The organism is Mesorhizobium sp. BR1-1-16 (genome assembly GCF_020165495.1).
Lineage (GTDB): Bacteria > Pseudomonadota > Alphaproteobacteria > Rhizobiales > Kaistiaceae > Kaistia.
Window position 1 is genome coordinate 844,007 of the sequence record NZ_JAIUIE010000001.1, and the last position, 56,915, is coordinate 900,921.

At 65.0% G+C, this 56,915-nt stretch carries 53 protein-coding genes and 1 tRNA gene (2 of these 54 running past the window's edge); 33 read left to right on the forward strand and 21 right to left on the reverse strand.

Features of this window, described 5'->3' with window-relative positions:
* The 8 genes from LB518_RS04060 to LB518_RS04095 form a co-directional block, all read left to right on the forward strand.
* On the forward strand, positions 1-704 hold the 3' portion of the coding sequence (locus tag LB518_RS04060; RefSeq protein WP_224573333.1) for an ABC transporter ATP-binding protein. Its footprint begins 436 nt before the window's first position; 704 of the gene's 1,140 nt are visible here — the last part of the coding sequence; the start codon falls outside the window, past its left edge; it ends in the stop codon at positions 702-704.
* Between the two features lie 99 nt (positions 705-803).
* Positions 804-1,037 (forward strand): twin-arginine translocase TatA/TatE family subunit, encoded by a 234-nt coding sequence (locus tag LB518_RS04065; RefSeq protein ID WP_224573335.1) that lies wholly within the window; start codon positions 804-806, stop codon positions 1,035-1,037.
* Positions 1,038-1,116: 79 nt separating this feature from the next.
* Positions 1,117-1,854 carry a Sec-independent protein translocase protein TatB gene (tatB, locus tag LB518_RS04070; protein WP_224573337.1) on the forward strand — a complete coding sequence of 246 codons (738 nt, stop codon included), beginning with the start codon at positions 1,117-1,119 and terminating at the stop codon, positions 1,852-1,854.
* A complete protein-coding gene (tatC, locus tag LB518_RS04075) occupies positions 1,854-2,672 on the forward strand; it encodes a twin-arginine translocase subunit TatC (protein ID WP_224573339.1) in 819 nt (272 codons plus the stop codon). Before tatB ends, tatC begins: the two co-directional genes overlap by 1 nt.
* A 333-nt stretch (positions 2,673-3,005) precedes the next feature.
* Complete coding sequence (serS, locus tag LB518_RS04080) at positions 3,006-4,538, forward strand: serine--tRNA ligase (protein ID WP_224573341.1); 1,533 nt, start codon at positions 3,006-3,008, stop codon at positions 4,536-4,538.
* 30 nt (positions 4,539-4,568) lie between these two features.
* Entirely contained in the window at positions 4,569-5,333 is a 765-nt protein-coding gene (gene surE / locus LB518_RS04085; protein ID WP_224573342.1) for a 5'/3'-nucleotidase SurE, read from the forward strand.
* A gap of 235 nt (positions 5,334-5,568) precedes the next feature.
* A complete protein-coding gene (locus LB518_RS04090; protein WP_224573343.1) occupies positions 5,569-6,258 on the forward strand; it encodes a protein-L-isoaspartate(D-aspartate) O-methyltransferase in 690 nt (229 codons plus the stop codon).
* Between the two features lie 204 nt (positions 6,259-6,462).
* Positions 6,463-7,857 carry a peptidoglycan DD-metalloendopeptidase family protein gene (locus LB518_RS04095; RefSeq protein WP_224573345.1) on the forward strand — a complete coding sequence of 465 codons (1,395 nt, stop codon included), beginning with the start codon at positions 6,463-6,465 and terminating at the stop codon, positions 7,855-7,857.
* 54 nt (positions 7,858-7,911) lie between these two features.
* Here the strand turns inward: LB518_RS04095 and LB518_RS04100 are convergent, their stop codons facing one another.
* From LB518_RS04100 to yajC, 5 genes are read right to left on the reverse strand one after another with little or no spacing between them, the layout of a single operon-like run.
* Positions 7,912-8,754, reverse strand: a complete 843-nt coding sequence (locus LB518_RS04100; RefSeq protein ID WP_224573347.1) for a phytoene/squalene synthase family protein — start codon at positions 8,752-8,754, stop codon at positions 7,912-7,914.
* Between the two features lie 12 nt (positions 8,755-8,766).
* Positions 8,767-9,171 (reverse strand): Mth938-like domain-containing protein, encoded by a 405-nt coding sequence (locus LB518_RS04105; protein WP_224573349.1) that lies wholly within the window; start codon positions 9,169-9,171, stop codon positions 8,767-8,769.
* A gap of 6 nt (positions 9,172-9,177) precedes the next feature.
* Entirely contained in the window at positions 9,178-10,122 is a 945-nt protein-coding gene (gene secF, locus LB518_RS04110; protein ID WP_224573351.1) for a protein translocase subunit SecF, read from the reverse strand.
* 20 nt (positions 10,123-10,142) lie between these two features.
* Positions 10,143-11,750 carry a protein translocase subunit SecD gene (secD, locus tag LB518_RS04115; RefSeq protein WP_224573353.1) on the reverse strand — a complete coding sequence of 536 codons (1,608 nt, stop codon included), beginning with the start codon at positions 11,748-11,750 and terminating at the stop codon, positions 10,143-10,145.
* Between the two features lie 57 nt (positions 11,751-11,807).
* The gene (yajC, locus tag LB518_RS04120; RefSeq protein ID WP_073055088.1) at positions 11,808-12,149 is read right to left on the reverse strand and encodes a preprotein translocase subunit YajC; all 342 of its coding nucleotides are present in this window, start codon (positions 12,147-12,149) and stop codon (positions 11,808-11,810) included.
* 135 nt (positions 12,150-12,284) lie between these two features.
* Here yajC and LB518_RS04125 point away from each other — a divergent pair, with 135 nt between their 5' ends.
* Together LB518_RS04125 and LB518_RS04130 are read left to right on the forward strand one after the other, a co-directional pair.
* Complete coding sequence (locus tag LB518_RS04125; RefSeq protein WP_502845775.1) at positions 12,285-13,244, forward strand: ATP-binding protein; 960 nt, start codon at positions 12,285-12,287, stop codon at positions 13,242-13,244.
* A 69-nt stretch (positions 13,245-13,313) separates the two neighbouring features.
* Positions 13,314-13,664: a YciI family protein gene (locus tag LB518_RS04130; RefSeq protein WP_224573357.1), complete on the forward strand. Its 351-nt coding sequence runs from the start codon at positions 13,314-13,316 to the stop codon at positions 13,662-13,664.
* A 7-nt stretch (positions 13,665-13,671) separates the two neighbouring features.
* Here LB518_RS04130 and trmFO read toward each other — a convergent pair whose 3' ends face one another.
* The 3 genes from trmFO to LB518_RS04145 form a co-directional block, all read right to left on the reverse strand.
* A complete protein-coding gene (gene trmFO / locus LB518_RS04135) occupies positions 13,672-15,108 on the reverse strand; it encodes a methylenetetrahydrofolate--tRNA-(uracil(54)-C(5))-methyltransferase (FADH(2)-oxidizing) TrmFO (protein ID WP_224573360.1) in 1,437 nt (478 codons plus the stop codon).
* A 194-nt stretch (positions 15,109-15,302) separates the two neighbouring features.
* Positions 15,303-15,452, reverse strand: a complete 150-nt coding sequence (locus LB518_RS04140; protein ID WP_224573361.1) for a DUF1127 domain-containing protein — start codon at positions 15,450-15,452, stop codon at positions 15,303-15,305.
* Positions 15,453-15,708: 256 nt separating this feature from the next.
* Entirely contained in the window at positions 15,709-16,500 is a 792-nt protein-coding gene (locus LB518_RS04145; protein WP_224573363.1) for a DUF2189 domain-containing protein, read from the reverse strand.
* 175 nt (positions 16,501-16,675) lie between these two features.
* Here LB518_RS04145 and LB518_RS04150 point away from each other — a divergent pair, with 175 nt between their 5' ends.
* The 6 genes from LB518_RS04150 (at position 16,676) to LB518_RS04175 (ending at position 22,279) form a co-directional block, all read left to right on the forward strand.
* A complete protein-coding gene (locus LB518_RS04150; protein WP_224573365.1) occupies positions 16,676-17,470 on the forward strand; it encodes an SHOCT domain-containing protein in 795 nt (264 codons plus the stop codon).
* Positions 17,471-17,765: 295 nt separating this feature from the next.
* A complete protein-coding gene (locus LB518_RS04155) occupies positions 17,766-18,662 on the forward strand; it encodes a substrate-binding domain-containing protein (RefSeq protein WP_286198585.1) in 897 nt (298 codons plus the stop codon).
* A 102-nt stretch (positions 18,663-18,764) separates the two neighbouring features.
* Positions 18,765-19,751, forward strand: a complete 987-nt coding sequence (locus tag LB518_RS04160) for an ABC transporter permease (RefSeq protein ID WP_224573369.1) — start codon at positions 18,765-18,767, stop codon at positions 19,749-19,751.
* Positions 19,752-19,753: 2 nt separating this feature from the next.
* Positions 19,754-20,527, forward strand: a complete 774-nt coding sequence (locus LB518_RS04165) for an ATP-binding cassette domain-containing protein (protein WP_224573372.1) — start codon at positions 19,754-19,756, stop codon at positions 20,525-20,527.
* A gap of 120 nt (positions 20,528-20,647) precedes the next feature.
* Complete coding sequence (locus LB518_RS04170) at positions 20,648-20,977, forward strand: YajG family lipoprotein (RefSeq protein WP_224573375.1); 330 nt, start codon at positions 20,648-20,650, stop codon at positions 20,975-20,977.
* Between the two features lie 240 nt (positions 20,978-21,217).
* Positions 21,218-22,279, forward strand: coding sequence for a GGDEF domain-containing protein (locus LB518_RS04175; RefSeq protein ID WP_224573377.1), 1,062 nt, complete (start codon positions 21,218-21,220; stop codon positions 22,277-22,279).
* A 10-nt stretch (positions 22,280-22,289) separates the two neighbouring features.
* On the opposite strand, the gene uvrA is transcribed toward LB518_RS04175, so the two are convergent.
* Positions 22,290-25,217, reverse strand: a complete 2,928-nt coding sequence (gene uvrA / locus LB518_RS04180; protein ID WP_224573380.1) for an excinuclease ABC subunit UvrA — start codon at positions 25,215-25,217, stop codon at positions 22,290-22,292.
* Between the two features lie 331 nt (positions 25,218-25,548).
* Here uvrA and LB518_RS04185 point away from each other — a divergent pair, with 331 nt between their 5' ends.
* The 5 genes from LB518_RS04185 to LB518_RS04205 are packed head-to-tail and all read left to right on the forward strand — an operon-like array spanning position 25,549 to position 29,818.
* Positions 25,549-26,067 (forward strand): single-stranded DNA-binding protein, encoded by a 519-nt coding sequence (locus LB518_RS04185; RefSeq protein ID WP_224573382.1) that lies wholly within the window; start codon positions 25,549-25,551, stop codon positions 26,065-26,067.
* 30 nt (positions 26,068-26,097) lie between these two features.
* A complete protein-coding gene (locus LB518_RS04190) occupies positions 26,098-26,649 on the forward strand; it encodes a mismatch-specific DNA-glycosylase (protein WP_224573384.1) in 552 nt (183 codons plus the stop codon).
* Positions 26,646-28,634, forward strand: a complete 1,989-nt coding sequence (locus tag LB518_RS04195; RefSeq protein ID WP_224573385.1) for a tetratricopeptide repeat protein — start codon at positions 26,646-26,648, stop codon at positions 28,632-28,634. Before LB518_RS04190 ends, LB518_RS04195 begins: the two co-directional genes overlap by 4 nt.
* Before the next feature lie 14 nt (positions 28,635-28,648).
* Positions 28,649-29,404, forward strand: coding sequence for an MOSC domain-containing protein (locus LB518_RS04200; RefSeq protein WP_224573386.1), 756 nt, complete (start codon positions 28,649-28,651; stop codon positions 29,402-29,404).
* A 3-nt stretch (positions 29,405-29,407) separates the two neighbouring features.
* Positions 29,408-29,818: a DUF2306 domain-containing protein gene (locus tag LB518_RS04205; RefSeq protein ID WP_224573387.1), complete on the forward strand. Its 411-nt coding sequence runs from the start codon at positions 29,408-29,410 to the stop codon at positions 29,816-29,818.
* Here the strand turns inward: LB518_RS04205 and LB518_RS04210 are convergent.
* From LB518_RS04210 to LB518_RS04220, 3 genes are read right to left on the reverse strand one after another with little or no spacing between them, the layout of a single operon-like run.
* Positions 29,815-30,471 carry a MarC family protein gene (locus LB518_RS04210; protein ID WP_224573388.1) on the reverse strand — a complete coding sequence of 219 codons (657 nt, stop codon included), beginning with the start codon at positions 30,469-30,471 and terminating at the stop codon, positions 29,815-29,817. The genes LB518_RS04205 and LB518_RS04210 overlap by 4 nt on opposite strands.
* Positions 30,472-30,526: 55 nt before the next feature.
* Positions 30,527-31,957 carry a hypothetical protein gene (locus tag LB518_RS04215; protein WP_224573389.1) on the reverse strand — a complete coding sequence of 477 codons (1,431 nt, stop codon included), beginning with the start codon at positions 31,955-31,957 and terminating at the stop codon, positions 30,527-30,529.
* Between the two features lie 58 nt (positions 31,958-32,015).
* On the reverse strand, positions 32,016-33,440 hold the full coding sequence (locus LB518_RS04220) for an MBOAT family O-acyltransferase (RefSeq protein WP_224573390.1): 1,425 nt from the start codon (positions 33,438-33,440) through the stop codon (positions 32,016-32,018).
* Between the two features lie 363 nt (positions 33,441-33,803).
* On the opposite strand from LB518_RS04220, the gene gyrA reads away from it, so the two are divergent.
* Entirely contained in the window at positions 33,804-36,473 is a 2,670-nt protein-coding gene (gene gyrA / locus LB518_RS04225; RefSeq protein ID WP_502845789.1) for a DNA gyrase subunit A, read from the forward strand.
* 122 nt (positions 36,474-36,595) lie between these two features.
* Here gyrA and LB518_RS04230 read toward each other — a convergent pair whose 3' ends face one another.
* Positions 36,596-36,823 carry a hypothetical protein gene (locus tag LB518_RS04230; protein ID WP_224573392.1) on the reverse strand — a complete coding sequence of 76 codons (228 nt, stop codon included), beginning with the start codon at positions 36,821-36,823 and terminating at the stop codon, positions 36,596-36,598.
* A 198-nt stretch (positions 36,824-37,021) separates the two neighbouring features.
* On the opposite strand from LB518_RS04230, the gene coaD reads away from it, so the two are divergent.
* From coaD to tgt, 5 genes are all read left to right on the forward strand, one after another.
* Positions 37,022-37,516, forward strand: coding sequence for a pantetheine-phosphate adenylyltransferase (coaD, locus tag LB518_RS04235; RefSeq protein ID WP_502845776.1), 495 nt, complete (start codon positions 37,022-37,024; stop codon positions 37,514-37,516).
* A gap of 43 nt (positions 37,517-37,559) precedes the next feature.
* On the forward strand, positions 37,560-38,111 hold the full coding sequence (locus tag LB518_RS04240) for a peptidylprolyl isomerase (RefSeq protein ID WP_502845777.1): 552 nt from the start codon (positions 37,560-37,562) through the stop codon (positions 38,109-38,111).
* Positions 38,112-38,168: 57 nt separating this feature from the next.
* Positions 38,169-38,639, forward strand: coding sequence for a peptidylprolyl isomerase (locus tag LB518_RS04245; protein ID WP_224574324.1), 471 nt, complete (start codon positions 38,169-38,171; stop codon positions 38,637-38,639).
* A gap of 123 nt (positions 38,640-38,762) precedes the next feature.
* Positions 38,763-39,845, forward strand: coding sequence for a tRNA preQ1(34) S-adenosylmethionine ribosyltransferase-isomerase QueA (gene queA, locus LB518_RS04250; protein WP_224573393.1), 1,083 nt, complete (start codon positions 38,763-38,765; stop codon positions 39,843-39,845).
* Positions 39,842-40,972 carry a tRNA guanosine(34) transglycosylase Tgt gene (tgt, locus tag LB518_RS04255; RefSeq protein ID WP_224573394.1) on the forward strand — a complete coding sequence of 377 codons (1,131 nt, stop codon included), beginning with the start codon at positions 39,842-39,844 and terminating at the stop codon, positions 40,970-40,972. Before queA ends, tgt begins: the two co-directional genes overlap by 4 nt.
* Here tgt and LB518_RS04260 read toward each other — a convergent pair whose 3' ends face one another.
* Entirely contained in the window at positions 40,973-41,395 is a 423-nt protein-coding gene (locus LB518_RS04260) for a DUF4864 domain-containing protein (protein ID WP_224573395.1), read from the reverse strand.
* Positions 41,396-41,560: 165 nt separating this feature from the next.
* On the opposite strand from LB518_RS04260, the gene LB518_RS04265 reads away from it, so the two are divergent.
* Entirely contained in the window at positions 41,561-41,797 is a 237-nt protein-coding gene (locus LB518_RS04265) for an Lrp/AsnC ligand binding domain-containing protein (protein WP_224573396.1), read from the forward strand.
* Here the strand turns inward: LB518_RS04265 and cobD are convergent.
* The 3 genes from cobD to LB518_RS04280 form a co-directional block, all read right to left on the reverse strand.
* Positions 41,775-42,791: a threonine-phosphate decarboxylase CobD gene (gene cobD / locus LB518_RS04270; RefSeq protein ID WP_224573397.1), complete on the reverse strand. Its 1,017-nt coding sequence runs from the start codon at positions 42,789-42,791 to the stop codon at positions 41,775-41,777. The two genes, LB518_RS04265 and cobD, sit on opposite strands and share 23 nt — an antisense overlap.
* Positions 42,792-42,956: 165 nt before the next feature.
* Positions 42,957-43,211 carry a hypothetical protein gene (locus LB518_RS04275; RefSeq protein ID WP_224573398.1) on the reverse strand — a complete coding sequence of 85 codons (255 nt, stop codon included), beginning with the start codon at positions 43,209-43,211 and terminating at the stop codon, positions 42,957-42,959.
* 450 nt (positions 43,212-43,661) lie between these two features.
* Positions 43,662-43,735 (reverse strand) — tRNA-Cys (locus tag LB518_RS04280).
* A gap of 174 nt (positions 43,736-43,909) precedes the next feature.
* Here LB518_RS04280 and LB518_RS04285 point away from each other — a divergent pair.
* The 4 genes from LB518_RS04285 (at position 43,910) to LB518_RS04300 (ending at position 49,958) form a co-directional block, all read left to right on the forward strand.
* Entirely contained in the window at positions 43,910-44,578 is a 669-nt protein-coding gene (locus LB518_RS04285; RefSeq protein WP_224573400.1) for a protein-L-isoaspartate O-methyltransferase family protein, read from the forward strand.
* Between the two features lie 270 nt (positions 44,579-44,848).
* Positions 44,849-46,147 carry a TolC family outer membrane protein gene (locus LB518_RS04290; protein WP_224573402.1) on the forward strand — a complete coding sequence of 433 codons (1,299 nt, stop codon included), beginning with the start codon at positions 44,849-44,851 and terminating at the stop codon, positions 46,145-46,147.
* A 100-nt stretch (positions 46,148-46,247) separates the two neighbouring features.
* Positions 46,248-47,009 carry a PopZ family protein gene (locus LB518_RS04295; RefSeq protein WP_353619928.1) on the forward strand — a complete coding sequence of 254 codons (762 nt, stop codon included), beginning with the start codon at positions 46,248-46,250 and terminating at the stop codon, positions 47,007-47,009.
* A gap of 120 nt (positions 47,010-47,129) precedes the next feature.
* Entirely contained in the window at positions 47,130-49,958 is a 2,829-nt protein-coding gene (locus tag LB518_RS04300) for a valine--tRNA ligase (RefSeq protein ID WP_224573404.1), read from the forward strand.
* Positions 49,959-50,118: 160 nt separating this feature from the next.
* Here the strand turns inward: LB518_RS04300 and LB518_RS04305 are convergent, their stop codons facing one another.
* The 3 genes from LB518_RS04305 to gltX form a co-directional block, all read right to left on the reverse strand.
* Complete coding sequence (locus LB518_RS04305; RefSeq protein ID WP_224573406.1) at positions 50,119-50,466, reverse strand: lysozyme inhibitor LprI family protein; 348 nt, start codon at positions 50,464-50,466, stop codon at positions 50,119-50,121.
* A gap of 153 nt (positions 50,467-50,619) precedes the next feature.
* The gene (gene gltA / locus LB518_RS04310; protein ID WP_224573409.1) at positions 50,620-51,912 is read right to left on the reverse strand and encodes a citrate synthase; all 1,293 of its coding nucleotides are present in this window, start codon (positions 51,910-51,912) and stop codon (positions 50,620-50,622) included.
* A 250-nt stretch (positions 51,913-52,162) separates the two neighbouring features.
* The gene (gene gltX / locus LB518_RS04315; protein ID WP_224573411.1) at positions 52,163-53,581 is read right to left on the reverse strand and encodes a glutamate--tRNA ligase; all 1,419 of its coding nucleotides are present in this window, start codon (positions 53,579-53,581) and stop codon (positions 52,163-52,165) included.
* Positions 53,582-53,706: 125 nt separating this feature from the next.
* Between gltX and LB518_RS04320 the strand changes: the two genes are divergently transcribed.
* On the forward strand, positions 53,707-56,124 hold the full coding sequence (locus LB518_RS04320) for a ComEC/Rec2 family competence protein (RefSeq protein WP_224573414.1): 2,418 nt from the start codon (positions 53,707-53,709) through the stop codon (positions 56,122-56,124).
* Here LB518_RS04320 and LB518_RS04325 read toward each other — a convergent pair.
* Positions 56,082-56,915 carry the 3' portion of a sensor histidine kinase gene (locus LB518_RS04325; protein ID WP_224573416.1) on the reverse strand. 753 nt of this gene lie beyond the right edge of the window, so the window shows 834 of its 1,587 coding nt (coding positions 754-1,587); its start codon lies off the right edge, out of view; its stop codon occupies positions 56,082-56,084. The two genes, LB518_RS04320 and LB518_RS04325, sit on opposite strands and share 43 nt — an antisense overlap.

Sequence of the window (56,915 nt, forward strand, 5' to 3'; positions counted from 1 at the left end):
CGGAGCGGCAGGGTCATCGCTCGCTTGCCCGTGTCGGTCTCGAGGGCTTCGCCTCTGCCTATCCCCATGAATTATCGGGCGGTGAACAGCAGCGTGTCGCGCTGGCCCGCGCCATAGCGCCGCGTCCGGGGGTCCTTCTGATGGACGAGCCGTTTTCCGGCCTCGACAAGCGCCTGCGCGACCATGTCCGCGACGAGACGCTGGCCATCATCCGGGAGACCCGGGCGACCTGCATCATCGTCACGCATGACCCGGAAGAGGCGATGCGGATGAGCGACCGGATCGCGTTGATGCGGGCCGGTCGCCTGCTGCAGATCGGTACGGCGCGTGATCTCTATGAGCGGCCGGTCGATCTCTACGCGGCCCGATTCTTCTCGGAAATGAACGAGTTCGGCGGCATTGTGCGCGGCGGCCGGGTCGAAACACCGGCCGGGACCGTCGATGCGGGGGCGCGCGGGGAGGGCAGCGCGGTCACGGTCGGCATCCGCCCGCAGGGCATTCGCCTTGGCGATGAAGGCGTCGCCGGACGCGTCGTCGGCCATCGCTTCCTCGGCGAGGTCGACCTCTACGACATCGCGGTCGATGGCAGCGACGTTCCGGTCAAAGTGCGCACGCGCGGGCCGGTGCCCTATCGGATCGGGGACACCGTGTCGATCGCGCTCGAGGAGCGCGACGTGCTCGTATTTGATAAAGCCGTACAATAGCCCTACATGCCGCGTAGGATGAGGTCAGGTTGCGGCAGCGGGACGGGTCTGCGATAGTTCGTTCCGGCTGCGCCGCAGAAGGCGCTTTGGAGAGGGTTCATGGGTTCGCTTAGCATTTGGCATTGGCTGATCGTTCTGGTGATCGTGCTTTTGCTGTTCGGCAAGGGCAAGATCTCGGACATGATGGGCGACGTCGCAAAAGGCGTGAAGAGCTTCAAGAAGGGGCTCGCGGATGACGACGAGACGGTCGTGCGTCCGACTGGCAATATCGACCACAAGCCCGCCGACATCGTCACGCCGACGACCGACGAAAAGACGCGCGCCAGCAGCTAGCATTCGAGGAGCCGCCGGACATGAGAGACCGCCGCGTCGTCGACGGGGCGTGGTTTTGCGTGTCGGCGGGCATTGATCGATGTTCGATATAGGCTGGAGCGAAATCCTGATAATCGCCATCGTGGCGATTGTCGTGGTCGGGCCAAAGGACCTGCCGCCGATGTTGCGCGCGGCGGGCCGCATGGTCTCGAAGTTGCGCAAGACAGCGGGCGAATTCCAGAGCCAGTTCAACGAGGCGCTGCGTGAAGCAGAGCTCGATGGCGTCAAGGATTCGCTGAACGAGTTGCGCGGCCTCAATCCGATGAACGAGATCCGCAAGCAGCTCGACCCGATCCAGGCAGCGCTCGCCAAGCCCGAGCCTGTGGCAAAGCCCGCGCCGGATCCTGTGCCGCCGCCGATGGATCAGCTCGCCCAGCCGATGACCGACGCCGATCTCGTTCCGGCTGCCGATCCGCTGCCGGTCGATCAGGCCGCTCAGGCGGAGAAGAAGCCTGCTCGGAAGCGGAAGCCGAAGGCAGACGTCGCCGAGGGCGAAACGCCGCCCGCGCCGAAGCGTGTCGCGAAACCGAAAGCGGCTGAAGCTGTCGCCGAAGCCGAGGTTGTCGCGGCGGTGAAGAAGCCGCGCGCGCCGCGTGCCAAACCCGTGGCCAAGGCTGCGCCGACGACCTCGTCACCGGCTGCGGAGCCTTTGCAACTCGACCTCGCCTCGTCGCTCAGCCCGCCGGCTGCGCCGCTCGCGCCGATGGTTCCGGCCGCCCCGGCCAATGAGATCGCTGCTGCGCCGACCCCCGCGCCGCCGACTGAAGAGCGCAGTTGATGACCGACCAGCCGACGCAAGAAGACGAGATCGAAGCCAGCCGCATGCCGCTGCTCGATCATCTGATCGAGCTCAGGCAAAGGCTGATGTGGGCGATCGGGGCGATCCTGGTCGCCTTTCTGGTCTGCTTCTATTTTGCTGGCACGATCTACAACATCCTCGTCATTCCCTATGAATGGGCGGTCGGCCCGGCACAGGACGTCAAGCTGATCTATACGGCGCCGCAGGAATATTTCCTGACGCAGATGAAGCTGGCGCTGTTCGGCGCAGTGTTTATCGCCTTCCCGGTCATCGCCTCGCAGATCTACAAGTTCGCCGCGCCCGGCCTCTACAAGCATGAGCGCCGCGCTTTCGTGCCCTATCTGATCGCGACGCCGATCCTGTTCTGTCTCGGCGCCGCGCTGGTCTATTTCCTGATCCTGCCGCTGGCGCTGCATTTCTTCCTGTCGTTCCAGCAGACAGGCGGCAACGGCAAGGCTTCAATCGAGGCGCTGTTCAAGGTCAACGAATATCTCGGCCTGATCATGACGCTGATCCTGGCCTTCGGCACGGTGTTCCAGCTGCCGGTGATTCTGACGCTGCTCGGCCGCGCCGGCATCGTGTCGAGCGAGATGCTGAAGTCGAAGCGGCGCTACGCAATCGTCGTCGCCTTCATCATCGCCGCCGTCCTGACGCCGCCGGACATGATCAGCCAGATCTCACTCGCCGTACCGGCCATCCTGCTCTACGAGATCTCGATCTTCTCCGTGCGCATGATCGAGCGCCAGCGGAAGGCTGCTGAAGCAGCAAAGGCCGCGGCCGACGCGAAGGGCGAGTAGGGGCGGGCGCGGTCGTCGTCGTTCCCTTCGCCGATAACACTCCGCCGTCACGCCCGGGCTCGTCCCGGGCATCCACGTCTTGCTCTTGATGTCGGGGACATCGCCGCGTTTCATCAAGCAAGTCGTGGATGGCCGCAACAAGTGCGGCCATGACGGCCTGAGCGTTGAAACGGCCGGCGACACATCCGAGGGCAGCTCCTGTAGAACCGCGAGCCCCCGCGCACTCGCTCCGGCCCGCGAGATTGACCCGGCGGGTTGATCCCTGTCCCGTCTCCCTCTATCCCTCAGGCGCCGCCGCGCATCTGTGGACGGCGTCAAGCCGAGACCCCTGTCATGCTCGATATCAAGTGGATCCGCGAAAACCCCGCCGCCTTCGATCGCGCGCTGTCGCGTCGTGGCGCGCCGCCGGCCGCCGAGGCGATCCTCGGCCTCGACGAGGAGCGGCGCGCGCATGTCCAGAAGGTGCAGTCGGCGCAGGAGCGGCGGAATTCGGCCTCCAAGGAAATCGGCAAGGCCAAGGCTGCCAAGGACGAGGCGACCGCTGCCGCGCTGATGGCCGAAGTCGGCGAGATTAAGGAATTTCTCGCTCATGCCGAGGAGAAGGAGCGCGAACTCGACACGGCGCTGAACGGCCTCCTCGCGACGCTGCCGAACATCCCTCTCGACGACGTACCGAATGGCAGGGACGAGCACGACAATGTCGAGAAGTCGATGTCCGGCCAGAAGCGGCTCTACGACTTCGAGCCGGTCGAGCATTTCGAGATCGGCGTCGCGCAAAAGCAGATGGATTTCGAGACGGCCGCCAAGCTCTCCGGCAGCCGCTTCGTCGTGCTGAAGGGCGGTCTCGCCCGGCTCGAACGCGCGCTCGGCCAGTTCATGCTCGATCTGCACACAACGGAACACGGCTACACCGAAGTCCAGCCGCCATTGTTGGTGCGGGATGAGGCGCTCTATGGCACGGCGCAATTGCCGAAATTCGAATCCGACCTGTACATGGCTCGCAGCCCTTTCGCTCGAGAGCTTGAACACTGGAAAATGGCTAGGGAAGATCTCGCGGCCACTAAGCGCACTGCAGAAGATAAGCTTTGGGTGTCATTGAATGGTGGCGATGCTCTTTTCGCCATAGAAGCTGAGACCTCTGAGAGCAGCCCTGCGGTTGTTGAGCGACAGCGCGATATTCGAGTACTGGCTGATGATTTAGAGAAGCTGGATCGCAAGATTGCAGATTTTACTTCCAAAGCGGAAAGCGCAGGCGCAGGTCTCTGGCTCATCCCGACTGCCGAAGTCCCGCTGACCAATCTCGTTCGCGAATCCATTCTCGACGAGAAGGAACTGCCACTCCGCTTCACCGCGCTGACGCCGTGCTTCCGTTCGGAGGCGGGTTCGGCCGGGCGCGATACGCGCGGCATGCTGCGCCAGCATCAGTTCAACAAGGTCGAGCTGGTCTCGATCACGACGCCGGAGACCTCGCTTCACGAGCATGAGCGGATGCTCGGATGTGCCGAGGCTGTGCTGCAGGCGCTGGAGCTGCATTACCGCGTCGTGACGCTCTGCACCGGCGACATGGGCTTCGGCGCGCAGAAGACCTATGACATCGAAGTCTGGCTGCCGGGCCAGAAGGCCTATCGCGAGATCTCGTCCGTTTCGGTCTGCGGCGATTTCCAGGCGCGGCGCATGAATGCGCGCTATCGCCCGGCAGGCGATGCCAAGGGCACGCGCTTCGTGCACACGCTGAACGGTTCCGGCACGGCGGTCGGCCGCTGCCTGATCGCGGTGATGGAGACGTTCCAGAACGGCGATGGCAGCGTCACCGTGCCCGCGGCGCTGCGGCCCTATATGGGCGGCGTCGAAAAAATCTCCGCTTGAAGGCAAGGCTTTCCGCTTGAAAGAATGACGATGCGCATCCTGCTGACCAATGACGACGGCATCCACGCGCCGGGCCTCGCGGCACTTGAGCGCATCGCACATGCGCTTTCGGATGATGTCTGGGTGGTGGCGCCTGAGACCGACCAGTCGGGTCTCGCGCATTCGCTGACGCTGAGTGATCCGCTCCGCCTGCGCCAGGTTTCGGAAAAGATCTTCGCGCTGCGCGGCACGCCAACGGACTGCGTGATCATGGCTGTGCACAAGGTGCTTGGCGGGGTGCCGGATCTCGTGCTGTCGGGCGTCAATGCCGGCCAGAACGCCGCCGACGACGTGACCTATTCGGGAACGGTCGCCGGCGCCATCGAGGGGACGCTGCTCGGCATTCCCTCGATCGCGCTCAGCCAGGCTTCGCACTCGGTCGATGGGCGGCGGACGATCGCCTTCGAGACCGCCGAGCGCCATGCGCCGGCCATCATCGAAAAGCTCGTCGCGCACGGGGCGCCGCGCGGTGTGCTCTACAACGTGAATTTCCCGGGCTGCCCCGCCGAGGCGGTGACCGGCCTCAAGGTCGCGGTCCAGGGCGTCGTCAGCCATGGCCTCGCGATCGAGGAGCGCACAGACGGGCGCGGCAATCCCTATTTCTGGCTCAAATACCAGCGTGCGGCGCAGGAGCACGATGCCGGGACGGATATGCACGCGATCACGCATCGGGCGATTTCGGTCACGCCGCTGCGGCTCGATATGACCGCCTATGACGAACTGGCTGGCCTCAAGATGCTGTTTGGCGATTCCTGAGAGGCTGTTTGAAAAGTCGGCGGCTGAGGGCGGCCCGAGGGATTTTGGTGGCGCAGCAGGAGATGATCGAAGGCGATATCCTTCGATATCGGCGAGATCATTGACGAACTGCGGCGCGAAAAGACCCGGCCGACCGACCCGACCGATTTTTCAAACAGCCTCTTAGGTTGCACTAACAACCCGTTTACTAGTGCTGGTGCATCACTCGTCACAAGAAGGCGAGGGCGCGTAGCGTATGGCACTCGGGGCGGTCCAATTCCATCCGGCGGATGATTTCGACGACGGGACGCGGATTCCGATCGCCGAGTTCCTGTTGCGATTGCGCCAGATCGGCATCGTCGACCGCCAGATCCTGGCCGCCCTCGAAGCCGTCCCGCGCAGCCTGTTTCTCGATGGCGAGGCGCGGCATGGACCGCTCTTTGCCGAGCGGCCGCAGCCCATCGCCTGCGGCCAGCAGAATACGCCGCCGATCATCGTAGCCCGGATGCTGAAGGCACTCGCCCTGACCGGGCGCGAGCGTGTGCTCGATGTCGGCACGGGGACCGGCTATCTCGCCGCCGTGCTCTCGATGTCCGTGCGGCATGTCTACACCGTGGAGCGCTTCCGCACGCTGGCCGGCGCGGCCGAGGCGCGGTTCGCGGCCATTCGAAGCGACAGCATCACATCGGTGTTCGGCGACGGCATCCACGGCTGGTCCGAGAAGGCGCCATTCGATCGGATCGTCACCACGGCCTCGGCGCCGCAGCCGCCGAAATATCTCATCGATCAGCTCGCGCCGCATGGCGTCATGATCATGCCGGTCGGCCCGGCCGATGGCCTGCAGATGCTGACCCGCTTCCAGCGCGTCGATCGCAGCATCGAATCGACGCCGATCTGTCCCGTGCGCTTCGTGCCCGTGATTCCCGGCAAAGCCGTCCGGCTCTGACGCGCCGGCGCCCGGGGCGGGTTGTCCACATCCACATCGCGAATTGGTTGACGGACATTCGTGGCGCCCATGCCGCAGGTCTGCCGCGATCTCAAGGCGCCGCTTGGGCTTTTCGAAGACGAATCCGAGTCGCTTAAGCCTTTGTCAACGTTACCGCTGTCTACTCGCGACATCGAAATTTTGTGGCGTCGAGAGTATTCACCGATGCGTAGAAGCGTTCTCTCTGTTCGGTCCCGCGTTCTGAGCCAGGTTGCGGTTATCTCCCTGCTCGCAGGGCTGACAGCTGCATGCAGCGGGGATGCATCGCGATTCGGTATTCCTGCCTTCACCGGCAGCACCGCGAACCAGAAGGCGATCATCGGCGGCGACCAGCCGATGCCGGCCCCGGTTCAGCCGAGCCCCTATACGCCGCCTTCCCAGGTCCAGCGTTCCGATATTCCGCCGACATCGGCGCAGCAGGATGCACTCCTGCCTGGCGTTGCGCCCGGCGAGCGGGCGGTGGCCACGGCCGCCGAGCCGCAGCCCCTGGCCCGTCCGGCTGCAACAGCCGCCGTCGCCAGCAAGGGCGGCTGGGATACGGCCGGCGGCACGGTCGTGACGCTCGGCAATGGCGAGACGCTGTCGTCGATCTCGCGCCGCTATGGCGTGCCGGTCAAGGAACTGGCCCGCGTCAACAACATCTCGGATCCGTCCGCCGTCGGCATCGGCACGCGCATCACGATCCCGACCTATGGCGTCGCCGGAGCGGTTCCGAAGCCCGTCGCGGCGACTGCGGAAGACAAGAAGCTGGCGAGCGCCGAGGCATCGACCTCGCTCGGCGGCCTGCATACCGTGACGCCCGGCCAGACGCTCGATCAGGTCGCGCGGCTCTATAATGTGAGCCCCAAGGAAATCGCGGCGGTCAATCATCTGAACGCCGCCGACACGCTGAAGAGCGGCCAGAAGATCAAGATCCCGGGGCCCACGCCATCCGGCACGGTCGCGATGCGTCCAGATCCGGCGCGCAAGCCCGAGCAGGCCAAGGGCGACGACCCGGAAGGCACGCCCGTCGCTGCGGCCAATCCGCAAGTCGACGTCCCCGCGACGACCGCTTCGATTGCGCCCGTTCCGAGCAACACAGCTGCCGGCGATGCGGCCAAGGAAATGGCCGCTGCCGCCAAGCCGCAACCCCCGGCCGATCAGACCGCCTCTGCCCCGGTCGCCGACGCACCGTCGACGAATGGCACGTCGTTCCGCTGGCCGGTGCGGGGCCGTATTATCGGCTCGTTTGGCACCGCCGCGACCGGCGAGCGCAATGACGGCATCAACCTCGCGGTGCCGGAAGGCACATCGATCAAGGCCGCCGAGGCCGGTACCGTCATCTATGCCGGCAACGAGCTCGAGGGTTATGGCAATCTGGTGCTGATCCGCCATGCCAATGGCTGGGTCTCGGCCTATGCCCATAACAGCCAGATCCTGGTGCAGCGCGGCGATACCGTGCGCCGCGGACAGATCATCTCGCGCGCCGGAACCTCGGGCTCGGTCAGCGCGCCGCAGCTCCACTTCGAGCTCCGCAAGGGCTCCAAGCCGGTCAATCCGATGGATTACCTGCAGGGCTGATCCGCGAAAGAAGCGCTTGAAATTCGAGGCCGGCCGGGGAAAACCGCGCCGGCCTCAAATATTTCCGCGCCGGGCCGCGCGCCAGAGCCGCCACTGCACCTGCCATTGCGGCAGCGCGACAGCCGTCTGGAACGGGTCGTAGCCGCGCTTTTCCATCCTGAGAAGCGTCGGCTCGACGAGAGCCACGGGCAGGAAGGCCGGCAGGAGCGCAGTGTCGAGCCGCCCGATCGCGGCTCGTGCCTTGTCGCGATGGCTGCGGGCGATCGCGCGCATCTCCGCAAGGAGCGCCATCAGCGCCGGCGTCGCGCGACCCGCGAAGATATCCTCGGCTTTGACGCCATGCTTCGCCATGAGGTGGGCGGGCAGATAGAGCTGCTGCCGGCGCGCGTGCCAGGGCAGGGCGCGCAGAAGCCCGGTGATCGCCTGTGCGACGCCGGCGTGGCCACTGGCATCGGCGCTGCCGGGATCGCGACCCTTGGCGAGGACCAGCGCGCCACACTGGATCAGGGCTGCGGCGGTCTCGCCGGCATAGCCTTCGAGATCGGAAAGGCTCGGCATCGGATCGTTGTAGAGATCGAAGACGCGCGCCTCGATGAGGTTGATGAGCGCGGCGCGTGGCAGGCTGTTGAGGCCGATTGTCTCGATGAGCGCTGCGGCGACCGGATTGCCGGCGACCTCGCCATTGGCCGTGCCTTCGAGCAAATCGCGCCACCATTGCAGCCGGATCTCGCCGGGCAGCGCCTCGCTGACACGTTCGCGGACGCGGGCGATTTCGAGATTGAAGGCATGCAGGGCGAAGAGGTAGCGCCGCTCGCTCTCGGGCGCGAAGAGATCGGCGAAGAAGCGCTCGGGGTCGTGCTGGCGGACTTCACTGGCAGCGAAGGCAAAGGCGTCCATCGGCTTGGCCGCTCAGGGCGCGATCAGCGCCGCCGCGACCGATCGGCCCTCGGCGAGCAGGATGTTGTAGGTACGCACGGCGGGACCCGTCGCCATGATCTCGACGCCGATCGACGCCTCGCGGAGCGCCTGGCGGAGCGGGGCGGAGATTGCGGCGATGTCGCGTCCAGTTCCGATGACGAGCACGGCGATGGCAGACGCCTCGTCGAGGACTGGCGCCAGCGTCTCGGCGTCGAGTTCAGCGGCGCTTTTCGGCGCCCAGCCATAGATCCCGCTCGGCAGCGCCAGGATCGAGCCCGGATGCGCCATTTCGGCAAAGCGGAAACCCGCTTCGCCGCCATAAGCATCGATCGGCACCTGCTGCGGCAGATGCTGCTGGCGCGGAACGATCGGCGCGGGGCGTTTGAAAAGCGCCATGGCCGGTCAGGCCTTCTGCGGCGCCGCGCCCTCGTCCTTCTTCTTGTCGTTCATCGCGTCGGAGCGGAGGCCGAAATAGATCAGCACCGGAGCCGCGACGCAGATCGACGAGAAGATCGCCGCGATCACGCCGAAGATCATGGCGAGCGTGAAGGCGCGGATGACCTCGCCGCCGAAGATGTAGAGCGAGAACAACGCGATCAGGGTCGTCATGGTCGTGATGACGGTTCGGCCCAGCATGTCGTTGATGGCGCGATCGATCAGGTCGCCAAGCGAGATCTTCTTGTATTTTCGGAGCGTTTCGCGAATTCGGTCATAGACCACGACCGTATCGTTCAGCGAGTAGCCGACCGTCGTCAGAATAGCCGCGAGCGAGGTCAGGTTGAATTCGTGCTGCGTGACCACATAGAAGCCGAACGTCATGACGACGACATTCGCCGCCGAAATGATACTGCCGACGGCGAACTGCCATTCGAAGCGGAACCACACATAGATGGCGATCGCCGCGAAGGTCACGAGCATTGCGAGGCCGCCATTGAAGGCGAGTTCGCCCGAAACGCGGGGACCGACGATCTCGATGCGCCGGAATTCGGCGGTATCGCCAATCAGCCCGCGGACCTTGCTGATCGCGTCCTGCTGCGCAGATTCGCCGCCCGGTTGCTGGCCGACGCGGATGAGGATCGAATTGTCCTCGCCGATCGTCTGAACCTGCACGTCGCCGATGCCGAGGCCGTTGAGCGAGCCGCGCAGCTTGCCGAGATCCGGCTTCGGATCCTTGGTCTGGATCTCGATGACGGTGCCGCCGAGGAAGTCGATGCCGTAGTTCGGGCCGATCGCGAAGAACAGCACGACCGACATGATCGACAGGAAGGCGGCGATCGGGAACGTCCAGCGCCGCATGCGCATGAACGGGATTTTGGTGTTGTCCGGGACGAGGCGAAGATGGCGCATGATGACTGTCCTTCGTTCGCTCAGAGCGAGATCTTGGTCGGACGACGCCAACGCACCCACATCGCCACCAGGAGGCGCGTGAAGGTGAAGGCGGTGAACATCGTCGTCGCGACGCCGATGGCATGGGTGACCGCGAAGCCGCGGATCGGGCCGGAGCCGAGATAGAACAGCACCACCGCCGCGATCAGCGTGGTGACATTCGCGTCAAGGATGGTGCCGAGCGCGCGATGGAAGCCGGCATCGATCGATGCGATTGCCGAGCGTCCGGATCGGTATTCCTCGCGGATTCGCTCATAGATGAGCACGTTGGAATCGACCGCCGTGCCGACCGTGATGATGACGCCGGCGATACCGGGCAGTGACAGCGTCGCGCCGAGAAGGGTCACGATGCCGAAGATCATCACCACATTGACGATCACGGCGATGTTGGCGATCCATCCGAGCACGCCATAGGTCGCGATCATGAAGGCGCAGACCGCGGCGGTGCCGATGATCGCGGCGATCTTGCCGGCGCGGATCGAATCGGCGCCGAGACCCGGGCCGACATTGCGCTCCTCGACGATCGTCAGCTTGGCCGGCAGCGAGCCGGCGCGCAGCAGGATCGCGAGATCATTGGCCGACTGGATCGAGAACGAGCCGCTGATCTGACCGGAGCCGCCGAGGATCGGTTCGCGGATGACCGGTGCTGAAATGACCTTGTCGTCGAGCACGATGGCGAAGGCGCGGTTGACGTTCTTCTGCGTCACATCGCCGAAGATCTGCGCGCCGCCGGTCGTCAGGCGGAAGGAAACCACCGGCTCGTTCGAGCGCTGGTCGAATGTCGCCTGCGCGTCGGTCAGATCCTCGCCGGTGATGAGCGGCGTTTCGTCGAGCACATAGTTGACGTTCGGATTGTCCTGGCCGGGCAGGACGATCGTGCCGGGCTTGCGCTGCGGCTCGGTCTGGCCGGTCTGGTAAGACGAATCCACCAGATGGAAGGTGAGCTGCGCGGTCTGGCCAACCAGCGACTTCAATCGCTCGGGGTCGCCGAGGCCGGGCGCCTCGACGAGGATGCGGTCCTGGCCCTGGCGAGTGATCGAAGGCTCGACGGTGCCGAGCTGATCGATACGCCGCGCGATGACCTCGATCGACTGGTCGACGATCTGGCGGATGCGCTGGGTGAGCCCGGCTTCCGAATAGGTCATCTGAACGAGGCCGTCGCTGCCGACGGTCAGGTCGAACTCGTTGATCGCCGTGCCGCCGAGGAGCGAATTGCCGAGCGGGTTGCGCAAGGGTTCGAGACGCGTCCGCACGAGGTCGAGCTGGGAGACATCGCGGACGCGCAACTGCACGCCCTGTCCCTGGACGCCAAGGCCGGAATAGCCGATGCGCGGCTCCTGCAGCATCGCCTTGCGGATTTCACTCACCAGCGTGCGCAGACGGCGCTGGACATAGTCCTGCTTGTCCACCTCGTAGAGCAGGTAGGCGCCGCCCTGCAGATCAAGGCCGAGGACCATCTGGCGTTTCGGCACCCAGCTCGGCCAGGAATCGACCGTTTCCTTCGAAAAGAGATTCGGTACAGCGGCCAGGAGCCCGACCAGCACGATGGCCAGGATCCCGATCATCTTCCAGCGAGTGAAGTGGAGCATGGGAGTTTGCGTTCCAGATGGCTTCGACCGTGTGACCGGCCGTTATCGGTGAAAGGACTATTCGCCTTCCTTGACCGGCTCGCCCTTGGCGCGCACGTCGGCGATGGCGGAGCGCGACACACGGACGCGCACGTTTTCGCCGACTTCGAGCAGCAGCTCGCTGTCGTCGACGACCTTGGAGATCTTGCCGATAAGGCCGCCGGTCATGACGATCGTGTCACCGCGGCGGACATTCTTGATCATCTCCTGATGCTGCTTGGCGCGCTGACGCTGCGGCCGGATCATCAGGAACCACATGATCGCGAAGACGAAGATGAACGGGACGAACTGGATCAGCATCTCCATGCTGCCGGCGGGGCCCGCGCCGGCTGCCTGGGCAAAGGCTTGGCTGATGAACATCGACGATTCCCTATGCTTCTGCGATCCGGAGGGAACGCATCAAAAAAAGCGCGTCGCTTGCGCCGGCCTTCACATAGGGAGAGACAGCGGCTTGCAAAACGGCGCGGACTATAGCGGCGAGGCCGGCCTTTGCAAATGCAGCCGCCAGCGTGTTACCGCAGGCCGTCTTCATCCACTGTCGACCCCGATAAATCAAGGAGCGTTCGCGGAATGGGCGAGCTTGACCTGACCCCGATCGCCGAGCGGCTCGACCGGCTGCTCGCCCTCATCGAGCGCGCGGTGCCGCCGGCGCGTCCTCCGATCGATCTCGAAGCTGCCGATGCCTTCGTTTGGCAGGCCACCACGGCGAGCCTCCAGCCCGTGCCGAAGGTCAATCGCGTCGCCATGACGCTTCTGAAGGGCGTCGACCGGGTCCGCGACATTCTCGTCGACAATACCGAACGCTTCGCGCGCGGCCTTCCTGCCAACAACGTCCTGCTCTGGGGCGCGCGCGGCATGGGCAAGAGTTCGCTGGTCAAGGCGGCGCATGCCGACGTCAACCACGCGGCCGCCGCATCGCCGGGCGGCCATGCCCTGAAGCTGATCGAGATCCATCGCGAGGACATCGACAGCCTGCCCGAGCTGATGGGGATCCTCAGGAAGTCCGACCGGCGCATCATCCTGTTCTGCGACGACCTGTCCTTCGACAATGACGATACGTCGTACAAGTCGCTGAAGGCGGCGCTCGATGGCGGCGTCGAGGGACGGCCCGAGAATGTCGTGTTCTATGCGACGTCGAATCGCCGCCATCTCCTGCCGCGCGACATGATGGAGAACGAACGCTCGACGGCGATCAATCCGAGCGAGGCGGTCGAGGAAAAGGTGTCGCTCTCCGATCGCTTCGGCCTGTGGCTTGGCTTCCACAAATGCAGCCAGGAGGATTACCTGGCGATGGTGCACGGCTATGCCGGCCATTTCGGGCTCGAGTTGCCGGAGGCCGATCTCGATTGGAAGGCGCTCGAATGGGCGACGACGCGCGGGGCACGTTCCGGCCGGGTCGCCTGGCAGTTCACGCTCGACCTGGCCGGACGGCTCGGCGTGGCGATCGCGGAGTAGGCGCCGGGGTGTCGGACACAGCGTCCGCCGTTCGTCCTCGAGATGCCTCATCCCAAGGAATGATCTGCCATGCGCTATCTCTGCCTTGTCATCGTCGACCCGGCCCGCATCGAAGGCCTTACCGAGGCCGAGCATCGGGCCATCACCGCCGAGTCGCTCGCCTATGATGGCGAACTTACGGAGCGCGGCATCCTTGTGACCGCTCATGCGCTCAGGGAGCCGCCGACCGCGACAACCCTCCGCGTGCGGGAGGGCGAGACGTTCTACACCGACGGGCCGTTCGCCGAGCTCAAGGAGCATATCGGCGGGTTCATCTTGATCGATGTGCCCGACCATGCGGCGGCGCTCGCCGTCGCCTCGGGAATCCCGATGGCGCGCTACGGTTCGATCGAGGTGCGCGCGGTGCGCAGTCTCGGCTGAGACCAGCCTATTCGGCCGCCTCGCGCAGGCCTCCTGCGAGCCAGGCGGCCGCGTCGGCCCGGGCGCGAGCCGTCAAGGCATGCTTCTTGGCCAGCGTCTTTTCGGCGCCGCGCAGCCGCTTGCCGGGCTCCTTCGGAACCTCAATCGGCGGAAACAGGCCGAAATTGACGTTCATCGGCTGGAATGACCGCGTGCTGCCTTCGTCGGCGACAATATGACCGCCGGTGATGTGGCGCAGCAGCGCGCCCATTGCCGTGGTCGGTGGCGGCAGCGACGGGGCCTCGCCAAGACGTTCGGCCGCTGCGAAACGGCCCGTCAAAAGCCCGATCGAGGCCGATTCGACATAGCCTTCGCAGCCAGTGATCTGCCCGGCGAAGCGGAGGCGCGGCATGGCCTTGAGGCGCAGCGTCGGGTCGAGGAGCTTCGGCGAGTTCAGGAACGTGTTGCGGTGCAGTCCGCCGAGACGCGCGAATTCGGCATTCTGCAGCCCCGGGATCATCCGGAAGATCGCGGTCTGCGCGCCATATTTCAGCTTGGTCTGGAAGCCGACCATGTTGAACAGCGTGCCGAGGGCATTGTCCTGGCGAAGTTGCACGACGGCATAGGGTTTGACGGTCGGATTGTTGGGATTGGTGAGGCCCACCGGCTTCATCGGCCCGAAGCGCAGCGTCTCGCGGCCGCGCTCGGCCATGATTTCGATCGGCAGGCAGCCATCGAAATAAGGCGTCGCCGCTTCCCAGTCCTTGAACTCGGTCTTGTCGCCCGCGATCAGCGCGTCGACGAATGCGTGATATTCGTCCTCGGTCATCGGGCAGTTCAGATAGTCGGCACCGGTGCCGCCAGGCCCGGCCTTGTCGTAGCGCGACTGAAACCACGCGATGTCGCGGTCGATGGAATCGAAATGCACGATCGGCGCGATGGCATCGAAAAAGGCGAGCGAATCCTCGCCGGTCAGGCCGCGCACGGCTTCGGCAAGCGCCGCGGAGGTTAGCGGCCCCGTCGAGACGATCACATTGTCCCAGTCCTCGGGCGGCAGCCCCGCCACCTCGCCCCGCTCGATCGTGACGAGCGGGTGGCTGGCGAGAACGGCCGTCACGGCGGCCGAGAAGCCCTCGCGATCAACGGCCAGTGCACCGCCGGCGGGAACCTGATGCTTGTCGCCCATCGCCATGATGAGGGAATCAGCCATCCGCATCTCGGCATGCAGCAGGCCAACCGCGTTGGCTTCGGCATCATCGGAACGGAAGGAGTTGGAGCAGACGAGCTCGGCGAGGCCGTCGGTCTGGTGGGCGTCGGTCTTGCGGACCGGGCGCATCTCATGCAGCACGACCGGCACGCCGCGCCGGACGATCTGCCAGGCAGCCTCGGAGCCGGCGAGGCCGCCGCCGATGATGTGGATCGGACGCGTTGCCGCGCTGTTTGAAGTCGGATCGATGGAGGTCATGGCGCGGACATTATGGCGCCGGCGCGCTGCAAACAACCATCCGCCCGGCTGGAAGCCGGGACAAACGAAAAACGCCCGCCGGGGAGGAGATCGGCGGGCGCTTCTCAGAGGTGGCGACGTCGCGAGGGAAGAGGTTCGCTAGTCGCCTGATCGCTGGGACGAGGGAGGAGGTTCGTCCCTGCGAAACTGAATTCTTAGTAACCGGCAACCGCGTTGCGTGCCACCTTGGTGATGTCGGCACGGTTGATGCCGAGATCGTCGAGCTCACGGCGGGTCAAACGCGCCAGCTCGTTATAGGTTTCACGATACTTGAGCCAATTCTTGTAGCTGTTGATGAGGTTCATCGCGGACATCCTTCAATCTGATCTCTGGGGTGGCAACAGTTTGTTTCTTGCCTCGCCCTTTGTTGATCCGAATGTAGGAGGGACCCGCGGATATGAGCAGCCGGAAAAAACGCATGGCTGGAATGCGGATGATGCAAGGCAGCATGCGCACTCATCGCTATTGTGCGATGCAGCATCCAGCGCTGAAGCGGACCCCTGGCGCTCCGGCCACTCGCGTTTCGCGACGCGGGATCGTCGGGTTCGCGTGCGCGCCGATCTAGACGACGATGCGCCGATAGAGATGCCATGTGGCGTGGCCGAGCACCGGCAGCACCACGGCAAGGCCGAGGAAGAAGGGCAGGGTGCCAAGCACGAGCAACACGGCGACGACGACGCCCCAAAGCGCCATCGGTCCCGGGTTGGCCACGACGGCCTTCAGCGATGTCAGCATCGCGGTCGCTGCGCCGACGTCGCGATCGAGAAGCAGCGGGAACGAAACGACGCTGATCGCCAGCACCAGCACCGCGAAGAGGAAGCCGACGAGATTGCCGATGACGATGAGCGTCCAGCCTTCCGGCGTTGTCAGGACGCGGCCCAGGAAATCGGGCATCGAGGCTGCGGCTGCATAGCCGAATGTGGCGACATAGATCGCGTGGGCGGTGGCCAGCCAGCAGAGGAAGATCACCATCAGCAGCAGGCCGAGCGCGATGATGGCTCCGAAGGACGGTGAATGGCGGATGTCGAGGACATGGACAGGCGCCGTATCGAGCTTCTGCTCGCGCCGCCGCGATAACTCATAGAGGCCGAGAGCCGCGATCGGACCGACCAGCGCGAAGCCGGCCATGAGTGGAAACAGCAGCGGTAGCACGGCCGTCCCATAGACCAGCCGTCCGAGGACCAGGCCGAGAACCGGATAGATGATGACAAGAAAGAACGCATGCGACGGCATCGCCAGGAAGTCGTCGAGACCTGCGCGGAGCGCGGACCCGATGTCGCCGATGCCGATCCGGCGAACTGCCGGCACCGCGCCATCAGCGACGGAGCCTGTGATCACATTGGATAGAGCCATGAGCCGATCCTCCCTCTGCCGCAGCAAGCGGCCGTCGAACGGGGCGGACTTCCCGGGTGGTGAGCACTGGCGCCGCTCCCGAAGCTGCGACAGGATAGCGCAGCTTCATCATTTCGACTGATCACAATCCCGCGTCTGCGATGTGGTGGATGCACCAGCAAGAAGAGGAGCCTCCATGCAGCAGCTTTCGAGCACAGGACGACGCGTTCTGGACGATCTTTCCACCCGCCATGGCGTCGGCCAGGACGCGGCGGAAACGCTGCTGGCCGCACTGGTCGTCGGAGGCGGCAGTCAGGCGCAGTTCAATCATCCCGAGCTCGGCGGCATGGGCCAATGGTCGGCCGGCGGCATGATCATGATTGGCGACATGTTCAACAACGGCCTCAAGCACCAGATCGACGGCTTCCTGAGCGAGCTCGCGACGGCGTTGCGGGGCGGCGATCTGTTCGAGCCGGCAGCTCCCGATCGGCGGGATGGCAGGGAGGGCGCCGGCCTGTTCGCGCCGGGCGGCGGCTTCGCCGCGACGAACTGGCCGGATGATCTCGGAACGCCCGCATCGAGCGGTGCCCAGAACGATCTGCACTATGCCTATTTCCCGGATACGCGGCGCCTCGCCATCCGCAAGGGCGGTCACATCACGCTCTATGACACCGCCGATCATGCCATCGGCGGCGTTTCACAGCAGCAATCCGGCGACCAGAGCCTGACCTTCACCAGTCAATACGGCACCGTCCGTCTCGACGCGCTGCGGCGCGTGGCCGGCGAAAGCGAAAAAGGTAATGAAGCCCCTGCGCCGGAGCTCACGCCTCAAGCGCCGGATTGGCCTGCGACAGCGACCGCGTCGTCTTCATCGTCCGCCGGGGGCGATATCATCGGGATGATCGAGCGGCTGGCGACGCTCAGGGAACGCGGCATCCTTTCGGATGAGGAATTCGCCGCGAAGAAGGCCGAACTGCTGGCGCGGCTCTAGCGTTGAGCCGCTTGCCGGCGGTCGTGCGGCTGCTTGCCACCTCAATCGATTGAAATTCCTCCGGTCGGCGGTGCCGCGGCGGTTGAGGTGCCGCCGCCACTGTGTCAGTCTGTCGCTGAGACGCCAGTCTCCGCGAGGATGAGGGGAGGAACCCGGATCCGCGACTGACGAACCGCGACCAGCCGGAGGCCGCGGGCTCTCTCATGACGCCGGCTCATAAAAGACAAAGACAAAGAGTTTGTTCGGGAGGACAACCGTGTTCAAGAAGCTGACACTCGCCGTGGCGGGTCTGGTCATGGCTGTCGCCATGCCGCTCGCCGCCGAAGCCAAGACATTCTATTGGGTCTCGCATGGCGGCCCCGCCGATCCGGTGTGGACCTATTTCCTCGCCGGCGCCAAGCAGTGGGCGTCCGACACGGGCAACACCGTCAACACCTCGTTCCACAATGGCGACGTTGCCTCGCAGCAGGAAGCCGTGCGCGCCGCTATTGCCGCCAAGGCTGATGGCATCGTCACCACGAGCCCCGATCCGGGCAGCCTGGTCGAGATCGCCAAGGAAGCGAACGCCGCCAAGATTCCGATCATCAACTTCAACACGCCCGATCCCAAGGCGAGCTTCAATGCCTATGTCGGTGGTGACAACGTCACCTTCGGCAAGCATTGGGCGCAGTATCTCGTCGACAAGGGGCTGGTGAAGAAGGGCGATTTCGTCTGGATGCCGGTCGAGATTCCGGGCGCCACCTATGGCGTGCAGGAAGAAGAGGGCATCAAGAGCGTGTTCGAGCCGCTCGGCATCACCTATGAGGTGACCGAAGCGACGCTCGACCAGGCCGAGGTGATCAACCGCATGGTCGATTATCTCACGACCAACAAGACCAAGGTCAAGGCGATCATCGGTCTTGGCGACCTCGTCACGGGTTCGGTCAAGCGCGTCTTCGACCAGGTCGGCGTCAAGCCGGGCGAAATCCCGGTCGTCGGCTGGGGCAATTCGCTCGACACGACCCAGGAAGTCCTGACCGGCTATGTCAATGCCGGGCAGTGGCAGGACCCGCAGGCGACCAGCTATGTCGCGCTGTCGCTGGCCAATATGGCCGCCAGCGGCATTCCTCCGGGCTTCAATGTCATCACCGGCGCGCTGTACGAGAAGGACACCGCGCAGGTCTACGACGACATTCTTTCCGGCAAGAAATAGCACCGAAGATCGTGAATGGCGCGGCGGCTCCTGCCGCCGCGCTTTAAGCATCCGCCAGGCGCGCCGGGCGGCACCGCTGTCCATTCATCATGCGGGACCAAAGTGGAACATCGATCGTTCATCCAGCGCTTCATCGGCCGGCCGGAATTCGGTCCCCTGGTGCTTCTTCTCGTCGAGGTCGCGATCTTCTGGTCGATCAACCCCGACTTCCTTTCACCGCTCAACATCTCGAATACGCTGGCCTTCACGGTCGAGCTCGGCCTGATCGCGCTCGCCATGACGCTGCTGATGACCTCGGGCGAGTTCGACCTGTCGGTCGGCTCGCTGTTCGGCTTCTCGCCAGTGCTGATGTGGACCCTTTTCAACGCCCACATCATGCCGCTCGAGCTTGGCTTCGTCGTCGCGCTGATCGTGGCGGCCCTGATCGGCCTTGTGAACGGCTGGTTCGTCACGAAGCTCAAGATTCCGTCCTTCCTCGTGACGCTCGGCATGCTGCTGGTGGTACGTGGCACGGCGCTGTTCGTGACCGACGGCTTCCCGCAGCGCACCTGGAGCGCCGGCGGCAGCGTGCTGGCCGAGGCCCTGGTCGGCGACTTCTATGTCGGGCCGTTCCGCATCTATGCCTCGCTGTTCTGGTTCATCGCCGCCGCGATCATTCTCGGCTATGTGCTCACAAAGTCGCGCACCGGCAACTGGATCCAGGCTGCCGGCGGCAATCCCGGCGCGGCGCGGGCACGCGGCGTCAATGTCGACCGCGTCAAGATCGGCCTGTTCATGCTGTCGTCGGTCATGGCGGCGCTGGCGGGCATCATCTCGTCAGTCCGCACCTCGGCTGCCAATCCCAACAGCGGCACCGGCTATGAGCTCGAGGTCATCGCGATGGTCGTCATCGGCGGCACGGCCCTGACCGGCGGCCGCGGCACGATCATCGGTACCGTTCTCGGCATCCTGATCCTGCGCATCATGCGGAACGGCATCGTGCTGATCGGCGTGCCGGGGCTTGCCTACAACATCTTCATCGGCGCGATCATCCTCGGCATGATGGCGCTGCATTCCTGGCTCGAACGCCGGCATCAGGCGGGGACGTGATCATGGCCGAACCGCTCATCCGCATGCAGAATATCCGCAAGTCCTACGGTCGCGTGCTCGCGCTCGACGACGCGACCTTCCATGTCAACGAACGCGAAATCGTCGGCCTGCTCGGCGATAATGGCGCCGGCAAGTCGACGCTGATCAAGGTGCTGTCCGGCGCCGTGCCGCTCACCAGCGGCGATATTTTCGTGCGCGGCCGCAAGGTGCAGTTCCGCACGACCAGCGACGCCATCGCGGCCGGCATCGAGACGATCTATCAGGACTCCGCGCTCGTCACCCAGCTCTCGATCGCGCGCAACCTCTTTCTCGGTCGCGAGCCGATCAAGGGACCGCGCTTCCTGAACCGGCTCGACCAGGAGAAGATGAACGAAGTGGCGCGGGAGCTTCTGCGCGAGGTCGGCATCTCCAAGAATATCCCGCCGACGACGCCGATCGGCTCGCTGTCCGGCGGCGAGCGCCAGGCCGTCGCCATCGCGAGGGCGATGCATTTCGACAGTGACCTGATCATCCTCGATGAGCCGACCAACAATCTCGGCGTCGCCGAAACGCAGGGCGTGCTGTCCTTCGTACGCAACGCCCGCGATAGCGGGCATTCCTGCATCTTCATCGCCCACAACATCCATCACGTCTTCCAGGTGGTGGATCGCATCGTTGTCATGCGGCGCGGCAAGGTGGTCGCCGATGACATCGATCCGAAGACGACGAGCGTCGCGGCCGTCGAGGACGTCATCACCGGCATGTCGGAAATGGCCGGCGGAGCGCTGCCGCATTGAGGTGATCGTGCGGCGCCGTTCGCGTCTCGCCGCTCGATCTGTTATCATTTTATCGGAGCCGACTCGTCATCTCGCGCATTGACGGTCGAATGCAACGCCCGACCAAGAGAAGCCTCCCCCATGAAGCACACCTACGCCGCCCTCGTTCTCCTTGCCGCGACCGGTCTTGCCGGCTGCCAGAGCCAGCCGATGCAGGTGTCTGCGCCGATGATGGCCGCGCCGTCAAACGAGCCGCTTGCCTGGGTGCGCAAGGACGGCCAGAGCGGTCGGGCCAATCCGGCCCTTGCTGACCAGTTTGCTTCGGATCGCGCCGCCTGTGTCGCCCCGCCCGGAGACAATGCTTCGCTCCGCGCCGCTGAAAGCTGCATGTCGGGTCGTGGCTATGTCCTGGTTCCCGCTTCCCAAGCAGCCGCGACGGCCGAGCAGTTCCGTCGCCAGGCGAGCTACTGATCCATCCCGGTTCCGGCAGATTTCCTGAACTTCGGCGAAGGACGGTTGCCCTGCAGCCATCCGGTTCATGACGCCGGTTTGCTCGCGAGCTGCGGGCTCCCGCGCGGGCTCGATGGTCCGCGCTTAATGCATGGTGAAAGACCTGTGCTGGCGGTAGGGTAGTTCCCACCGGCGGCACGGGGCTATTGCGTGCGCGTCTTCTGTCGAAATCGTTCGGGTGATCGGGATCGCGGGCTTGAAATGATGAATTTGCGTGAGCGGTGGATCAGGCGCCGTCAGCAGATTGTCGTTGCCTTCATCGCCGCGGGAACTCTGGTCTTCGCCGGTCTATGGGCCTTCGAGAGCAACGTCGGCATCATCCTGGAAAGTGATCGGTGGGCCTATCCGATCATCATCGCCTTTCTCAGCGCCAATCTGCTCGTCATCGCGGCCGTACCGCGATTTCAGCCGATCGCCGAGGTTCTCTGTTTTCTCGCGGTTGCCTTCTATCTCCTGACCCAGATTGTCTATCTGTCGTTCGGTCCGCCCAATACCAGCATCTACACCATCGCGGTTGCGCTGTTGTGGATGCCGGTACTCTATGTCGGCGCCTTCATGTTCTTTTCGCGCAGCCGCGCCATGGTTGCCGTCGGCGTCACATTCGCTCTCTCGGCGGTGGCGCTGATCAGCGGCACGGTCATCACGGCCAGCCGCGGTGAGCCGACGCTTCCGGCGTTGATGATCAACGCGCTGGTCTCGCATTTCCTCGTGCTGCTGCTGCTTTCGCTGGTTCTCATCCTCCGAGACGAATTCGACCGGATCGCCTCCCATGCCCGGAACATGGAGGACGCCGCCAATACTGATACGCTGACCGGGATCGCCAACCGGCGGGCGCTGGAAGAATGGATGCAGCGGCGCGACGCCGGTCCGCATGATCGTCGGGTCGTGCTGATGCTGTTCGACATCGATCACTTCAAGTCCATCAATGACCGCCACGGCCACCTGATTGGCGACGAGGTTCTGGTATCCACGGCGCAACTGATCCGCAGCCAGATGCGCGCGCACGATCTTGTCGGACGCTGGGGCGGCGAGGAGTTTCTTGTCATTCTCGATGGCGCCGACGCCGATGTCGCCACAAGGCTGGCCGATCGCGTACGCCAGCTCGTGACCGTCGCGGCGCATCCCGTGGCGGGGTCAGTGACCTTGAGCGCCGGCTTCGTCGTGTGCGAGCCGGCCCAATCGGTCACCACGATGTTCCGTGCTGCCGACGCGGCGCTCTATGCCGCCAAGAGCAGCGGACGCAATCGCGTGGTCGCTGGCTGACGGCGTGGCCCTATTCGGCCGCCTCGGCCTTGCGTCGACGCCGCGCGGACCTTGCCTTGTCGAGCACCGGCTTCAGGAAGCGTCCGGTATAGGAGCGCGGCTCCTTGGCGATATCCTCAGGCGTTCCCACAGCGACGATCTCGCCACCGCCATCCCCGCCTTCGGGGCCGAGATCGATGATCCAGTCGGCCGTCTTGATGACTTCGAGATTGTGCTCGATCACCACCACGGTGTTGCCCTGGTCGACCAGGCTGTGCAGCACTTCCATCAGCTTGGCGACGTCGTGGAAATGCAGGCCCGTGGTCGGCTCGTCGAGAATGTAGAGCGTCTTGCCGGTCGCCCGCCGCGACAGCTCCTTGGCGAGCTTGACGCGCTGCGCCTCGCCGCCCGAGAGGGTCGTGGCCTGCTGGCCGACCTTGACATAGCCGAGGCCGACCTCGTCGAGCGTCACCATCTTGTCGCGAATGCCGGGCACCGCCTGGAAGAAGTCCTTCGCCTCCTCGACAGTCATGTCGAGCACGTCGGCGATCGACTTGCCCTTGAACTTCACGTCGAGCGTTTCGCGGCTGTAGCGCTTGCCCTTGCACACTTCGCAGGTGACATAGACATCCGGAAGGAAGTGCATCTCGATCTTGATGACGCCGTCGCCCTGGCAGGCCTCGCAGCGCCCGCCCTTGACGTTGAACGAGAAGCGACCCGGGCCATAGCCGCGCGCCTTCGCTTCCGGCAGGCCGGAAAACCACTCGCGGATCGGCGTGAAGGCGCCGGTATAGGTCGCCGGATTGGAGCGTGGCGTCCGCCCGATCGGCGACTGGTCGATGTCGATGATCTTGTCGATGAATTCGAGGCCCTCGATCCGGTCATGCTCGGCCGGATGGATATGGGCGCCATTCAGATGCCTTGCCACTGCCGCGTAGAGCGTGTCGATGAGGAAGGTCGACTTGCCGCCGCCGGAGACGCCGGTGACGCAGGTGAACGTGCCGAGCGGGATATCGGCCGTGACGTTCTTCAAATTGTTGCCGCGCGCTCCGACCACGCGAATGCGCCGGTTCTTGCTGATCGCGCGCCGCTTTTCCGGCATATCCACGGAGAGCTCGCCCGTCAGATAGCGCCCGGTGAGCGAAGCCGGGTTCGCCATGATCTCGGCCGGGGTACCCTCTGCGATGATCTTGCCGCCATGGACGCCGGCCGCGGGCCCGACATCGATGACGTAGTCGGCCGTCATGATCGCATCCTCGTCATGCTCGACGACGAGAACGGTGTTGCCGATATCGCGGAGATGACGGAGCGTCTCCAGCAGCCTTTCGTTGTCGCGCTGATGCAGGCCGATCGATGGCTCGTCGAGCACATAGAGCACGCCCGTGAGGCCCGAGCCGATCTGCGAGGCAAGGCGGATGCGCTGGCTTTCGCCGCCCGACAGCGTGCCCGAGTTGCGCGACATCATCAGATAGTCGAGCCCGACATCGACGAGGAAGGACAGCCGCTCGCGAATCTCCTTCAGGATGCGCACGGCGATCTCATTCTGCTTGTCATTGAGCGAGGCGGGGAGGGCCTCGAACCAGGCATGGGCGTTGCGGATCGACAGCGCCGAGACGTCGGCGATGTGCTTGCCGGCGATCTTGACGGCCAGCGCCTCCGGCCGCAGCCGTGCGCCGCCGCAGGCCTTGCACGGCGTCGAGCCCTGATAGCGTTCGATCTCCTCGCGCGCCCAGTTTGATTCCGTCTCGCGCCAGCGCCGCTCCAGATTGGTGACGACGCCTTCGAAGCTCTTCTTGGTCCGGTAGGCGCGCGTGCCGTCATTATAGACGAACTCGATCTCGGTCTTGCCGGTCCCGTGCAGGATCGCGGTCTTCGCGATCTCGGGGATATCGTCCCACGGATCGGTCATCTCGAAACCGTAATGGCGCGCGATCGCCTCGAGCGTCTGCGCATAATAGGGCGAGGACGATTTCGCCCAGGGCGCGATCGCGCCTTGCTTCAGCGATACCGAGCCGTCCGGCACCACGAGATCGGGATCGATCTTCTTCTCCGAGCCGAGGCCGTCGCATTCCGGGCAGGCGCCGAAGGGATTGTTGAACGAGAACAGCCGCGGCTCGATCTCGGCGATGGTGAAGCCGGAGACCGGACAGGCGAACTTCTCGGAAAAGGTGATGCGCCGCGCTTCGTCGCGGTCATCCGTCTCGTCGGCGAATTCGGCCAGCGCAATGCCGTCGGCAAGCTCGAGCGCCGTCTGGAAGCTGTCGGCCAGCCGCGCGGCGATGTCCTCGCGCACGACGATGCGATCGACGACCACGTCGATGTCGTGCTTCAGCTTCTTGTCCAGCACCGGCGCTTCGGAAATCTCGAAGAAGACGCCGTCGAGCTTGATGCGCTGGAAGCCCTTCTTCTGCAGTTCGGCCAGTTCCTTGCGATACTCGCCCTTGCGGCCCCGGATCATTGGCGCGAGCAGATAGAGCCGCGTCCCCTCAGGGAGCGCCATGACGCGGTCGACCATCTGGCTGACCGTCTGGCTCTCGATCGGCAGGCCCGTCGCCGGCGAATAGGGAATGCCGACGCGCGCGAACAGCAGGCGCATATAGTCGTAGATCTCGGTGACGGTGCCCACCGTCGAGCGCGGATTCTTCGAGGTCGTCTTCTGCTCGATCGAGATCGCCGGCGACAGCCCGTCGATCTGGTCTACATCGGGCTTCTGCATCATCTCGAGGAACTGCCGCGCATAGGCCGAGAGGCTCTCGACATAGCGCCGCTGACCCTCGGCATAGATCGTGTCGAAGGCGAGCGAAGACTTTCCGGAGCCGGAAAGGCCCGTCAGCACCACCAGCTTGTCGCGGGGGATGTCGACATCGACATTCTTCAGATTGTGCTCGCGCGCGCCGCGCACCGAGATGAACTTGCCGGTCGTCGCGCCCGACAAACGGGTCTCAATGTCATGAGCCATGGGTCTTCGTGGTCCATCGGGTGGGGAGCGGCCTGGGCCAACCGCAAATCTAAGCTTTCGCCGCCGCCAGACAAGGCACACCGCTGCATGCCTGCCCGTCGCGCCGCCTTTTGCCGAAACTCCCGTCGAATCGTCCCCATGATCTTGCCATCAACGCTGCGATTGTCTAGAACGAAAAGAGAACATCGAGTCTTCCGGGCACCGATCACGGCCGAAGCTTTGTGGACAAGCCGCGATGTCGGGCGCATGGGCCGGCATTTAGGTCTAGTCTGGCTGCGCTTTGGCGCCGAGACGGTCTGGTTTGGCGACAGCGGACAGAAGGAAAAACAGCATGGCCGGTAGCGTCAACAAGGTGATCCTGGTCGGCAATCTCGGACGCGACCCCGAGATCCGGCGTATGGGATCCGGCGAACCTGTCGTCAATCTGAATATCGCGACCTCAGAAAACTGGCGCGACAAGCAGAGCGGCGAGCGCAAGGAAAAGACCGAATGGCACCGCGTGGTGATCTTCAACGAGAACCTCGCCAAGGTCGCCGAGCAGTATCTGAAGAAGGGCTCCAAGGTTTATATCGAGGGCCAGCTCCAGACGCGCAAATGGCAGGACCAGTCCGGCCAGGAGAAATTCACCACCGAGATCGTCATCTCCCGCTTCCGTGGCGAGCTGACGCTGCTTGACGGCCGTTCAGGCGGCTCCGAAGGCGGCGACTATGACAGCGGCGGTGGCAGCGATTTCGGTCGGTCGAGCCCGATGCAGAGCCCGCGCGGCGGCGCCGGAGCCGGTGCAGCGCGCCAGCCTGCAGCGTCGAGCTCGTCCTACGCCGCCGATCTCGACGACGACATCCCGTTCTAGGGCTGACATCCGCCCGGTCCCGGCTGCAAGGTGCCCGTCCTTCCCGATGTGCTGGCTGAAGGCCTCGATATCGTGTTCTGCGGCACGGGGGCGGGGGCCTGGTCGGCGCGGGTCGGCGCTTATTACGGCAAGCCCGGCAACAAGTTCTGGCCGACGCTCCATGCCGTCGGCCTGACGCCTCGGCTGCTGATGCCGGCCGAATATCCAGCCGTGCTCGATTATGGCATCGGTCTGACCGACGTCGCCAAGGAGCATATCGGGCAGGACGATGTGATCGATCTCGCTTTGGTCGATGCCGCGGCATTGCACGAGAAGATCGCGTGTTTCGCGCCGCGGCGCATCGCCTTCACCAGCAAGCGCGCGGCCAGTCTCGCGCTCGGCCGCCCGACAAGCCGGATTGCCTATGGCCTGCTGCCCGACAGGATCGGCTCGACCGCCGTCCATGTCCTGACCTCGCCGTCCGGCGCCGCAGGCTCGTATTGGTCGATCGAACCCTGGCGCGAACTGGTGTTGACGCGCCGGTTGATCTCGCCTGCCGCCATCGCTAAGCCTCTCGCAAACGACGCTCCGGGGACAGCATGAACAAGGCGCAACCGCAGCTCCAGCTCACCTTCGGCAAGGCGGTTGCGGCTTTTCAGGCGGGGCGCCTCGGCGAGGCCGAGCAGCATTGCCGCCTCGTCATCGCCGCGCTGCCGAAGCTGTTCGACGCTCGCTTCCTCATGGGCCTGATCCAGGCTGGCCGCGGCGCGCACAAACAGGCCGTCGAGAGCTTCGATCGTGCGTTGGCGCTGCGGCCGAAGATGGCGGAAGTGCTTGCCGCGAAGGCGGCTGCCCTTCAGGCGATGAACCGACCTGCCGACGCCGTTGCCTGCTATGACGAGGCTCTCGCGGCGTCGCCGGGCAATGCCGAACTCGTCTATAACCGGGCGACGGCGCTGGAGGCCCTCGGCCGGCAGGACGCCGCCATTGCGGGATATGCTGCGGCGATCGCGGCGCGGCCCGATTTCGTCGAGGCGCTCAACAATCGTGGGGTGCTTTTGCAGGCTGCCGGCCAGCTCGAAGCGGCGCTGGCTGATTATGATCGCGGATTGGCCGTGCGACCCGATCACGTGCCGATGCTGCATAATCGCGGCCGCCTGCTGCGGGATCTCGGGCGAACCGATGCGGCGCTGGCCAGCCTTGATCGCGCCATCGCGGCGGCGCCGGGGCGGCCCGATCTTCAGAACAGCCGCGGTCTCGCGCTTCTTGGCGCCGGCCGCGCCGATGAGGCGCTGGCAAGCTTCGACCGGGGTCTCGCCATGGCGCCCGCCGATGCAGCGCTCCGCCTCAACAAGGCCAAGGCATTGCTCGATCTCGGTCGGTTGGATGACGTTCTTGAAGCGCTGGCGAAGGCTCCTGCCGCACTGAGGACGAAGCCGGAATTCGCAGTGATCGAGGCCAGCGCGCTGTTTGAACTGCAGCGCTATGAGGATGCGGCCGCCACCACCGATCGGGCGCTGGTGGCCAACGAGGCCCATCCGGGCCTTTGGACCGATCGCGGCAACGCCCTGCGCGAATGCGGCCGGTTCGACGAGGCTCTGGCCAGCTATGATCGTGCGCTGGCGCTCGATCCTGAACACGGTCCGGCGCTCTACGGCCGCGGTACGCTGCTGCTGTTTCTTGGACGCGCCGCCGAGGGCTGGCCGAGTTTCGAGCACCGACGCATCACGGCCGTCTGGCGGCCGCGCGGCGCTGGCACGCCTGAATGGGACGGCAGCCCGCTGGCCGGTCGCACAGTGCTGCTGCACAGCGAACAGGGCCTCGGCGATACGATCCAGTTTGTCCGCTTCGCGGCCGATGTCGCGGCGGAGGGGGCTCGGGTGATCGTCGAAGTGCAGCCGAGCCTTCGCGCGCTCGTGGCAACCATGCCGGGCATCGAGGCGTGCGCGCAGGCCGAGCCGCCGCCCGCGCATGACGTCCACGCCTCGCTGATGAGCCTTCCCTTCCTGCTCGATGTCGGCGACCGGCTCGGCAGGGACCGCGTGCCTTATTTCGCCGTCGACACCGCTCGCGTTGAGGCCTGGCGGGCGCGGCTTCCGGAAGGACCGTTCCAGATCGGTATCGCCTGGCAGGGCAATCCGCGCGCCGCCGTCGATCGCTTGCGCTCGGTGCCGCTCGAAGTCTTTGCGCCGCTGGCGGCCATTCCGGGCGTCGAGCTCGTCAGCCTGCAGAAGGGCGACGGCCTCGACCAGCTCGATCGCCTGCCCGAGGGCATGGCGGTGACCGTGCTGCCCGATGATTTCGCGGCGGGGCCAGATTCCTTCATGGACACGGCCGCCGTCATGGCCAATCTCGATCTGGTGGTCTCGATCGATTCGGCCGTTTCGCATCTTGCCGGCGCACTCGGACGCCCGCTATTCGTCGCTCTGAAGCAGGTGCCGGAATGGCGCTGGCGGCCGGAGGGCGAGACATCGGACTGGTATCCGTCCGCCCGGCTGTTCAGGCAGTCGCGCCGCGGCGACTGGCATGAATTGTTCGGCCGGATCGCGGCCGCTGCGGCGGCGTTCAAGCACGCGTCGGGACGTTGAAAGGTGAGGGCAGGATGACGCCGACGGTCGAGACGCTCTATCGCTATCCCGTGAAGGGCTTTTCGCCCGAGGCGCTTGGCGAGGTTGTGCTGGAGCCGGGCCGGCCTATTCGCGGCGACCGCATCTATGCCATCGAGAATGGGCCATCTGGCTTCGATCCGGCGGCGCCGGCCTTCCAGCCGAAGATAAAGTTTCTCTGCCTGATGAAGAATGCCCGTCTCGCAAAACTTCGGACGGTTCTCGAGCCCGGGACGCATGCGTGGCATGTCGAAGGCGCCGATGGCAGCCTGACGGCCGAGCTCGCCCAGCCGGAGGGGCGGGCGGCGGCCGAGGCCTGGCTGGCGGCGTTCATGGGCGAGGAGCTGCGCGGCCCCTTGCGCGTGCTCTCGGCGCCCGGCCACAGTTTCTCCGATGTCGGCAAGCCTTTCGTATCGCTCATTAATCTTGCTTCCGTCGCGGCTCTTTCGGTCATCATCGGCCGGACGGTGGATCCGCTGCGCTTCCGCGCCAATATCAATCTCACGGGATGGCCGCCCTTCGCCGAGCTCGACCTTGTCGGGCGGGAGGCGCGGCTTGGCGAAGCGAGGGTGACCATCACCAAACGGACGCGGCGCTGCGTCGCGACCAATGTCGATCCAGCGACCGCCGAGCGCGACATGGCGATCCCCGCGACGCTGCAGCAGCATTTCGATCACATGGATTGCGGCGTCTATGCCGAGGTGATCGAAGGCGGCCGCGTCGCGCCCGGCGACCGGTTGACGCTGGTCTAGCCCATGTCGCTCGAACCGCTCCTCGCTGCTCCGCCCGTCATCCAGCTGCACGCCTTTGCAGCGATCGCGGCCTTTGGACTAGGTCTGGTGCAGTTCGCCGCGCCAAAAGGGACGCTGCCGCATCGGAGCACCGGATGGCTATGGGTGGTCCTGATGACTACGGTGGCCGTGTCGTCGTTCTGGATCCACACCATCAGGACATTCGGCGATTTCAGCGTAATCCACCTGCTGTCGATCCTGGTGCTGGTGGTCTTGCCCGGCACTGTCCTCGCCGCGCACCGCCATCAGGTCCCGAAACATGCGAATGGCATGAAGAAGCTGTTCATTGGCGCTCTGGTGATCGCCGGCATCTTCACCTTCCTGCCGGGCCGGATCATGCATGAAGTCGTGTTCGGGCAGACCGATAGCCGCTAGCCAGTCGGCAACCCCTGCGCCTTGACGATCGCGACGATGCCGTCGGCGACGAATTGCACCGAAAGCGCCGACAGCAGCACTCCGAGCAGCCGCGTCAGCACGATGCGTCCGGTGTCGCCGAGTGCGCGGTCAAGCGGGCCGGCCAGCATGAAGACCAGCAGGCAGGAAAAGACCAGCAGCGCGACGATGACGAGAAGGCCGATCAGCCCGAGCGTATCCGGCGCACCGGAGGCGATCAGGATCGTCGCCGAGATGGCGCCAGGGCCGGAAATGAGCGGGATCGCGAGAGGAAAGATCGCGAGATGACGGACGTCGTCGGCGTCGAAGGCGGTCTCCTCAAGCGCGCGGTCGGCGCTGACCTGCTTGCGCTTGTCGCGCCGCTCGAACACCATTTCGAAGGCGATCCAGAACAGCAGCAATCCGCCGGCAATCCGGAAGGCGGGGATCGAGATGCCGAGAAAGGTGATGAGCTTCTCGCCGCCGAGCGCGAAGGCGAAGAGGATCAGCGTCGCCGTGAGCGTGGCGCGGATCGCAGTCTGCCGGCGCTGCAGGCTGGTCATGCCGCGCGTCAGCGCGACGAAGATCGGCGCGAGGCCGATCGGGTCGATCGTGACCGCCAGCGTCACCAAAGCGTTCAAGAGATAGTCGCCCACGCCCGCCTCCGCATTCACCCTGCGGGCGGAGCTTCGCATGGCGAGGCGGCTGCGGCTACCAGCTGGCGGCGCCGGGCGTCCAATAGCCGTAAGCGCAGGCGCCGTCCTTGGTACGCGATGGGTCGATCAGTTCCGGCCAGCCTTCGAAAACCGCGAAACAGTCGGCCCTTCCTGGCGCGACGAGCTTGTAGTCCGTCCCGTCCGAGCGGTAGACGGGCTGGAACGGAGCCGCGCCAACCTCCGCGACGGGGACGGCCGGATCGAAGCGTGGCAGTGATGCCGGATAGTGGCCGGAGGTCGCGCGATCGGCTTCGATCGCATCGTGCAGCGCCTGGAGCTGGCGGATATTGCGCTCATATCCGAACACCAGCGGGTCGGACGGTTGCTTCAACGCCGTGATCCGCGCCTTGGCCCGTGCCGCCAGATCCTTCGGGTCCGCGTTTTTCCAATCGAAGACTTGAGTCTCGATGGATGGCAAACAGGCGGCAAGGCCTACCGAATAGATCGCCTGACCCTTGGCGTTGGTGTGATAGACGGTGTCGTAGCGATACTGCACGGGAACCAGAGCGTCGATCGGATCGCAGTGGATCGGCAGGCCGATCGCGTCGGCGGCGCGGGCAAGGCCGATCAAGCTTCGCCAATAGCCTTCCTGGAAGATCGTGCCGGCATCGTCCTCGATGATGACTGGCCAGGTCAACAGCATTTCGGCACCGCGCTCCGCCAGAGTCTGCTTCCACGTCGTCAGCGCCTCGGCGGCATAGGGGGTGAGCAGGGCCGTCGAAGGGGTGATCAGCGCGCGCATCGCCCGCTCGTCGGCGGCCGGCGTCTCGAGGATGAGGTCCTTGTCGCCATGGGCGTTCATGGTCGAATAGTCGTAGGGGTTGTGGTCCGGTCCCGCCTGGCCGGAGGTTCGGATCCGGCGCCAGTCATCGAGCAGGAAGGCTTCGGAATGCCATTTGCCCGCCGGGCGGCCGGCCACGAGCGCGGCGATACGATCCGCGACGCCCTGCATGGCGCTGGCGGCCTGCGTGGCCAGAGCGATCGGCACCAGACGCGATATCGGAATGGCGTCGGCGAAGGGATAGAGGAAGGCGAGGAAGCTCTCGGCGGTCAAATCGGTCACGGCCGGTCGGCTGTAATGGTCGAATTCGAGCGGCAGCACCACCCGGTCATTCTGATCGATGAAACTGCTCGCCTCTGCCAGCAGCAGGTCGACATCGAGCCCGGCATGCAGGCCGAAATTCAGCACCGGGGCGCCGGTTGCCCGCTCGATGGCGCCGCTATCGACGCCGAAAAGCGTCGCGGATCCGCCGACGATGAGTGTCTTGCGCTCGTTTGCCGGCACGCCGCGCAGGTGCTTCGTATAGAGCGCGTGGCGGAGCGTGATGATGTCGTTCAGCCACCACTGCGCGCCGTTCCAGCTGCCGAGCTGGAAGACCACCAGCAGCGCATAGATCACGGGCGCCAGAAGCGCGGCCACGGTCATCGCGACAATCGAGCGGCGCGCTCCTGTCGTGAGGCCCGCGCGGACGACGCGCCTCTGCTCAGAAGCGGAAATAGATGAATTCATTGGTCGAGGTGTGGCCGGTGAACGTGATCATGGCAAGCCCGAACAGAACGCCGCAGAAGCAGGCCGCGCGAAGCGCGAGGCGTCGATCGGGCAGGATCGTTGCGCCGGCGATCTGGGTGGCGGGGGGCGCGAAGAAGGCCACGGCCGCGGCGAAGGCGACGAGCGCGATCATCCGGTTGAGTTCCGCCACCGAGAGGAACGGGCGCCAATTATCGGACGCGATCGCCGACACGTCCACCATGGCCAGGAGGTGCACGCCCGCCCCGGCGAGTGTTGCCGAGCGGAACAGGATCCACGCGAAGGTCACAAACAGGAAGGTCAGCAGCCAGCCGGCGAAAGCGGGCAGGCGCGGCAGGCCGGATCGCGTGTACCAGCGGTTTGCCGCCAGCGCGAGCCCATGCGCGAGGCCCCAGAGCACGAAGCCCCAGCCGGCGCCGTGCCAGAGGCCGCCGATCAGCATGGTCGCGATAAGATTGGCATAGGTGCGGATGTCTCCACGCCGGTTGCCGCCGAGCGAGATATAGACGTAGTCGCGCAGCCAGTTGGAAAGCGTGATGTGCCAGCGACGCCAGAATTCCTGGATCGAGCGCGATTTGTAGGGCGAGGCGAAATTGAGCGGCAGGCGGATGTTGAACAGCATGCCAAGGCCGATCGCCATGTCGCTATAGCCGGAAAAATCGAAATAGATCTGGAAGGAATAGCCGAGCGCTGCGAGCCAGCTGGTTCCGAAGCCGAGCGCATCCTGATTGTCGAAGAAGGGCTTGATATAGCCGCCGAGCGGATCGGCGATCAGCACTTTCTTGGCGAGACCGACCGCGAAGAGGGCAAGGCCGAAGCAGATATTGCGGACGCGCGGCGTGAACACCCGCTTCAGATCGACCTGGCGGCTGATCGGCAGATAGCTGGTGATCGGACCGGCGATGAGATGCGGGAAGAAGAACAGGAAGAAGATGTAGTTGAGAAGGTTTGGCCGCCGGATATTGCCGCGGTGGACATCGATCAGGAAGGCGATCTGCTGAAAGGTGAAGAAGCTGATGGCGAGCGGCAGATGGCGGAATTCGCCATGCGAGACCTGATAGCCGAAGGCGGCGTTGACCGTATCCGTCAGGAAATTGAAATACTTGAAATAGCCGAGGATCACGACGTCGAGGGTGATGCCGAAGGCGAGAAACGCAGCGGCATAACGGCCGCGCTCGATCGCCCGGGCCAGCGCGAAATTGGCGAAGAGCGAGAGACCCAGCACCAGGACGTCGAGCACACCCGAGACCGTGTAGAAATACACGGATGAGAGGATGAGGAAGATCTTGGCATAGAGGTCGGAGGTGCGACCTATGGCGAAGGTGAGAAGGGCGACGACGGGCAGGAAGAGGAAGATGAACTCGGGTGTGGAGAAGAGCATCGACGCCGCGCCGCAGAAAGACGAAACCGTGTTTCATTCGAAGGCATGACGATTGACGACGCCGGCCCCCCGCCGAGGGCCGCTATCTCGCATGCAACGATGGCGGTGCGCAAGCAGCCCTGCCAATGAGAGCGGGAAGACAGGCGGCAAAGCATCCGCCAGCGATCCCGCAGCGGGGAAAATCCGTTGAAAATCGGCGATTCTTCCGGGTTTCCTTGAACCGCCACAATGGGGTCTCTATGATCGCGCGCAACGAAACTGATTCCGGAACCCCCCTTGTCCGATACAAACGAGCCGCCCCGCTCCGAGGAGCCGGGTGACGGCCGCCCCTCCGAATTCGAAACCATCTCGATCTCCGACGAGATGAAGCGCAGCTATCTCGATTACGCGATGAGCGTGATCGTGAGCCGCGCGCTTCCCGACGCCCGCGACGGTCTGAAGCCGGTTCATCGCCGCATCCTGCATTCGATGAACGAGCAGGGCTACGACTGGAACAAGGCCTACAGGAAGTCGGCCCGCGTCGTCGGCGATGTCATCGGTAAATACCATCCGCATGGCGACCAGTCGGTCTATTTCGCGCTTGTCCGCATGGCGCAGGAATTTTCCATGCGCGTCATGCTGGTCGACGGCCAGGGCAATTTCGGCTCGGTCGACGGCGATAGCCCGGCGGCCATGCGATACACCGAGGTCCGTCTCGCCAAGCCGGCCCATGCGCTGCTCGAGGACATCGACAAGGATACGGTCGATTACCAGGACAACTACGACGGCTCGGAGCGCGAGCCCGTTGTCCTGCCGGCGCGTTTCCCGAACCTGCTCGTCAATGGCGCCGGCGGCATCGCGGTCGGCATGGCCACCAACATCCCGCCGCACAATCTCGGCGAGGTCGTCGACGCCTGCATCGCCTATCTCAACGATCCCGCGATCACCATCGAGGATCTGATCGAGATCGTGCCGGGGCCGGACTTTCCGACGGCCGGCATCATCATCGGCCGCGGCGGCATCCGCTCGGCCTATCACGAAGGCCGCGGCTCGATCCTGATGCGCGGCCGCGTTGCCGTCGAGACGATCCGCAAGGAGCGCGAGGCGCTTGTCATCACCGAGATCCCGTATCAGGTGAACAAGGCCACGATGATCGAGAAGATCGCCGAACTGGTGCGCGACAAGCGCGTCGAAGGCATCTCCGACATCCGCGACGAGAGCGACCGCCAGGGCATGCGCGTCGTCATCGAGCTGAAGCGCGATGCTGTGGCAGATGTGGTTTTGAACCAGGTCTACCGCTTCTCGCCGCTGCAGACGTCGTTCGGCGTCAACATGGTCGCGCTGACCGGCGGCCGGCCGCAGGTCATGAACCTGAAGGACCTGATCCAGGCCTTCGTCAATTTCCGCGAAGAGGTCGTGGCGCGGCGCACGCGCTTCCTGCTCAACAAGGCGCGCGACCGCGCGCATGTGTTGGTCGGCCTCGCGATCGCCGTCGCCAATATCGATGAAGTGATCCATCTCATCCGCACGGCGCCCGATCCGGCGACGGCGCGCGAGCGGCTGATGGAACGTCATTGGCCGGCCGCCGATATTGCTCCGCTCGTCGCGCTGATCGCCGACCCGCGCCATCGCCTCGCCGAGGACAATACCTACAGGCTGTCGGATACGCAGGCCCGCGCGATCCTCGACCTGCGCCTGCAGCGGCTCACCGCGCTTGGCCGCGACGAGATCGACGAGGAGCTCAACAAGCTCGGGCTCGAGATCGCCGATTATCTGGAGATCCTGCGCTCGCGCGCCCGTATCGTCGCGATCATTCGCGAGGAACTGATCGCGGTTCGTGACGAGTTCGCGACGCCGCGCCGCACCGAGATCCTCGATGGTGGCGCCGATTTCGACGACGAGGACCTGATCCAGCGTGAGGACATGGTCGTCACCGTCAGCCACGAGGGCTACATCAAGCGTGTGCCGCTTGTGACCTACCGTGCGCAGAACCGCGGCGGGAAGGGCCGTTCGGGCATGGCGACGAAGGACGAGGATTTCGTCACGCGCCTGTTCGTGACCAACACGCATACGCCGGTGGTGTTCTTCTCCTCGCGCGGTATCGCCTACAAGATGAAGGTCTGGCGGCTGCCGCTCGCAGCGCCGCAGGCACGCGGCAAATTCCTCAACAATCTCCTCCCGCTGCAGGATGGCGAGCGCATCACGTCGATCCTTCTCCTGCCGGAGGACGAGGCGAGCTGGGAAACGCTCGACGTCATGTTCGCGACGACACGGGGCACCGTTCGCCGCAACAAGCTGTCGGACTTCGTCCAGGTCAATCGCAACGGCAAGATCGCGATGAAGTTCGACGAGGAGGGCGACGCGATCGTCGACGTCCAGCTCTGCTCGGAGCACGACGACGTGCTGCTCACCACGGCCGCCGGTCAGTGCATCCGCTTTGCGACCACCGATGTGCGCGTCTTCAAGGGCCGCGATTCGACTGGCGTCCGCGGCATCGCGCTTGCCGAGGGCGACAGCGTTATCTCGATGGCGATCCTGCATCACTTCGATGCGACGGGCGACGAGCGCTCGGCCTATCTCAAGATGAGCCGCGCGGTGCGCGGCGAGGCCGAGAGCGAAGAAGCCGTCGTCGATGTGGACGCGGAGGCTGGCGCGAATGGCGAACTGCCGCAGGAACGCTACATCGCGATGAGCGCTGCCGAGCAACTGGTGCTGACAATCTCCGAGAACGGATACGGCAAGCGCACGTCGTCGTTCGAATACCGGATCACGGGGCGCGGCGGCAAAGGCATCGTCGCCATGGCGGTCAACGATCGCAACGGCAAGCTCGTCGCCTCATTCCCGGTCGAGGATACCGATCAGATCATGCTGGTCACCGACGGTGGCCAGACGATCCGCATGCCGGTCGGCGGCGACAAGCCGATTCGCATCGTCTCGCGCGGCTCGCAAGGTGTCATCGTCTTCGACACCGCCGACGGCGAGAAGGTCGTCTCGGTTGATCGCCTCTCAGAGAGCGAAGCCGAAATCGAGGGTGAGGTCGCCAAGGAGCCGTAAGCGCGGTTACGGGCGCACCAAAAAGAAAAACGCCGGCCTTGCGGCCGGCGTTTCAGTTTTTGGGGGAGGTCTTCTCTTCTGGAGGTCGGATAACCTATGGGGTGGGGGCTAGCCGATAGAAGTCAGTTGGCGACCGGCGCGGGGACGCGGGTTAGGATCGACATCCCGTCCGTCCGCTGCTCGATCGTGATCTCGGGGCCGGTGGTGGCGTCGGCCACCGTCATGAGGCGATCCTGCTTCTTGGCAAGCGGTGCGTGGGATCCGTTCAAAACGGCCGCGCTCGCCACGCCAACAGCAATCGTCGCTACGGCACAGGTTGCGAGGATCATCATGTGGAACCACGTCGTCATGTCTCTTCTCCGTGTCGCGGCCGATTTCATCTTGGACACATCACGCCATCAGAGCTATGAACCGCTTCACTGGAAGCCGTTCGCCTGCTCTACAGTTGCGTATTCAACGTCGCAATTTCGAGGCGGTTCCTTGAAGTTTCCGAGGCAGCGCGGTCACAGCTTCGCGATCGTGTCCGTCAAACCCGGAGTTGTCGCCGCGTGATCCGCATCGGTTTCTTCCCCGGCTCATTCGATCCGATCACCAATGGCCACGCCGACATTCTCTCGGGCGCGCTCGGTTTGTTTGATCGCGTCGTGGTCGGGATCGGCACGCATCCCGGCAAGGCGCCTCTGTTCTCCTTCGAGGAACGCGTCGCGCTGATCGGCGAACTTGCAGCCACGCTCCCCGATGCTGCGGGGCGCGTCGATGTCAGGGCCTTCAGTGGCCTCACGGTGACGGCGGCAGGCGAGGCGGGCGCAACCATCATCATCCGCGGCCTCCGCGACGGCACTGATTTCGACTATGAAATGCAACTCGCCGGGATGAACGGCGTGCTGCAGTCGGCGATCAGGACCGTCTTCCTCCCGGCCTCGCCCGAGACGCGGCCGATCACCGGAACGCTGGTTCGCCAGATCGCCAGGCTCGGCGGCGATGTCTCACCATTCGTTCCAGCCTTCGTCGCCCGAAAGCTGACACAAAAATTCGCTTCCTGAGCGGCCCGCCTTCGGGCGCCGCCGACCAATCCAACCACCGGAGATGTCCGTGAACCGTACCCTTGGCATGATCGCGGCTGTTGTCGCGGCCTTCCTCTTCGTCGCGCCGGCGATGGCCGCGAGCGAGAAGCTCGATCCCGAGAACACCATCTATCTCGACCTGAAGGACGGCCGCGTCGTCATCAAGCTGCGTCCCGACCTGGCGCCGGCTCATGTGGCGCAGATCAAGAAGCTGACGCGCGAAGGCTTCTATAACGGCATCGTCTTCCACCGCGTCATCGATGGCTTCATGGCTCAAACAGGCGATCCAACCGGCACCGGCACCGGCGGCTCGAACGAGCCCGATCTGAAGGCCGAGTTCTCGCAGGAACACTTCAAACGCGGCACCCTCGGCATGGCCCGCGCGCAGGATCCCGACAGCGCCAATTCGCAGTTCTTCATCATGTTCGCCGATGGCGGCTTCCTCGACGGCCAGTACACAGTGTTCGGCGAAGTGGTGGATGGCATGCAATTCGTCGACAAGATCAAGAAGGGTGAGCCGCCGGCAAACCCCGACAAGATCATCAAGATGCAGGTCGCGGCCGACGCGAAATAATGGCAGAACGCCTCCGGGCGCTGCTCAAACCCTCATTGGAGAAAAAACGTGGCCGATATCAAGGACCCGGAAAACACGCTCATCCTCGAGACGACCAAGGGCACGGCGGTCATCGCCCTGCGCCCCGACCTCGCTCCGAACCATGTCGCCCGCATCAAGGAACTGGCGCGCGAGAAGTTCTATGACGGCGTGGTGTTCCATCGCGTCATCGAAGGCTTCATGGCTCAAACAGGCGATCCGACCGGCACCGGCATGGGCGGTTCGGGCAAGAAGCTGAAGGCCGAGTTCAACCGCGAGCCGCATCTGCGCGGCACGCTCTCGATGGCGCGCGCCCAGAGCCCGGATTCCGGCGACAGCCAGTTCTTCATCTGCTTCGGCGACGCGAGCTTCCTGAACGGCCAGTACACCGTCTGGGGCAAGGTCATCGAGGGCATGGAGAACATCGACAAGATCAAGCGCGGCGAGCCGGTCAAGGATCCCGACAAGATCGTCACCATGCGCGTCGCGGCCGACGTCGACGCCGCCTGAGGCCAGCGAACGCCCTCTTCCTTAGGGGGAGGGTTTGGGTGAGGGCCCCTAGGCCGACATCAACCACCAGAGACCGGGCGCCGTTGGGCGCCCGTTCCCATTCGAGAACCGTTACAAGCAACAATGCGCGTCGACCTCTTCGATTTCGAACTTCCCGATGAACGGATCGCGCTGCGACCGGCGCAGCCGCGCGATGCGGCGCGCATGCTGCTCGTGCGCCCGGGCGCCGCCCTGGACGATCGCATCGTGCGCGAACTGCCCGATCTGCTGCAGCCGGGTGATGCGCTGGTGTTCAACGATACGCGGGTCATCCCGGCCCAACTCTTCGGCGAGCGGGTGCGCGACGGCGTTTCGGCCGGCATCGGCGTGACGTTGCATATGCGCGAGGCGGCCGATCGCTGGCGCGCCTTCGTCCGGCCGGCCAAGAAGATCGTCGCGGGCGACCGCATCCTGTTTGGCGAGACGACCGATCGCGCCTGCCTCATTGCCGGCCTGGCGGCGACGGTGGCCGAGAAGGGCGAGGCGGGCGAGGTCGTTCTCGCCTTCGATCTCTCCGGCCCGGCGCTCGACGAGGCGATTGCACGCGTCGGCCACATTCCGCTGCCGCCCTATATCGCCTCGAAGCGCGGCGAGGACGAGCGCGACCGCACCGATTACCAGACCATCTATGCCCGCGAGGAGGGCGCCGTCGCCGCCCCGACGGCCGGGCTGCATTTCACGCCGGAGCTGTTCGAGCGCCTCGACGCGCGCGGCATTGCCCGCCACTTCGTGACGCTGCATGTAGGCGCCGGCACGTTCCTGCCGGTCAAGGCCGACGACACCGCCGATCATCGCATGCATGCCGAGCGCGGCGAGGTGACCGCCGAAACGGCGGATGCGCTCAACGCCGTGCGTGCGCGAGGCGGGCGGGTCGTTGCCGTCGGCACCACATCGCTGCGCCTGCTCGAAAGCGCGGCCGGCGAGGACCGGATCATCCGCCCGTTCAACGCGCCGACCAGCATCTTCATCACGCCCGGCTATCGCTTCCGCGCGGTCGATGCGCTGATGACCAATTTCCATCTGCCGCGCTCGACCCTCTTCATGCTCGTCTCTGCCTTTGCCGGCCTCGAGACCATGCGCGCCGCCTATGAGCACGCGATCGCCAGTGGCTATCGCTTCTATTCCTATGGCGATGCGTCGCTGCTTTATCCCGCGGAGATCGCATGAGCGAGCGCTTCACCTTCACGCTTCTGAAGACCGACGGCATGGCCCGGCGCGGCGAGATCACCATGCCGCGCGGCACGATCCGCACGCCGGCCTTCATGCCGGTCGGCACGGCGGGCACGGTCAAGGCGATGTATCCGGGACAGGTCCGCGAGCTCGGCGCCGACATCATCCTCGGCAACACCTATCACCTGATGCTGCGGCCGGGCGCTGAGCGGGTCGCGAAGCTCGGCGGGCTGCACACTTTCGCCAACTGGCCGCATCCGATCCTGACCGATTCCGGCGGCTTCCAGGTCATGTCGCTGTCGCAGCTCAGGAAAATGGACGAGCGCGGCGTGACCTTCCAGAGCCATATCGATGGCCGCCGATACGAGCTGACGCCCGAGCGTTCGGTGGAAATCCAGGGCCTGCTCGACAGCGACATCCAGATGCAGCTCGACGAATGCGTCGCGTTGCCGGCCGAGGAGAAGGAGATCGAGCGCGCGATGCAGCTTTCGCTGCGCTGGGCGGAGCGCTCCAAGGCCGCGTTCGGCGACCAGCCGGGCAAGGCGATCTTCGGCATTGTCCAAGGCGGCGATAATGAGCCGCTGCGCGCCGAATCTGCCTTGGCGCTTCGGGACATGGACTTCAAGGGCTATTCGATCGGCGGCCTTGCCGTCGGCGAGCCGCAAGAGGTGATGCTGCGCATCCTCGCGATGACGACGCCGATCCTGCCGGCAGGGAAGCCGCGCTATCTGATGGGCGTCGGCACGCCGGATGACATCGTCGAATCCGTGGCGCGGGGCGTGGACATGTTCGATTGCGTGATGCCGACGCGCGCCGGCCGGCACGGCCTCGCCTTCACGCGCTTCGGCAAAGTCAACATCAAGAATGCCCGCCACGCCGAGGACCACCGTCCGCTCGACGAAGCCTCGGATTGTCCGGCGAGCCGCGATTATTCCCGCGCCTATCTGCACCACCTCTTCAAGGCCAACGAGACGCTCGGCGCCATGCTGCTGACCTGGAACAACCTCGCCTATTACCAGAGCCTGATGGCCGGCATCCGGGCGGCAATCGACGAAGACCGCTTCGAGGACTTCCGCCTCGCGACCAAGGAAGGCTGGGCGCGCGGCGACATCGCGGCGCTCTGATCAGATCGTCGGCGCATTGTCCTTGACGAGCTGGCAGCCGGAGATCTTCCAGCTGCCGTCCGCCTGCTTCTCGAATGTGTAGAGCGCGATCCAGTTCGTCCCGTCGGCCGCGGTGAGATAGACCTTCTCCATCGGGCCGGCCGGCCCGTCCGCGACCTCGCCGAAGGCAACGCTCGATGAGCGATAGACGGGGGGATAGGCCTGCCGCACCATCGTCATGAAGAGGTCGGGGCTCGGGAACATCCGCTGGATTCCCGGGGCGGCCTTTCCATAGGCGGTGGCGGCATCATCCTTCCGGAACGCCTGCAGCTGACCCTGAACCAGCGACTTGAAGGCGTCCTTGTCGGCACTTGAAGGTTCGGCCAACGCCGCGAGCGGCAGAGCGGCGATGAGGAAAGCTGTGAGCACTGCGGCGGGCTTCATGGCTGGCGTCCTTCGTCGGCGGCGACCGGCTGGTCATCAGGGAGATAGCCTCGCCGTCCGCTCCGGCAAGGTGCCAGGTCGCGAAATGAACCGTTTTGCGAGCCAGCCATTGCAGGGCCGGCGTGGCGCCTGCTATCCCGAGAGCCGGCCGTCACGGAGGGTTCGATGAAAGCTGTATTCGTCCAGATCAAATGCGAACTCGGCCGTGCCTATGAAGTCGCCGCCGCCATCGCCGACGCCGAGATTGCCTCGGAAATCTACTCCACCGCCGGAGATTTCGACCTGCTGGTGAAATGCTATCTGGAAGACACGATCGACCCCGGCCATTTCGTGACCGAGTCGATCCAGCGCATCGAGGGTATTCGCGACACCCGCACTATCATGACCTTCCGCGCCTTCTGAGGCTACGAAGCGCTTCATCGAGCCTTTCGAAGCCGCTATCCGGCGGCAGCCCGAAGCGGATGGTGCCGGGAAGATCGGCGAAGATGCGCGTCCAGATGCCGAGCCTGGCCAATTCCCGGTGAAGGGTCGCGCTGTCATCGGCGCGGACCAGTCGGAAGAGGTCGGTGCCGCCCGCAACTGAAAGACCATGCCGGGCCAGCAGGTCGTCGAGCTTACAGCGACGCTCGGCAAGGCTCTGCCGCGCCGCCTCTTGCCAGCCAAGGTCCGCCAGCGCCGCTGTGCCGATCGTGATGGCAGCGCCCGAGAGCGGCCAATCGCCGACGATCCCTTCGAGGCGCCGCACTGCCATGCCGCTGCCAAGCACGAAGCCGAGCCTGAGGCCGGCCAGGCCGTAGAACTTGCCGAATGAGCGCAGGACCACGAGCCGGGGATCGTCGAGCGCACCAGCCAGGCTGAGCGCTGGCTCAAGATCGCCGAAGGCTTCGTCGACGACAAGAAGGCCATGCGGGGGCAGCGCCGCGGCCGCCGCGCGCAACGCGGCCGGGTCATGGCACCTGCCGTCGGGATTGTTCGGATTGGCCAGCACGATGACATCGGCGCCGGCGGCTGCCTCCAGGCTAGCGGCGGCCACCGCCTGATGACCCGCCATCGACCACGCTTCTGCATGGCCCGAATAGGTAGGCGCGAGGATCGCGACGCGCGCGGCCGGAACAAGCAGCGGCAGCAGGCGAAGGCCGAGGTCGCTGCCTGGCACCGGCACGATACGGGCGGCGGCGCTGACAGCATAGGCTGTTCGCGCAGTCTTGATTAGTCCCGCCAATGCGGCTGGATCGGGCAGCCGTGTAGCTCCCGAAAGTTCAAGCGGCGCAACCGGATAGGGCAGGGGGTTGATGCCGGTCGAGAAGTCGAGCCACTCTTCGATGGCGATGCCATAACGCGCCGCGGCAGCCGCAAGGCCGCCGCCGTGGCGAGGCGCATCGTCATTCCTGAACATGGGCGAGCCTCGGCGCTTGTCGAAGCAAACGCCTTTGCCCGGTTTCGCCCTGCGGCGCAAGGATGCGGGACGATTCTGGCACACTGGTCTCCATCGCCGCGCAGTGCGCGCCGATGGAGGTTGGGCTGATCGATGGTCCTCTCGGACGCCGTGCCGCGGGTCCCGCTAGTGATCGTCGGCGAACTCGACGCCCTGCTGAACCTCGGAGATGGCCTCCTGGATCAGGTTCATGGCTTTGACGCGATGACCGCCCTTGTTGCTCGACGCCTCGCGCAGCGAGCCGAGCGCCTCATAGAGCGACGACAGCGCGCGCTCCATATTGCCCTGATAGGCCTCGGCCGTCGCCGTCGTCGCTGCGACCAGCCCCATGGCTGCAACGCTGCCGAGCGCCAGGTTCGCAAACTCTCGGCGAGATTTCATTTCCGACATTCCCGTTCTTCCTTCGCTGAAGTCGTGGTGACACGCTAGAAGAACATGTGAAATCGGATGATACTAGCCAAAAGGAGTACTGATCGAGATTTAATCAGAAAGAAAAAGCATCGTTAAGCATCGAATGGCGCCTGAGACGCTCTGTAGGGTTCCCGATGTCGTTGCACACGGATCGACGATCTATGAATGATGCGAGACGCGAAGTCTGTGTATCCTTTTATACACAGCGCATTCAGCGGCAACATGATCCGATTATGCTGGTCGCAGGTATGCCCGGCGCGATGCACGCACCCTGAAACGGCTGAGCCTTCGGTGAGCGATCGTGAGGTCGACAGGATGGAAGTAGCGCTGGCGCCATGGGAAGGAGCGGCGCCGCAGTGGCGGCGGAAGGCTGGCACGCCATCTCGTCGCATCATGAGCGTGATCCGCCCATGATGGATTTGGAGGCCTCGCCCGGAATCGAACCGGGATGCAAGGATTTGCAGTCCTCTGCGTAACCATTCCGCCACGAGGCCCTCGGGTTGCGGATGTAGAGGTAAGGTGAGCCGCTAGGCAAGTACTTTCTCGCCGTCATCCCCTGTCGCTGCGCCCCCTGCGGCGCCGCGGCGCGGCGCGGCGGCTTGTCACCCCTGTCGCGGCTCGGTATTGAACAAAGAACACTCACAACATTCAGATGGGGTTCCGGAATCATGGTCGATTTCACCAAGGCGCGGGTGACGATGGTGGATTGCCAGGTCCGGACCGTCGACGTGACGGATTATGACGTCCTCGACGCGTTCTCGGCGGTGCCGCGCGAGGAGTTCGTTCCGGACGCGCTGAAGCCGCTCGCTTATATCGATGAGGACCTCCTCGTCTCGGCGCCAGGCACCCCGGCGCGTTATGTGATGGAGCCAGGGCCGCTTGCCCGCCTCGTCCAGCTCGCCGAAATTCAGCCGGGCGAGACGGTGCTCGATCTCGGGCCGGCCGGTGGCTACTCCTCGGCGATTCTCGCACGCCTCGCCGCGCGCGTCGTTGCGGTCGAGCCGGATCCGGCGCTTGCGGATGCGACCCGTGCCAATCTTGCGCGTCTCGGCGTCACCAATGTCACCGTCGTCTCGGGCTCGCTCGTCGAAGGCTACGCGGCCGAAGCCCCTTACGACGTGATCATCGTCGAGGGCGCGATCGAGTTCGTTCCGGCGGCGCTCGAAAGTCAGCTCGCCGAGGGCGGACGAATCGTTGCGGTGGTCGGCGTGAACGGTCTGGCGGCCAAAGCGACGATTTTCACGCGCACAGGCGGAACCACCAGCGGCCGTCCGGTGTTCAATACGCATGTTAAATTGTTGCCGGAATTCCAGCGTCCGAAGGCGTTCGTGTTCTAAAGGCTCGTGAAATCAACGGTTTGGTAACGATCTGGTCAAATTTTACCGATCGCAGGCTGTGGCTTTCGCGCCGCAGCATACACTTTATCAACGGTTGAGTGGATCACGCCATTTGACCGTCATCCGCCCCGGCGTATCTTAGCGGCGTCTTGTCCGCTGGTGGACGTCCGGTAGGGGGACGTCGCCTCGCAACGCCGAGGTTCGATAGTGTCGTTTTCCCGGGTCTCTTTGACGTCCGTGGCTTTGGTCGCGCTTCTTGCGGCCGCTCCAGTGGCGCACGCGGATACGCTGGCTGCCGCTCTTTCTTCCACCTACAACACCAACCCGACGCTGAATGCTCAGCGTGCCGCTCTGCGCGCCACAGACGAAGGCGTTCCACAGGCTCTGTCCGGTTACCGTCCCGTCGTGACAGGAACCGCATCGATCGGCCTGACGAGCCTGAACTCATCCTCGGGCAGCATGAGCCTCACGCCGCGCACCGCCGGGATCACGATCGAGCAGCCGCTGTTTCGCGGCTTCCAGACGCAGAACAACGTCAAGCAGGCCGAGTCATCCGTGCTTGCCGGACGTGAATCGCTGCGCTCGACCGAGCAGGACGTCTTCGTCGACGCGGTAAGCGCCTACACCAACGTGCTGCAGACGCAGGCCATCCTGACGCTGCGCGAGCAGAACATCGTCTTCCTGCAGGAGCAGGTTCGCGCCGCCACCGACCGGCTGAAGGTCGGTGAGGGCACGCGCACCGATCTGGCCCAGACCGAGGCGAGTCTTAGCCAGGGACAGACCGATTACGACGTGGCGGTTTCAAACCTGAATGCCGCCAAGGCGACCTATCTGCAGGTCATCGGCATGCAGCCGAAGTCGCTCGTCATTCCGGTCTTCAACGATCGCCTGCTGCCGAAATCGCTCGACTCGGCGATTGCCACAGGCCTCAAGAACCATCCGGCGATCCTGACGGCGTCGTTCAATGTCGATACCGCAGCCTTCAACGTGAAGTCGATCGAGGGCCAGCTGCTGCCGACCGTCTCGCTGCAGGGCTCGGTGGCCCATGCCGACGAGCAGTCTTCCGTTGGCACCTGGAGCAATTCGGCTTCCGTCACGGCCAACCTGACGGTTCCGCTCTATGAGGGCGGCGTTGTCTACTCGCAGGCTCGTCAGGCCAAGGAGACGCTCGGCCAGCGCCGTATCCTGCTCGACAGCGCCCGCGATCAGGTCCGTTCGGCGGTCGACACCACATGGGGCCAGTTGGCCGCAGCCCGCGCGGCGATCGTCTCGGCGAATGCGCAGGTCAAGGCATCCGAGCTCGCCCTTGCCGGTGTCATCGAGGAACAGAAGGTCGGCCAGCGCACGACGCTCGACGTCCTCAATCAGCAGCAGACGCTGATCCAGGCTCGCGAGACGCTCGTCATCGCGCAGCGGAGTGCCATTGTCGCCGCCTATTCGGTGCTGTCGTCGATCGGCGCGCTTTCTGCAGATCGTCTCGGCCTCAAGGTCGCGACCTACAAGCCGCAGCAGCATTACAACGCCGTCCGCGACAAGTGGTTTGGCTTGAGGACGCCCGACGGACGTTAGCCGAACCGGCGTTTTCGAAATCATGACGCCGGCCTTCGCGCCGGCGTCGTTCGTTTTGCGGGCGCAGTGATGGCAAGGACGGATTGAAGCGTGAACAACGTTGCGGCGTGGTTTCGCGACTTCGGTGATTTCGCTAGCGTTCCCCTTGAAACCGCATGAGAATCAAGCGATTCGCAGCATTGGCGGTTCAGGGTACGGGGTGACGATGGCCAAGGTCAGTCAGGCGCAGGAACCGTCGATGGAGGAGATCCTGGCCTCCATCCGGCGGATCATCTCCGACGATGGCGACGATGCGCCAACCGCCGAAAATGGTGGCGGTTCGATTTCGACCGAAGCCATCGATGCCTTGTTCGGCGCCCGGACATCCGGCGACGATGCCGCGCCGGTCCCATCTTTCCTGCGTCAGGATCCGCCCGCAACGGCCGTTGCAGAGCCAGTCCGGAAGGCGGAGTTGCGGGCGGCGCCCGAGCCACGTCTGCAGGTTGAGCCGCGGCTGCGCGCAGAGCCGCCGCGTCCCGATCCCGCCCTCCCGCGCGCGCCGCTGTTTCCTCCTGCGGCAGCCGCCAAGCCCGGGCCGGCGCCACAACGCTCGCCGCTGGAGGCAAAGCGCCCGGCGGCCCCACTTCCGGCCGAGGACGTGCCGTCCGGCCGTCAGTTGCTCTCGCCCGCGGCCGATGCCGCCGTGACCGCTTCGTTTGGTGATCTGGCAACGACGCTGCTCTCGGGCAATGCGCGCACGATCGAGGATCTGGTGAAGGACATGCTGCGGCCGATGCTGAAGGCTTGGCTCGACACCAATTTGCCCCCGCTTGTCGAGCGACTGGTGCGCGATGAGATCGAGCGCGTATCGCGCGGCCGCTAGGCGCGGGCTCGCTTCCCGCCTGAACTTCGGCACCAGCCGGCACGGTGACCGAGCCTTTGGTTGACTTGGCGCCGTCCATCCGGTTTACAGCACCTCAACGACGATCAACCGGAAACGGTCATGCTTGACAAGAATTACGACGCGGCCGCGGTCGAGCCGCGCATCTATGATGCATGGGACAAGTCTGGCGCCTTCAAGGCCGGGGCCGGAGCGGCGCCTGGGGCGAAGCCGTTCTCCATAGTGATCCCACCGCCGAACGTCACCGGCTCCCTCCATATGGGGCACGCGCTCAATAACACGCTGCAGGACATCCTGGTCCGCTTCGAGCGCATGCGCGGCCGCGACGTGCTCTGGCAGGTCGGCCTCGATCATGCGGGCATCGCGACGCAGATGGTCGTCGAGCGGCAGATGATGGAACGGCAGGAGCCCGGCCGCCGCGATATCGGCCGCGAAGCCTTTGTCGAGAAGATCTGGGACTGGAAGGCGGAGTCGGGCGGCACCATCATCGGGCAGCTGAAGCGCCTCGGTGCCTCGGCCGACTGGTCGCGCGAGCGCTTCACCATGGACGAGGGCCTCTCCCGCGCCGTCGTGAAGGTGTTCGTCGCTCTGTACGAAGAAGGCCTGATCTACAAGGACAAGCGCCTCGTCAACTGGGATCCGGCCCTGATCACCGCGATCTCCGATCTCGAGGTCGTCCAGGTCGAGACCAAGGGCCATCTCTGGCACCTCCGCTACCCGGTCGAAGGCGCTGACTTTGATCCAGAGGACCCGTCGACATTCATCACGGTCGCCACGACGCGGCCGGAAACGATGCTCGGCGACACGGCCGTCGCCGTCCATCCGGACGACGAACGCTGGCAGCATCTCATCGGCAAGTTCGCGATCCTGCCGCTGGTCGGCCGCCGCATCCCGATCATCGCCGACGAATATTCCGATCCCGAGAAGGGCTCCGGCGCAGTCAAGATCACCCCGGCGCATGACTTCAACGATTTCGAGGTCGGCAAGCGGCACAATCTGCCGATGATCTCGGTGCTCGACCGAGAGGCGAATGTCACGCTGGCCGGCAATCTCGATTTTCTTGCCGACCTGCCGAAGAGCGGGTCGCTGATCGAATTGATCGACGCGCTGGAAGGGCTCGATCGCTTCACCGCGCGCGCTTCCGTCGTCGCGATGATGGAGGAGGGCGGCTATCTCGCTGAAGTCGAGGATCACTCCCATGCGGTGCCGCATGGCGATCGCGGCGGCGTGCCGATCGAGCCGTTCCTGACCGACCAGTGGTATGTCGATGCGCATACGCTGGCGCAGCCGGCGATCGCTTCGGTTCGTGAGGGCAGGAGCGTCTTCTATCCGAAGACGTGGGAAAAGACCTATTACGAGTGGATGGAGAACATCCAGCCCTGGTGCATCTCGCGCCAGCTCTGGTGGGGCCACCAGATCCCGGCCTGGTACGGGCCGGATGGCGCGTTCTTCGTCGCCGCGAGCGAGGACGAGGCCAAGGACCAGGCCTATCGCCACTACAAGTTCGGCGCCGAGGGCGGCGTGCCGATGGCCCCGAACCTCGAGCGTGTCGTGATCGGCCCGTTCGAGGCCGGTGCGCTCGATGACGCCGGCAACGTGCTGGAAATCAGCCTGCAGCGCGACGAGGACGTTCTCGATACCTGGTTCTCTTCGGCCCTGTGGCCGTTCTCGACGCTCGGCTGGCCCGACGAGACGGCAGAGCTCGATCGCTATTTCCCGACCAATACGCTGGTGACCGGCTTCGACATCATCTTCTTCTGGGTTGCCAGGATGATGATGATGGGCCTTCACTTCATGAAGGCCGAGCCTTTCCGCGACATCTACATGCACGCCCTCGTTCGCGACGAGAAGGGTGCCAAGATGTCGAAGTCGAAGGGCAACGTCATCGACCCGCTCAGTCTGATCGACCAGTATGGCGCCGATGCGCTGCGCTTCACGCTGACCGCGATGGCGGCGCAGGGCCGCGACATCAAGCTGGCGACCAACCGTGTCGAAGGCTATCGCAACTTCGCGACCAAGCTGTGGAATGCGGCCCGCTTCGCCGAGATGAACGGCGCTGTCCATGGCGCTCCGTTTGATCCCGAGGCGGCGACCGAGAAGCTCAATCGCTGGATCGTCACCGAGACGACGCGCACGGCGCGCGCCGTCACCGAGGCGCTCGAGGCCTATCGTTTCAACGATGCTGCCAACGCGCTCTACCGCTTCGTCTGGAACACCTTCTGCGACTGGTATCTGGAGCTGGTGAAGCCCGTCCTTATGAACGAGGACGCGGACGAGGCGGCCAAGGCCGAGACGCGGGCCGCGATTGGCTGGACGCTCGATCGCATCGTCACGCTGCTGCACCCGTTCATGCCGTTCATCACCGAGGAGCTCTGGGGCCGCACGGCGCCCGAGGGCGGCGCGCGCGACCGGCAGTTGATCCTGACGCCCTGGCCGGCGCTCGATTTCGAGGATGCGACCGCGGCGGACGAGATCAACTGGCTCGTCGATCTGATTTCACAGGTCCGCTCGGTGCGTTCGGAGATCAATGTTCCGCCGGGCGCGATGGTGCCGCTGATCATCGTCGGCGCCAGCGAAGCCACCAGGGCGCGGCTCGTCACGCATGACGCGCTGATCCGGCGCCTCGCCCGCGCGGCCGAGGTTACCGTCGCCGATGCGCCGCCGAAGGGCGCTGTCCAGACGATGGTAGGCGAGGCGACGATCGCGCTGCCGCTCGCCGGCGTCATCGATCTCGATGCCGAGCGCGCCCGCCTCGGCAAGGAGCGCGACAAGGCCTCGAAGGATATCGCCAAGATCCAGGCGAAGCTCGGCAACGAGCAATTCGTCAGCCGCGCTCCGGAAGAAGTGATCGAAGAACAGCGCGAACGCCTCGCCGAAGCCGAGTCCCTCGTCGCCAAGGTCGATGCAGCACTTGAGCGACTGAAGGGGTAGGTCCGTCATTGCCGGGTCAAGCCCGGCAGCGACAGTGGCGCTGTACGGCCCTCTCGTATCTGCGACAACAAAAAAGGGCGCCGTAAGCGCCCTTTTTCATTTCCGAAATACTTCGTCGCTCAGCGGCGGACAGAGGCTCATCCTTTCTGTCGCCAGCCAGCTATTGCGCTGGCACCGGGCAGCTCAGATCGCCTTCCTCGCAGCTGAGATAGCGCTTGAAGTCCTTGATCCGCTGTGCGGTCAAATCGTCCTGACAGCTCGCAATAACGGTCGGATAGACACTGCCACCTTGCGACTGCGAGGCCTGGAATGCGCATTCCGCGTCGCGGAACGCAATCCATTTGCGTTGCGATTCCACGAAGAGCTTCTTGGTATCGGCATCCCCGGCCAACCGTGCTTCGATCTTCTTGAACTCAGCGTTCAGGGATCGATCGGCGCTCGACTCGGCAGCGGCAGCTGATGACAAACAAGCTGCCAGCAAAGCTGCAGCGACCACCAGATATTTCATTGCATGCTCCAGCTACAACCCCGACGAGGCTAGCAATGAAGCGTTCGCTGCGCAATTGATGCCCCTTGGCGGCTGGAACGCGGCACGACTGTCTTGAAAAAGGGGACCGACAGCGCTCGGCCGCCGGTCCCTCTTCTCGTCGTTGTCTGTCCCTCAGCGGCGCTTGGAAACCGGGACGTAGTCGCGGCGGTCGGCGCCGGTGTAGAGCTGGCGCGGGCGGCCGATGCGCTGACCCGGGTCTTCGACCATTTCCTTCCACTGGGCGATCCAGCCGACGGTGCGGGCGACCGCGAACAGCACGGTGAACATCGTGGTCGGGAAGCCGAGCGCCTTCAACGTGATGCCCGAATAGAAGTCGATATTCGGATAGAGCTTCTTCTCGATGAAATACTCGTCGCTGAGCGCGATGCGCTCCAGCTCCAGCGCGACTTCGAGCACCGGATCGTCGGTGATGCCGAGCTCGCCGAGCACCTCATGACAGGTGCGCTGCATGATCTTGGCGCGCGGATCGTAGTTCTTGTAGACGCGGTGGCCGAAGCCCATCAGGCGGAACGGATCGTTCTTGTCCTTGGCCCGGGCGATATATTCCGGGATCCGGTCGACCGAGCCGATCTCCTGCAGCATGTTGAGTGCTGCCTCGTTGGCGCCGCCATGAGCCGGTCCCCAGAGGCAGGCGATGCCAGCTGCGATGCAGGCGAAGGGATTGGCGCCCGACGATCCTGCGAGACGCACCGTCGAGGTCGAGGCGTTCTGCTCGTGGTCGGCATGCAGGATGAAGATGCGGTCCATCGCGCGGGCGAGGATGGGGTTGACCTTGTACTCTTCCGCCGGCACCGCGAAGCACATGCGCAGGAAGTTCGACGCATAGTCGAGCGAATTCAGCGGGTAAACGAAGGGCTGGCCGACATGGTACTTGAAGGCCATCGCGGCGATCGTCGGCATCTTGGCGATCAGGCGGAGGCTCGCGACCATCCGCTGGTGCGGGTCCGAGATGTCGGTCGAGTCGTGATAGAAGGCCGAGAGCGCGCCGACGACGCCGACCATGATCGCCATCGGATGGGCGTCGCGGCGGAAGCCGGTGTAGAAGCGCGACATCTGCTCGTGCACCATCGTGTGATAGGTGACGCGCTGGTCGAAATCGGCCTTCTGCGCTGCGGTCGGCAGTTCGCCATAGAGCAGCAGGTAGCAGGTTTCGAGGAAGTCGCCATGCTCGGCGAGCTGGTCGATCGGGTAGCCGCGATAGAGCAGAACGCCTTCGTCGCCATCGATGAAGGTGATCTTTGAGTCGCAGGCGCCGGTCGAGGTGAAGCCGGGGTCATAGGTGAAACGCCCGGTCTTGGCATAGAGCGACCCGATGTCGATCACGTCGGGGCCGATCGTCCCCTCCTTGACGCCGAAGTCCCAGGACTGATCGCCGATCGTAAGTGTCGCTTTGGTTTCGGTCATGCAGCCAACCCCTTGGAGAAAGCGAAATTCTTCTGGCGGGAACCCGGGGCGTCGACGGTCCGGAAGGCCGGCACGGTGCCGCAGGGAAACGAGTGTGCAATTGCGTAGCTCATTTACTGCAGCGCGGCAAGGCAGCCCTCCGGTAGACAATACCGCGCTGCCAGGTGGACAAAAAGATAAGGCCCCCATACGTTGATTCGAGCGCCGCCCGGGCCGTCGCGGACAAGGCGTCCGCAGCGCATTTTGCGCCTCAGACAGCCTGGTCCGAAATGCGTCCGAGGCTCTCCTCGCGGCCGAGCGTCATCAACACATCGAAGATGCCGGGCGAAGTCGAGCGGCCCGTCAGCGCGGCGCGCAGCGGCTGCGCCACCTTGCCGAGCTTCAGCCCTTCGGCCTCGGCGAATGCCTTCACCGCCGCCTCAGTCGCCTCGATCGTCCATGCGGTTTCCAGCAGCACGGCATGCAGCCGGCCGAGCAGGGCGCGGGCGTCGGCATCGAGGATCGCGGCGGCCTTCTCGTCCGGGACGAGCGGGCGGACAGCGAACAGGAACGCGGCGCCGTCCTTGAGTTCAACCAGCGTCTTCGCGCGCTCCTTGAGGCCGGGGAGGGCCATCGCGAGCTGGGCGATCTTGGCCTGGTCGAGCAGTTCGGCGATCGCCGCGCCGCCCGGCAGATGCGGCAGCGTCTCGATGAAGAGAGCGAGCAGCCTGGCGTCGTCCATCGTCCGGATATAGTGGCCGTTGAGGTTTTCGAGCTTCGCGAAATCGAAGCGCGAGGCGGAGCGGCCGACATCGACGATGTCGAACCACTCGACCATCTGCTCGGTCGACATGATCTCCTCGTCGCCATGGCCCCAGCCGAGGCGCACGAGATAGTTCCGCATCGCCTCGGGCAGATAGCCCATGGCGCGATAGGCATCGACGCCGAGCGCGCCGTGGCGCTTAGAGAGCTTGGCTCCATCAGGACCGTGGATCAGCGGGATATGCGCCATGATCGGGACATCCCAGCCCATGGCCGCATAGATGATCATCTGTCGCGCGGCATTGGTCAGGTGATCGTCGCCGCGAATGATGTGGGTGACGCCCATGTCGTGATCATCGACGACGACGGACAGCATGTAGGTCGGGTTGCCGTCGGAGCGCAGCAGCACGAGATCGTCGAGATCCTTGTTCGGGATCACGACGCGGCCCTGCACCTGATCCTCGATCACGGTCTCGCCCTCGAGCGGCGCCTTGATGCGGATCGCCGGCTTGACGCCCTCGGGCGCCTCGGACGGGTCGCGGTCGCGCCAGGTGCCGTCATAGCGCGGCGAACGTCCCTCGGCGCGCGCCTTCTCGCGCATCGCTTCGAGCTCGGCCGGCGTGCAATAGCAGCGATAGGCCTTGCCGGCAGCGAGCATCTCCTCGACGACCGCGCGGTGGCGCGGAGCGCGGGCGAACTGGAACACGGTCTCGCCCTCCCAATCGAGGCCGAGCCATTTCAGGCCGTCGATGATGGCGCCGATCGCCGCTTCCGTGGAGCGTTCGCGGTCGGTGTCCTCGATCCTGAGCAGCATCTTGCCGCCGGTGTGACGGGCATAGAGCCAGTTGAACAGCGCGGTCCGGCCGCCGCCGATATGCAGGAAGCCGGTGGGGGACGGGGCGAAGCGGGTGACGACCGGTTTGGACATGGGCGGTTCCAGGCTGGGCAGTTCGAGGCGGCGCTGATGGGGGAAGCGAGGCGGCTGCGCCGCGTGTTCGCGTTTGTGGGCGCAGCATGTAGCATGGAGCTGCGCTTGGGCGAAAGGCGGGGAACATGGCCGGGGGCGATCGGCGCGAAACGCTTGTCGCGACGGACCGGCCAGCCGAGGGGCGCCGCCGCCGGCTGATGCCGCATATCCCGGGCGGACCGTGGCAGGGCTTCGGCTTCGCGCTCGATCGGCTCTGGCTCGCGATGGGGGCGAGCCTCGAGCGTGAGCTCGATGCGGCGCGCGGCCTTCCTTGGCTCGCAGTGGCGTTCGGTGCCGGCGCGCTTTGCTATTTCGCCCTGCCATCGGAGCCGTTCGCGCCAGCGCTGGTTCTGCTGGCGGTCGGCCTTGTCGCCGCCGCGTGGCGGATGCGGGAAACGACTGGGCTTTTCCGCCTGCTGCTTCTCGGAGCGATGCTGGCGTCCGGCATCGCGGTCACCAAGCTCCGCACCGATCTTGTCGCAGCCCCGATCCTCGAGCGCGAGGTCACGGCGACTGTTACCGGCTGGGTCGAGGGGCGGGAAGGGCGACGCGGCGGCTATCGCTTGACGCTGCGCGTCGCCTCGATTTCCGGCGCCAAGCTCCGCCATCCGCCGACGCGGATCACGGTCACGGTGCGCGGCGCGGCGCCGGAGGTTGGCGATGCGGTCAGCATGCTCGCCCGGCTTCGTCCGCCCTCGGGCCCCGTGCTCCCCGGCGGCTATGATTTCGCGCGCAACGCCTATTATGAGGGGATCGGCGCGACCGGTTTCGCCTATGGACCGTCCAAAACGATCGATCTCGGGCCGGTGCCGCTGACGATCCGGCTCCGCGAACCGCTCGAATATGTCCGCGAGGCGATCCGTATCCGCGTGCTCGCGGCGCTCTCGGGCGACACCGGCCGCGTCGCCTCGGCGCTGATCATCGGCGATCCCGGCGGCATCAGCGACCGCGCGGAGGATGATCTCCGCCAGTCCGGGCTCGCCCATGTCCTGTCCGTCTCGGGGTTGCATATGGTGCTGGTCGCGGGCGCCGCCTTCTGGATGATCCGCGCGCTGCTGGCGCTCGTGCCGACGCTGGCGCTTCGATATCCGATCAAGAAATGGGCGGCGGCCGGCGCGATCGGCGTGACGTTCTTCTATCTCTTGATCTCCGGCCTCGATGTCGCGGCGCAGCGCTCGTTCATCATGACGGCGATCGTCTTCAGCGCCATCCTCGTCGATCGACGCGCCATCTCGATGCGCAATGTCGCGGTGGCGACCTTCGTCGTGCTGATGCTGGCGCCCGAAAGCATCCTCAGCGCGGGCTTCCAGATGTCATTCGCGGCCACGGTCGCGCTGGTAGCCGGCTTCGAGGCCCTGTCGCGATATCGGCGCCGCCGCCGCGGACCTGCTGCCGAACGCTCGATCGCCGGCAGCGTCCTTGGCTGGGTCGCCGCCCTGGTTGCCGGTCTCGCGGTGACGTCGCTGCTCGGCGGCCTCGGCACCACGCCGTTCGCGCTCTATCACTTCCAGCGCATGGCGCCGCTCTCGATCGTCGCCAATGTGCTTGCGATGCCGCTGGTCGATTTCCTGGTGATGCCGATGGCGCTGATTGCCGTGCTGCTGATGCCGTTCGGACTCGACCAGCCCTTCCTCGCGGTGATGGGCTTCGGCATCGACGGCATGATGGTGGTCGCGGACCGTGTCGCCGCCTGGTCGGAGGGGTCGGGTGGTGCCGCGATGCCCTCGGCCGCCGCGCTCTTGATCTTCATCGCCGGCTTTCTCTGGCTCGCGCTGATGGGCGACCGCTGGCGCCTCGCGGGACTCGTGCCGATGTTGCTTGGCGGCGCGATGGCGTTCCTGCCGGCGCGGCCCGACATGCTCATTGCAGCCAACGGCCTGTCGGTCGCCTATCGCGGCGCGGACGGCCGTTTTCAGGTGCTGGCACGCAAGGTCGACAAGTTCGGCGCCGGCATCTGGCTGCGCGCCGATGGTAATCCGCGCGATCCAGCCGACCCGGCCCTGAAGGATGGCACCGCCTGCGACAGCATCGGCTGCGTTGGCCGCCTTCCCGATGGCCGCGTCGTGGCGCTGGCGCTCGATCGCGCCGCCTTCGCAGACGATTGCCGGCTGGCGGCGCTGGTCGTGACGCCTCTGGTCGCGCCCGCGGCTTGCCACGCGATGACCGCCGTCGTCGATCGTCCCCGCCTGGCACGCTCGGGCGCCATTGCGCTGGCGGCGCGGCCCGTTCCGCTGCCGGCTCCGGCCAGTCTGCCGCGATCGCGCGGTGCCGCGATGGCAACGGACAGCGACGAATTCGCGTCGAGTGACGAAGCGATCGTGTCGAGCGACGAGGCAGCCACAGATGCACCGTCCATCGACGCGGACGCTCCGGTCGCGCCGCCGTTTATCGCGACGCATGATGCTGAGGACCCGCCTGATGGCGGCAGTCGGCTCGATGCGCTGTTCGTGGTCGGAACGACCTATCCCGCCGTGCGCCGTGCCTGGATGCCGCCGCTCGATTGAACTGTTTCAGCGACGTGGCGGCGGCGTTCGGGCCGCCGATCGGCCTCCTCGACCACCGGCGGCAGCGGATCCATCACGCGCGAGCGCGGGAAGCAGGCGATCGCTTCGGTGCCTTCGCGCAGCCGCGAGCGCAGTTCGAACGTGCCGTCATGCATGCGCATCATCGCCTGGACGATCGGCAGTCCGAGCCCGGTGCCCTGCTCGGCGCTTTTGATTGCGACGGCGCCCTGTCCGAAGGCGGACATGACGATCGGCAGTTCCTCTTCGGATATGCCGGGGCCATTGTCGCGGATCGAGACATATTGCCCGCCGCCGGCAGTCCAGCCGGCGCGAATGTCGATCGCGCCGCCAGGCGGGGTGAACTTGATCGCGTTCGAGAGCAGATTGAGGATCACCTGGCGCACGGCGCGTTCATCGGCCCAGAGCCGCGGCAGGTTGGGCTCCAGCAGCTGCGTGATCTTGAGGTTCTTGTTGCGCGCCTTGAGGCGGACGAGGTTCTCGCACTCCTCGATGACATGCGCGAGCGTTACGGCTTCCTCATTCAGCTCGTAGCGCCCGGCCTCGATGCGCGAAAGGTCGAGAATCTCGTTGATGAGGGCCAGCAGATGCTGGCCGCTCGAATGGATGTCGCCGGCATATTCGCGATAGGTCGCGTTCTGCATCGGCCCGAGGACCTCGTTCTTCATCACCTCGGAGAAGCCGAGAATGGCGTTGAGCGGCGTCCGCAGCTCATGGCTCATCGTCGCCAGGAAGCGTGACTTGGCGAGATTGGCCTCCTCGGCGCGGCGGCG

Excerpts from the sequence above, each read along its gene's own strand:
- LB518_RS04065 (WP_224573335.1), top strand. The coding sequence starts at position 804 with ATGGGTTCGCTTAGCATTTGGCATTGGCTGATCGTTCTGGTGATCGTG.
- tatB (WP_224573337.1), top strand. The coding sequence starts at position 1,117 with ATGTTCGATATAGGCTGGAGCGAAATCCTGATAATCGCCATCGTGGCG.
- tatC (WP_224573339.1), top strand. The coding sequence starts at position 1,854 with ATGACCGACCAGCCGACGCAAGAAGACGAGATCGAAGCCAGCCGCATG.
- serS (WP_224573341.1), top strand. The coding sequence starts at position 3,006 with ATGCTCGATATCAAGTGGATCCGCGAAAACCCCGCCGCCTTCGATCGC.
- surE (WP_224573342.1), top strand. The coding sequence starts at position 4,569 with ATGCGCATCCTGCTGACCAATGACGACGGCATCCACGCGCCGGGCCTC.
- LB518_RS04090 (WP_224573343.1), top strand. The coding sequence starts at position 5,569 with ATGGCACTCGGGGCGGTCCAATTCCATCCGGCGGATGATTTCGACGAC.
- LB518_RS04095 (WP_224573345.1), top strand. The coding sequence starts at position 6,463 with ATGCGTAGAAGCGTTCTCTCTGTTCGGTCCCGCGTTCTGAGCCAGGTT.
- LB518_RS04100 (WP_224573347.1), bottom strand. The coding sequence starts at position 8,754 with ATGGACGCCTTTGCCTTCGCTGCCAGTGAAGTCCGCCAGCACGACCCC.
- LB518_RS04105 (WP_224573349.1), bottom strand. The coding sequence starts at position 9,171 with ATGGCGCTTTTCAAACGCCCCGCGCCGATCGTTCCGCGCCAGCAGCAT.
- secF (WP_224573351.1), bottom strand. The coding sequence starts at position 10,122 with ATGCGCCATCTTCGCCTCGTCCCGGACAACACCAAAATCCCGTTCATG.
- secD (WP_224573353.1), bottom strand. The coding sequence starts at position 11,750 with ATGCTCCACTTCACTCGCTGGAAGATGATCGGGATCCTGGCCATCGTG.
- yajC (WP_073055088.1), bottom strand. The coding sequence starts at position 12,149 with ATGTTCATCAGCCAAGCCTTTGCCCAGGCAGCCGGCGCGGGCCCCGCC.
- LB518_RS04125 (WP_502845775.1), top strand. The coding sequence starts at position 12,285 with ATGCAGCCGCCAGCGTGTTACCGCAGGCCGTCTTCATCCACTGTCGAC.
- LB518_RS04130 (WP_224573357.1), top strand. The coding sequence starts at position 13,314 with ATGCGCTATCTCTGCCTTGTCATCGTCGACCCGGCCCGCATCGAAGGC.
- trmFO (WP_224573360.1), bottom strand. The coding sequence starts at position 15,108 with ATGACCTCCATCGATCCGACTTCAAACAGCGCGGCAACGCGTCCGATC.
- LB518_RS04140 (WP_224573361.1), bottom strand. The coding sequence starts at position 15,452 with ATGAACCTCATCAACAGCTACAAGAATTGGCTCAAGTATCGTGAAACC.
- LB518_RS04145 (WP_224573363.1), bottom strand. The coding sequence starts at position 16,500 with ATGGCTCTATCCAATGTGATCACAGGCTCCGTCGCTGATGGCGCGGTG.
- LB518_RS04150 (WP_224573365.1), top strand. The coding sequence starts at position 16,676 with ATGCAGCAGCTTTCGAGCACAGGACGACGCGTTCTGGACGATCTTTCC.
- LB518_RS04155 (WP_286198585.1), top strand. The coding sequence starts at position 17,766 with ATGGCTGTCGCCATGCCGCTCGCCGCCGAAGCCAAGACATTCTATTGG.
- LB518_RS04165 (WP_224573372.1), top strand. The coding sequence starts at position 19,754 with ATGGCCGAACCGCTCATCCGCATGCAGAATATCCGCAAGTCCTACGGT.
- LB518_RS04170 (WP_224573375.1), top strand. The coding sequence starts at position 20,648 with ATGAAGCACACCTACGCCGCCCTCGTTCTCCTTGCCGCGACCGGTCTT.
- LB518_RS04175 (WP_224573377.1), top strand. The coding sequence starts at position 21,218 with ATGATGAATTTGCGTGAGCGGTGGATCAGGCGCCGTCAGCAGATTGTC.
- uvrA (WP_224573380.1), bottom strand. The coding sequence starts at position 25,217 with ATGGCTCATGACATTGAGACCCGTTTGTCGGGCGCGACGACCGGCAAG.
- LB518_RS04185 (WP_224573382.1), top strand. The coding sequence starts at position 25,549 with ATGGCCGGTAGCGTCAACAAGGTGATCCTGGTCGGCAATCTCGGACGC.
- LB518_RS04195 (WP_224573385.1), top strand. The coding sequence starts at position 26,646 with ATGAACAAGGCGCAACCGCAGCTCCAGCTCACCTTCGGCAAGGCGGTT.
- LB518_RS04200 (WP_224573386.1), top strand. The coding sequence starts at position 28,649 with ATGACGCCGACGGTCGAGACGCTCTATCGCTATCCCGTGAAGGGCTTT.
- LB518_RS04205 (WP_224573387.1), top strand. The coding sequence starts at position 29,408 with ATGTCGCTCGAACCGCTCCTCGCTGCTCCGCCCGTCATCCAGCTGCAC.
- LB518_RS04215 (WP_224573389.1), bottom strand. The coding sequence starts at position 31,957 with ATGACCGTGGCCGCGCTTCTGGCGCCCGTGATCTATGCGCTGCTGGTG.
- LB518_RS04220 (WP_224573390.1), bottom strand. The coding sequence starts at position 33,440 with ATGCTCTTCTCCACACCCGAGTTCATCTTCCTCTTCCTGCCCGTCGTC.
- gyrA (WP_502845789.1), top strand. The coding sequence starts at position 33,804 with ATGAAGCGCAGCTATCTCGATTACGCGATGAGCGTGATCGTGAGCCGC.
- LB518_RS04230 (WP_224573392.1), bottom strand. The coding sequence starts at position 36,823 with ATGACGACGTGGTTCCACATGATGATCCTCGCAACCTGTGCCGTAGCG.
- LB518_RS04240 (WP_502845777.1), top strand. The coding sequence starts at position 37,560 with ATGTCCGTGAACCGTACCCTTGGCATGATCGCGGCTGTTGTCGCGGCC.
- queA (WP_224573393.1), top strand. The coding sequence starts at position 38,763 with ATGCGCGTCGACCTCTTCGATTTCGAACTTCCCGATGAACGGATCGCG.
- tgt (WP_224573394.1), top strand. The coding sequence starts at position 39,842 with ATGAGCGAGCGCTTCACCTTCACGCTTCTGAAGACCGACGGCATGGCC.
- LB518_RS04260 (WP_224573395.1), bottom strand. The coding sequence starts at position 41,395 with ATGAAGCCCGCCGCAGTGCTCACAGCTTTCCTCATCGCCGCTCTGCCG.
- LB518_RS04265 (WP_224573396.1), top strand. The coding sequence starts at position 41,561 with ATGAAAGCTGTATTCGTCCAGATCAAATGCGAACTCGGCCGTGCCTAT.
- cobD (WP_224573397.1), bottom strand. The coding sequence starts at position 42,791 with ATGTTCAGGAATGACGATGCGCCTCGCCACGGCGGCGGCCTTGCGGCT.
- LB518_RS04275 (WP_224573398.1), bottom strand. The coding sequence starts at position 43,211 with ATGAAATCTCGCCGAGAGTTTGCGAACCTGGCGCTCGGCAGCGTTGCA.
- LB518_RS04285 (WP_224573400.1), top strand. The coding sequence starts at position 43,910 with ATGGTCGATTTCACCAAGGCGCGGGTGACGATGGTGGATTGCCAGGTC.
- LB518_RS04300 (WP_224573404.1), top strand. The coding sequence starts at position 47,130 with ATGCTTGACAAGAATTACGACGCGGCCGCGGTCGAGCCGCGCATCTAT.
- LB518_RS04305 (WP_224573406.1), bottom strand. The coding sequence starts at position 50,466 with ATGAAATATCTGGTGGTCGCTGCAGCTTTGCTGGCAGCTTGTTTGTCA.
- gltA (WP_224573409.1), bottom strand. The coding sequence starts at position 51,912 with ATGACCGAAACCAAAGCGACACTTACGATCGGCGATCAGTCCTGGGAC.
- gltX (WP_224573411.1), bottom strand. The coding sequence starts at position 53,581 with ATGTCCAAACCGGTCGTCACCCGCTTCGCCCCGTCCCCCACCGGCTTC.
- LB518_RS04320 (WP_224573414.1), top strand. The coding sequence starts at position 53,707 with ATGGCCGGGGGCGATCGGCGCGAAACGCTTGTCGCGACGGACCGGCCA.